At 67.1% G+C, this 55738-nt stretch carries 59 protein-coding genes (2 of these 59 only partly in view); 34 read left to right on the forward strand and 25 right to left on the reverse strand.

Annotated elements, in window-relative coordinates; all coding sequences use genetic code 11:
• On the reverse strand, positions 1-910 hold the 5' portion of the coding sequence (locus H0264_RS22255; protein WP_181579322.1) for a YhgE/Pip domain-containing protein. It extends 401 nt beyond the left edge of the window; only the first 910 of its 1311 coding nucleotides appear in the window; it begins with the start codon at positions 908-910; its stop codon lies off the left edge, out of view.
• A 108-nt stretch (positions 911-1018) separates the two neighbouring features.
• Positions 1019-1606: a TetR/AcrR family transcriptional regulator gene (locus H0264_RS22260; protein WP_181579323.1), complete on the reverse strand. Its 588-nt coding sequence runs from the start codon at positions 1604-1606 to the stop codon at positions 1019-1021.
• Between the two features lie 177 nt (positions 1607-1783).
• Between H0264_RS22260 and H0264_RS22265 the strand changes: the two genes are divergently transcribed.
• Positions 1784-3199, forward strand: coding sequence for an amidohydrolase family protein (locus tag H0264_RS22265; protein ID WP_231085645.1), 1416 nt, complete (start codon positions 1784-1786; stop codon positions 3197-3199).
• Positions 3200-3254: 55 nt separating this feature from the next.
• Here the strand turns inward: H0264_RS22265 and H0264_RS22270 are convergent, their stop codons facing one another.
• Both H0264_RS22270 and H0264_RS22275 read right to left on the reverse strand, forming a co-directional pair.
• Positions 3255-3686: a type II toxin-antitoxin system Rv0910 family toxin gene (locus tag H0264_RS22270; RefSeq protein ID WP_181579324.1), complete on the reverse strand. Its 432-nt coding sequence runs from the start codon at positions 3684-3686 to the stop codon at positions 3255-3257.
• Positions 3687-3782: 96 nt separating this feature from the next.
• A complete protein-coding gene (locus tag H0264_RS22275) occupies positions 3783-4481 on the reverse strand; it encodes a TetR/AcrR family transcriptional regulator (RefSeq protein WP_181579325.1) in 699 nt (232 codons plus the stop codon).
• A gap of 71 nt (positions 4482-4552) precedes the next feature.
• Here H0264_RS22275 and H0264_RS22280 point away from each other — a divergent pair, with 71 nt between their 5' ends.
• Genes H0264_RS22280 through H0264_RS22290 form a run of 3 tightly spaced genes read left to right on the forward strand, consistent with a single transcriptional unit; the run spans position 4553 to position 7883 of the window.
• Positions 4553-5428, forward strand: coding sequence for an alpha/beta fold hydrolase (locus H0264_RS22280; protein WP_244975915.1), 876 nt, complete (start codon positions 4553-4555; stop codon positions 5426-5428).
• On the forward strand, positions 5428-6330 hold the full coding sequence (locus H0264_RS22285) for an alpha/beta fold hydrolase (RefSeq protein ID WP_181579326.1): 903 nt from the start codon (positions 5428-5430) through the stop codon (positions 6328-6330). Before H0264_RS22280 ends, H0264_RS22285 begins: the two co-directional genes overlap by 1 nt.
• Positions 6327-7883: an FAD-dependent oxidoreductase gene (locus tag H0264_RS22290; protein WP_181579327.1), complete on the forward strand. Its 1557-nt coding sequence runs from the start codon at positions 6327-6329 to the stop codon at positions 7881-7883. Before H0264_RS22285 ends, H0264_RS22290 begins: the two co-directional genes overlap by 4 nt.
• 210 nt (positions 7884-8093) lie before the next feature.
• On the opposite strand, the gene H0264_RS22295 is transcribed toward H0264_RS22290, so the two are convergent.
• From H0264_RS22295 to H0264_RS22305, 3 genes are read right to left on the reverse strand one after another with little or no spacing between them, the layout of a single operon-like run.
• Positions 8094-8999 carry a LysR family transcriptional regulator gene (locus H0264_RS22295; protein ID WP_181579328.1) on the reverse strand — a complete coding sequence of 302 codons (906 nt, stop codon included), beginning with the start codon at positions 8997-8999 and terminating at the stop codon, positions 8094-8096.
• Positions 9000-9032: 33 nt separating this feature from the next.
• The gene (locus H0264_RS22300) at positions 9033-9965 is read right to left on the reverse strand and encodes a dihydrodipicolinate synthase family protein (RefSeq protein WP_181579329.1); all 933 of its coding nucleotides are present in this window, start codon (positions 9963-9965) and stop codon (positions 9033-9035) included.
• Positions 9966-10001: 36 nt separating this feature from the next.
• Positions 10002-10787 (reverse strand): SDR family oxidoreductase, encoded by a 786-nt coding sequence (locus H0264_RS22305; protein WP_181579330.1) that lies wholly within the window; start codon positions 10785-10787, stop codon positions 10002-10004.
• Positions 10788-11043: 256 nt separating this feature from the next.
• On the opposite strand from H0264_RS22305, the gene H0264_RS22310 reads away from it, so the two are divergent.
• Together H0264_RS22310 and H0264_RS22315 are read left to right on the forward strand one after the other, a co-directional pair.
• Positions 11044-12123 (forward strand): zinc-dependent alcohol dehydrogenase, encoded by a 1080-nt coding sequence (locus tag H0264_RS22310; RefSeq protein WP_181579331.1) that lies wholly within the window; start codon positions 11044-11046, stop codon positions 12121-12123.
• The gene (locus tag H0264_RS22315; protein WP_181579332.1) at positions 12110-13252 is read left to right on the forward strand and encodes a DUF3500 domain-containing protein; all 1143 of its coding nucleotides are present in this window, start codon (positions 12110-12112) and stop codon (positions 13250-13252) included. The genes H0264_RS22310 and H0264_RS22315 overlap by 14 nt, the downstream gene beginning before the upstream one ends.
• A 139-nt stretch (positions 13253-13391) precedes the next feature.
• Here the strand turns inward: H0264_RS22315 and H0264_RS22320 are convergent, their stop codons facing one another.
• The 6 genes from H0264_RS22320 to H0264_RS22340 all read right to left on the reverse strand — a co-directional run bounded on the left by H0264_RS22320 (position 13392) and on the right by H0264_RS22340 (position 18165).
• Positions 13392-14543 carry an epoxide hydrolase family protein gene (locus tag H0264_RS22320; RefSeq protein WP_181579333.1) on the reverse strand — a complete coding sequence of 384 codons (1152 nt, stop codon included), beginning with the start codon at positions 14541-14543 and terminating at the stop codon, positions 13392-13394.
• 76 nt (positions 14544-14619) lie between these two features.
• Positions 14620-15639, reverse strand: a complete 1020-nt coding sequence (locus H0264_RS22325; RefSeq protein WP_181579334.1) for a dipeptidase — start codon at positions 15637-15639, stop codon at positions 14620-14622.
• Between the two features lie 234 nt (positions 15640-15873).
• Positions 15874-16593, reverse strand: a complete 720-nt coding sequence (locus H0264_RS22330) for a TetR/AcrR family transcriptional regulator (protein ID WP_181579335.1) — start codon at positions 16591-16593, stop codon at positions 15874-15876.
• A gap of 83 nt (positions 16594-16676) precedes the next feature.
• The gene (locus H0264_RS22335; RefSeq protein WP_181579336.1) at positions 16677-17189 is read right to left on the reverse strand and encodes a hypothetical protein; all 513 of its coding nucleotides are present in this window, start codon (positions 17187-17189) and stop codon (positions 16677-16679) included.
• Positions 17190-17319: 130 nt separating this feature from the next.
• Positions 17320-17454 (reverse strand): hypothetical protein, encoded by a 135-nt coding sequence (locus tag H0264_RS39060; protein ID WP_276514505.1) that lies wholly within the window; start codon positions 17452-17454, stop codon positions 17320-17322.
• Positions 17455-17592: 138 nt separating this feature from the next.
• A complete protein-coding gene (locus H0264_RS22340) occupies positions 17593-18165 on the reverse strand; it encodes an SRPBCC family protein (RefSeq protein WP_181579337.1) in 573 nt (190 codons plus the stop codon).
• A gap of 156 nt (positions 18166-18321) precedes the next feature.
• Between H0264_RS22340 and H0264_RS22345 the strand changes: the two genes are divergently transcribed.
• From H0264_RS22345 to H0264_RS22360, 4 genes are all read left to right on the forward strand, one after another.
• The gene (locus H0264_RS22345) at positions 18322-18954 is read left to right on the forward strand and encodes a TetR/AcrR family transcriptional regulator (protein WP_181579338.1); all 633 of its coding nucleotides are present in this window, start codon (positions 18322-18324) and stop codon (positions 18952-18954) included.
• Positions 18955-19123: 169 nt separating this feature from the next.
• A complete protein-coding gene (locus H0264_RS22350; RefSeq protein WP_220139814.1) occupies positions 19124-20125 on the forward strand; it encodes an ABC transporter ATP-binding protein in 1002 nt (333 codons plus the stop codon).
• A 10-nt stretch (positions 20126-20135) separates the two neighbouring features.
• Positions 20136-21305: an ABC transporter permease gene (locus tag H0264_RS22355; RefSeq protein WP_181579340.1), complete on the forward strand. Its 1170-nt coding sequence runs from the start codon at positions 20136-20138 to the stop codon at positions 21303-21305.
• Positions 21302-22474, forward strand: a complete 1173-nt coding sequence (locus tag H0264_RS22360; RefSeq protein ID WP_181579341.1) for an ABC transporter permease — start codon at positions 21302-21304, stop codon at positions 22472-22474. Before H0264_RS22355 ends, H0264_RS22360 begins: the two co-directional genes overlap by 4 nt.
• A 205-nt stretch (positions 22475-22679) precedes the next feature.
• On the opposite strand, the gene H0264_RS22365 is transcribed toward H0264_RS22360, so the two are convergent.
• On the reverse strand, positions 22680-23153 hold the full coding sequence (locus tag H0264_RS22365) for a MarR family winged helix-turn-helix transcriptional regulator (RefSeq protein WP_181579342.1): 474 nt from the start codon (positions 23151-23153) through the stop codon (positions 22680-22682).
• Between the two features lie 106 nt (positions 23154-23259).
• On the opposite strand from H0264_RS22365, the gene H0264_RS22370 reads away from it, so the two are divergent.
• The 3 genes from H0264_RS22370 to H0264_RS22380 are packed head-to-tail and all read left to right on the forward strand — an operon-like array spanning position 23260 to position 25638.
• Positions 23260-24210 carry an MBL fold metallo-hydrolase gene (locus H0264_RS22370; protein ID WP_181579343.1) on the forward strand — a complete coding sequence of 317 codons (951 nt, stop codon included), beginning with the start codon at positions 23260-23262 and terminating at the stop codon, positions 24208-24210.
• Between the two features lie 16 nt (positions 24211-24226).
• Positions 24227-25087 (forward strand): NAD(P)-dependent oxidoreductase, encoded by an 861-nt coding sequence (locus H0264_RS22375; protein WP_276514506.1) that lies wholly within the window; start codon positions 24227-24229, stop codon positions 25085-25087.
• Positions 25084-25638, forward strand: coding sequence for an OsmC family protein (locus H0264_RS22380; RefSeq protein ID WP_181579345.1), 555 nt, complete (start codon positions 25084-25086; stop codon positions 25636-25638). Before H0264_RS22375 ends, H0264_RS22380 begins: the two co-directional genes overlap by 4 nt.
• A 92-nt stretch (positions 25639-25730) precedes the next feature.
• Here the strand turns inward: H0264_RS22380 and H0264_RS22385 are convergent, their stop codons facing one another.
• From H0264_RS22385 to H0264_RS22395, 3 genes are all read right to left on the reverse strand, one after another.
• Positions 25731-26900: a hypothetical protein gene (locus tag H0264_RS22385; protein ID WP_181579346.1), complete on the reverse strand. Its 1170-nt coding sequence runs from the start codon at positions 26898-26900 to the stop codon at positions 25731-25733.
• Positions 26901-27012: 112 nt separating this feature from the next.
• A complete protein-coding gene (locus H0264_RS22390; RefSeq protein WP_181579347.1) occupies positions 27013-28278 on the reverse strand; it encodes an MFS transporter in 1266 nt (421 codons plus the stop codon).
• On the reverse strand, positions 28275-29645 hold the full coding sequence (locus H0264_RS22395) for an MBL fold metallo-hydrolase (protein ID WP_181579348.1): 1371 nt from the start codon (positions 29643-29645) through the stop codon (positions 28275-28277). The genes H0264_RS22390 and H0264_RS22395 overlap by 4 nt, the downstream gene beginning before the upstream one ends.
• 137 nt (positions 29646-29782) lie before the next feature.
• Here H0264_RS22395 and H0264_RS22400 point away from each other — a divergent pair, with 137 nt between their 5' ends.
• The gene (locus H0264_RS22400; protein ID WP_181579349.1) at positions 29783-30457 is read left to right on the forward strand and encodes an ArsR/SmtB family transcription factor; all 675 of its coding nucleotides are present in this window, start codon (positions 29783-29785) and stop codon (positions 30455-30457) included.
• Positions 30458-30482: 25 nt separating this feature from the next.
• Here H0264_RS22400 and H0264_RS22405 read toward each other — a convergent pair whose 3' ends face one another.
• Both H0264_RS22405 and H0264_RS22410 read right to left on the reverse strand, forming a co-directional pair.
• Positions 30483-31187 carry a cation efflux transmembrane domain-containing protein gene (locus tag H0264_RS22405; RefSeq protein WP_181579350.1) on the reverse strand — a complete coding sequence of 235 codons (705 nt, stop codon included), beginning with the start codon at positions 31185-31187 and terminating at the stop codon, positions 30483-30485.
• On the reverse strand, positions 31187-31513 hold the full coding sequence (locus tag H0264_RS22410; RefSeq protein WP_181579351.1) for an ArsR/SmtB family transcription factor: 327 nt from the start codon (positions 31511-31513) through the stop codon (positions 31187-31189). Before H0264_RS22410 ends, H0264_RS22405 begins: the two co-directional genes overlap by 1 nt.
• Positions 31514-31666: 153 nt before the next feature.
• On the opposite strand from H0264_RS22410, the gene H0264_RS22415 reads away from it, so the two are divergent.
• Positions 31667-32005, forward strand: coding sequence for a YciI family protein (locus H0264_RS22415; protein WP_181579352.1), 339 nt, complete (start codon positions 31667-31669; stop codon positions 32003-32005).
• Positions 32005-33201 carry an RNA polymerase sigma factor gene (locus H0264_RS22420; RefSeq protein ID WP_181579353.1) on the forward strand — a complete coding sequence of 399 codons (1197 nt, stop codon included), beginning with the start codon at positions 32005-32007 and terminating at the stop codon, positions 33199-33201. Before H0264_RS22415 ends, H0264_RS22420 begins: the two co-directional genes overlap by 1 nt.
• Before the next feature lie 49 nt (positions 33202-33250).
• Here the strand turns inward: H0264_RS22420 and H0264_RS22425 are convergent, their stop codons facing one another.
• On the reverse strand, positions 33251-34216 hold the full coding sequence (locus H0264_RS22425; RefSeq protein ID WP_181579354.1) for a 5'-nucleotidase: 966 nt from the start codon (positions 34214-34216) through the stop codon (positions 33251-33253).
• A 165-nt stretch (positions 34217-34381) separates the two neighbouring features.
• Between H0264_RS22425 and H0264_RS22430 the strand changes: the two genes are divergently transcribed.
• Positions 34382-35173: an SAM-dependent methyltransferase gene (locus H0264_RS22430; protein ID WP_181579355.1), complete on the forward strand. Its 792-nt coding sequence runs from the start codon at positions 34382-34384 to the stop codon at positions 35171-35173.
• A 6-nt stretch (positions 35174-35179) separates the two neighbouring features.
• Here the strand turns inward: H0264_RS22430 and H0264_RS22435 are convergent, their stop codons facing one another.
• Positions 35180-35611, reverse strand: a complete 432-nt coding sequence (locus tag H0264_RS22435; protein ID WP_181579356.1) for a type II toxin-antitoxin system Rv0910 family toxin — start codon at positions 35609-35611, stop codon at positions 35180-35182.
• Positions 35612-35744: 133 nt separating this feature from the next.
• Here H0264_RS22435 and H0264_RS22440 point away from each other — a divergent pair, with 133 nt between their 5' ends.
• The 4 genes from H0264_RS22440 (at position 35745) to H0264_RS22455 (ending at position 38876) form a co-directional block, all read left to right on the forward strand.
• Complete coding sequence (locus H0264_RS22440) at positions 35745-36806, forward strand: ion transporter (RefSeq protein WP_181579357.1); 1062 nt, start codon at positions 35745-35747, stop codon at positions 36804-36806.
• Positions 36807-36847: 41 nt separating this feature from the next.
• Complete coding sequence (locus tag H0264_RS22445) at positions 36848-37219, forward strand: LapA family protein (protein ID WP_181579358.1); 372 nt, start codon at positions 36848-36850, stop codon at positions 37217-37219.
• A 161-nt stretch (positions 37220-37380) separates the two neighbouring features.
• Positions 37381-38253 (forward strand): hypothetical protein, encoded by an 873-nt coding sequence (locus H0264_RS22450; protein WP_181579359.1) that lies wholly within the window; start codon positions 37381-37383, stop codon positions 38251-38253.
• Positions 38254-38270: 17 nt separating this feature from the next.
• Positions 38271-38876: a class F sortase gene (locus H0264_RS22455; RefSeq protein ID WP_181579360.1), complete on the forward strand. Its 606-nt coding sequence runs from the start codon at positions 38271-38273 to the stop codon at positions 38874-38876.
• Between the two features lie 2 nt (positions 38877-38878).
• Here H0264_RS22455 and H0264_RS22460 read toward each other — a convergent pair whose 3' ends face one another.
• Entirely contained in the window at positions 38879-39223 is a 345-nt protein-coding gene (locus H0264_RS22460; protein ID WP_181579361.1) for a zinc ribbon domain-containing protein YjdM, read from the reverse strand.
• A gap of 28 nt (positions 39224-39251) precedes the next feature.
• On the reverse strand, positions 39252-40067 hold the full coding sequence (locus tag H0264_RS22465) for an alpha/beta fold hydrolase (RefSeq protein WP_181579362.1): 816 nt from the start codon (positions 40065-40067) through the stop codon (positions 39252-39254).
• A gap of 141 nt (positions 40068-40208) precedes the next feature.
• On the opposite strand from H0264_RS22465, the gene H0264_RS22470 reads away from it, so the two are divergent.
• The 6 genes from H0264_RS22470 to H0264_RS22495 all read left to right on the forward strand — a co-directional run bounded on the left by H0264_RS22470 (position 40209) and on the right by H0264_RS22495 (position 46633).
• Complete coding sequence (locus H0264_RS22470) at positions 40209-40538, forward strand: ArsR/SmtB family transcription factor (protein WP_181579363.1); 330 nt, start codon at positions 40209-40211, stop codon at positions 40536-40538.
• 96 nt (positions 40539-40634) lie between these two features.
• Positions 40635-42455 (forward strand): phosphoenolpyruvate carboxykinase (GTP), encoded by a 1821-nt coding sequence (locus H0264_RS22475; protein WP_181579364.1) that lies wholly within the window; start codon positions 40635-40637, stop codon positions 42453-42455.
• Between the two features lie 2 nt (positions 42456-42457).
• Positions 42458-44107: a SulP family inorganic anion transporter gene (locus tag H0264_RS22480; protein ID WP_181579365.1), complete on the forward strand. Its 1650-nt coding sequence runs from the start codon at positions 42458-42460 to the stop codon at positions 44105-44107.
• A gap of 45 nt (positions 44108-44152) precedes the next feature.
• On the forward strand, positions 44153-44479 hold the full coding sequence (locus tag H0264_RS22485) for a hypothetical protein (RefSeq protein ID WP_181579366.1): 327 nt from the start codon (positions 44153-44155) through the stop codon (positions 44477-44479).
• Between the two features lie 195 nt (positions 44480-44674).
• Complete coding sequence (locus tag H0264_RS22490; protein WP_181579367.1) at positions 44675-45409, forward strand: dienelactone hydrolase family protein; 735 nt, start codon at positions 44675-44677, stop codon at positions 45407-45409.
• Positions 45410-45526: 117 nt separating this feature from the next.
• On the forward strand, positions 45527-46633 hold the full coding sequence (locus H0264_RS22495; protein ID WP_181579368.1) for a trans-sulfuration enzyme family protein: 1107 nt from the start codon (positions 45527-45529) through the stop codon (positions 46631-46633).
• 86 nt (positions 46634-46719) lie between these two features.
• Here H0264_RS22495 and H0264_RS38305 read toward each other — a convergent pair whose 3' ends face one another.
• Positions 46720-47088, reverse strand: coding sequence for a hypothetical protein (locus H0264_RS38305; protein ID WP_220139816.1), 369 nt, complete (start codon positions 47086-47088; stop codon positions 46720-46722).
• Between the two features lie 274 nt (positions 47089-47362).
• Between H0264_RS38305 and H0264_RS22505 the strand changes: the two genes are divergently transcribed.
• The 6 genes from H0264_RS22505 (at position 47363) to H0264_RS22530 (ending at position 54443) form a co-directional block, all read left to right on the forward strand.
• Positions 47363-48265 carry a helix-turn-helix domain-containing protein gene (locus H0264_RS22505; protein ID WP_276514507.1) on the forward strand — a complete coding sequence of 301 codons (903 nt, stop codon included), beginning with the start codon at positions 47363-47365 and terminating at the stop codon, positions 48263-48265.
• Positions 48262-48453 (forward strand): DUF397 domain-containing protein, encoded by a 192-nt coding sequence (locus H0264_RS22510; protein WP_181579371.1) that lies wholly within the window; start codon positions 48262-48264, stop codon positions 48451-48453. The genes H0264_RS22505 and H0264_RS22510 overlap by 4 nt, the downstream gene beginning before the upstream one ends.
• A 104-nt stretch (positions 48454-48557) precedes the next feature.
• Positions 48558-49832, forward strand: a complete 1275-nt coding sequence (locus tag H0264_RS22515; RefSeq protein ID WP_181579372.1) for a serine/threonine-protein kinase — start codon at positions 48558-48560, stop codon at positions 49830-49832.
• A complete protein-coding gene (locus H0264_RS22520) occupies positions 49829-50494 on the forward strand; it encodes a hypothetical protein (RefSeq protein ID WP_181579373.1) in 666 nt (221 codons plus the stop codon). The genes H0264_RS22515 and H0264_RS22520 overlap by 4 nt, the downstream gene beginning before the upstream one ends.
• Positions 50491-52470, forward strand: a complete 1980-nt coding sequence (locus H0264_RS22525) for an outer membrane protein assembly factor BamB family protein (RefSeq protein ID WP_181579374.1) — start codon at positions 50491-50493, stop codon at positions 52468-52470. Before H0264_RS22520 ends, H0264_RS22525 begins: the two co-directional genes overlap by 4 nt.
• A 29-nt stretch (positions 52471-52499) precedes the next feature.
• Complete coding sequence (locus H0264_RS22530) at positions 52500-54443, forward strand: serine/threonine-protein kinase (protein ID WP_220139817.1); 1944 nt, start codon at positions 52500-52502, stop codon at positions 54441-54443.
• 15 nt (positions 54444-54458) lie between these two features.
• Here H0264_RS22530 and H0264_RS22535 read toward each other — a convergent pair whose 3' ends face one another.
• Positions 54459-55376 carry an AraC family transcriptional regulator gene (locus tag H0264_RS22535; protein WP_181579376.1) on the reverse strand — a complete coding sequence of 306 codons (918 nt, stop codon included), beginning with the start codon at positions 55374-55376 and terminating at the stop codon, positions 54459-54461.
• A gap of 171 nt (positions 55377-55547) precedes the next feature.
• Between H0264_RS22535 and H0264_RS22540 the strand changes: the two genes are divergently transcribed.
• Positions 55548-55738, forward strand: the 5' end (the start) of a protein-coding gene (locus tag H0264_RS22540; protein WP_181579377.1) for a phthiocerol/phthiodiolone dimycocerosyl transferase family protein. It continues 1072 nt past the right edge of the window; only the first 191 of its 1263 coding nucleotides appear in the window; it begins with the start codon at positions 55548-55550; its stop codon lies off the right edge, out of view.

Here is a 55738-nt window from a genome sequence, read left to right on the forward strand (position 1 = left end):
CCAGCGGCATGCCGATCCAGTCCGCGATCCCCAGATAGACACTGCTGACGAGCACCGCGACACCCGTCATGATTCCCCACTTCACAGCCAGGGTGGCCAGGCGGCTGTGACCCGAGCGCCGCTCCATGCGGTAGAGCGGACCGATCTCCGACGGAGTGAAACCGAGCTGGGCGTCGACGAGACTGGTCGCAATCATGGACCCCGTGAACCCGGCCAGCACCAGCAGAAGCGCGTAGTAGAAGGCCGAGAGGCCGGCGCCGGTCCCGTCCGGAACCTCCTTGAACGGCGTGACATGCACCAGCATCGGTTCGGACAGAACGATGCGTGCTGTTCCCGTGACGGACTGGCTGCCGGATGCCGCCTGGTCCCCAGCCTGTGTCGCAGTGGCGAGCAGCTGCTGGCCCACGGTTTGGTTCGCCTCGGCCAGCACCCCGGACGCGAAGGAATCGACGATGGACGCGCCGTAACTGTTCGCGAAGGGATTGGTGTACACGGTGACCGCGGGTTGTGGTGCGGCCGCACCGGTCACTGCGCTCTCCGTGAGTGCCACCAGCTTCTGGCTCAGGTCCGAGGGCAGAACGATCGCACCATAGAGCTTCCCCTTGTCCATGTCCTCCTTCGCTGCGGCAAGGCTGACGAAGCGAAGGTCGAACTTGTCCGCATCGACCTCCTTGCGCAGGTTGTCGGAGATCTGTTCGCCGACGTTGAGGTGCTGTCCCGATGGGTCGGTGGCTCCGGTATCGGCGTTGACAACCGCTACGGGAAAGTCGTTCAGGTCTTGGGAGGAGTTGACCGTTCCTCCCAGATACAACGCTGCCAGGGCGGCCATAACCACGGTCACGATGACTGCCGGGGTCAGCCACAACCGCGGCCCCGGCCTGCTTCCTGCGAGCTTGATTTCGTTCGGCATGGTGTGCACATTCCTCCGGTGACCATTTTGGTTACTTGGTGACCAGTATGGTTACCGCTTGGGGCGAAGTCAACTGCGCTCACCTGCGATTACAAGTGGTGGAGCGCCTCAATCACCCGTGCCGACATCGCCGTCGCCCCGGTGGCCCAATGCGCCGAGGCCCGCCGCGATCACCACATCGGTACGCTCGGTCCACCTCGCCTCACGGTTCGCCATCATCGTGACGGTCACGGCGCCGATCGCGGACACCACCCGCACATGCCGTCCCTCATCGGTCCAGACATCGGGATCGAAGGCTTCCATCAGAGTGCGCTGTGCCCCGGAGAGGCGCTGCATGATCTCGGGTTCGCGCGTCAGCCAGAAGGCGCCGACGATGAGCGCGCCGGTCCCTGGCCACTCCTCGATCAGTTCGACCAGTGCGCCGAGCAGGGCGGCGTCCCGCTCGACCCCGACCGCGAGGCCCGCACCCGCGGCTGCCACTCGTGCGGCATGTTCCTCCGCGCGAGACACCACGGCGTCCTGGATCCGCTCCTTCGAGCCGAAGCGCTTCAGCACGGCCGCCTTGGAGTAGCCGGCGCCGTCGGCGATCGCCTGCACGGTCCCCTGGGCGAACCCGTGCTGCGCAAACACGAAGGCCGCCACGTCGATCAACGCGTGATCGATCTCTTCGCTGGTGGGTCTCACGGTCGGCTTCATGACCAGAGGTTACCGTTTTGGTCAGCTACTGACCGAAACGGTCATGCTCGCAGCCTTCGACCGCTACGGGTGCCCGTGTGCGGCGGTATTGACAGCCATCTGTAATAAAGGTAACACTGTTGCCGATAATATTCATACGGCTGATCCGTGTGGCGTCGGTCTCCTGTGCGCGGTTTCGTGGTCGATCCCGGCGGACTTCGAAGCGGCGCTGCCGTTGGTGCCGGGGAGTGCAGAAGGGAAGCGGCGATGACATCGGAAGCGCAGCTGCTGCTGCGGGGCGGGATCGTCCTCACGATGGACGACGAGATCGGCGACTTCGACAAGGCCGACGTGCTGATCGACAATGGCGAGATTGTCGCGGTGGGCCGTGACTTGCACAGTGCGGCAAAGGTTGTCGATTGCGCGGGAAAGATCGTCATCCCCGGGTTCGTCAACTCGCATCATCACATGTTCCAGACGGCGTTGCGATCGTTCTGGTCCGACGCACTGGAGCTCGACTACTTCCTGCAGTCCCGAACGGGTGAGGATGCTCTGTTCCATCAGTACACCCCCGAGGATGTGTACTGGGGCGAATACGGTGGCGCCCTGGAGTGCCTCGCGGCAGGCACCACGACGGTTGTCGACACCTCACAGTGCTCCTACACCCCCGAGCACACCGATGCCGCGCTCGATGCCATCCGTCGAGCCGGAATCCGCTGCATGTTCAGCTTCTCGCCGGCGTTCGGTGATCATGAACCCGCGCCGACCTACGCCCACCCCGACGATATCCATCGGTTGTGCGGTGCCTACGACCCCTCTGATGCGGCCGGGCTGGTCCGGCTGGCACTCGGCTATCACGTCGACGAGGACCTCTTCCAGCTGGCGAAAGACCTCGAGCTGCCCGTCTTCGCCCATGTCAATGATGTCAGCTGGGGCCGGGTGCTCGAACAGTTCGAGGCCGAGGGCCTGCTGGGACCGTGGATCACCTACATCCATTGCCTCGGGCTGGAAGATACTGCGTGGAAGGCGATTCGGCGGTCCGGTGGCCGAGTATCGGTGTCCGTCAGCGCGGAACTTTCGCTCGGGATGGGGGTGCCCGCACTCCAGGCGGCGGTTGATCACCAGGTGCCGGTAAGCCTCGGAACCGATACGGTCAGTACGGCGCCGGCCGACTTCTTCTCGCAGATGCGGGCCGCTTTTCTGCTACAGCGTCACACCGCCATGGACGCTGCCCGGCGCGGAAGGCCCGAAACCGCCGCTCCGCTCTCGACGCGTGACATCCTGCGTATCGCCACGGTCGGTGGCGCCAGGGCCGCTCATCTGGACCACCTGGTGGGAACCCTGACTCCCGGTAAGCGGGCCGATATCGCAATCCTGAACGCGCGCACGCTCAATGCGAGTCCGGTGAATCACGCGGCGGGTGCGATCGTCCAGTTGATGGACACCGGCAATGTCGACACGGTTCTGGTCGACGGGCGCATCGTCAAGCAGGGCGGGCGGATGCTCCACGCCGACATCGATGATGTGCTTTCGCATCTCGACCGGTCTGCGGCCGGCCTGCTCGAGCGGGCCGGCAAAGACGGCATCCTGCTCACCGGCTGTCGATCGTACTGAGCCGATCGCGGATTCGTCTCCCGTTGACGGCGCGGCCGTCAACGGGAGATCGCCATCAGGCGCTGAGCGCGCCCATTTTGGCCAGTGACTTGTCCAGTGCGCCCACGATGGACTTCGCGAACACTCCGCCCATCGGGCCGTCGATCATGCCCCCGTTGATCCTGGCGACCACATCGACTCCGGTGGTCGCACCCTGTGCGCGCAACCGGATATCGAGCGCGAGTGTTACTGCGGCACGGGTGGTTCCGCTCAAAGCGATCGAGCGGAACCGGTCGACCTCATCGAAGGTCCAGTCGATGGTTATCGGCATGTTCATCACGGTGGCCGCGGCGGTCGCGGTGACGCCCGTTTCGAGGGCTTCCGGGACGTCGGTCTTCCATGATTTGTGGATGACGAGCCATTCGCCCCATCGCAGTGGATTGCCGATGACCTTCCAGATCTCGTCGGGTTGCGCGTGCAAGGTGGCGCTGGTTTCGACGGTACGCAATTGACTCTCCTACCCGTACCTGGAGTTTTGATTTCGGTAACAGTGTAGCCGAAATCACGGGGGTTGGAGAGTGTGAACGCTGGGCCGTCTGGTTGGTCAGGTGGTCGAGCCTGCTTCGCGCAGCGGTGTCAATCCGGCGACGAGCAGCCGGAGCCCATGGCGGAATTCCTCCGCCAGCGTCTGCGAGGGCAGGGTATCGGCGACGGCGACCGTCGCCGGGAATCGCACCGGGTCGAGGTGGTGATACAACGCCGAAAGTGATGCGGCCTCGGCCTCTTCGGTCGGGTCCTCGGTGCGCAACTGCGCGGCGAAGCCGAGGGTGTATCGCGCGAGTATGGCGTATGAGCGTGCGGCGGCGGCCGGTGGGAAGCCGTTGCCGAGCAGTACGGACAGGAAATGCTCGCGCAGGGCGAGGGCATTGGGCCCCACCGGGATTTGCTCGATCAGCAGCGGCGCGATGCCACGGTGGCGGCTCATCGCGTCGAACATCGCCTCCGCGGCGTCGATGCACGCGCTCTGCCAATCGTCATCGGCGATCGACTCGTCGAGGGCGATCTCTCCGAAGACCCGGTCGACGACATGGGCGACGAGCTCGGCGCGGTCGGTGACGGCGCGGTAGAGCACGGCGGTGCTGGTGTCGAGCCGCTGCGCCAGGGACCGCATCGTCAATGCGCTGGGACCCTCTTCATCGGCAATGGCCAGGGCTGTGGCGATGATGCGGTCGAAGGGCACTCGGGGCCGGCCGGGTGAGCGACGAGTCGCCGGCTTGCCGGTCTCACGTTCCGCGGTACTCATGGCATCAGTGTTCAGGATCGGTGGGCTGAGCACCCGATCAGGGTATATCGGTAACAATGTAACCGAAACTATTGACGCGTCCGAGCTATAACGGCAACAATGTAGCCATTATGAGGAATGGTGCTGAACTCGACAGCGGAAGTGATCCTGATTCCCGGTTCGTGACTGTCGATGGACTACGGATCCACTACCAGCGGACCGGGACCGGCCCGCCGCTACTGCTGCTGCACGGCAGCGGATCTTCCCTGCAGAGCTGGGATCGCGTCACCTCGGCCCTTTCGGGCGCCTGCGACGTGATCAGGCCGGATCTGCCGGGGTTCGGGCTGACCGGACCCCGCCCGGATCGGGACTACCGGGTGCAGACCTATGCGAAAACCGTTGCGTTGCTGCTCGATACCCTGGGTGTCGGCGCCGTCACGGTGGTGGGTAACTCGCTCGGGGGAAACATCGGGTGGAACCTCGCGCTCGACTATCCGGACAAGGTCGATCGTCTGGTTCTGATCAATGCGACGGGGTATCCCGGCAAGTCGCTACCGCTGGCATTCCGCTTGGCGCGTTCGATGGTGGGCCGAGTCGTGTTGCGGCGCCTGGCTTCCCGCTCTGCCACCGAACGGAACCTGCGTTCGCTCGTCGGTGCGAATCAGGCCGTCGTCGACGACGCGATGGTAGACCGGGTCCACGCGATGATGAAGCGGCCGGGCAACCAGCAGGCCTTCATCGACTTCGCCAATATCGATCAGCTCGACCGCACCGGCGAATTGCCCAAGATCGCGGTTCCGACGCTCGTATTACGCAGCGCATCGATCGACGGCCAGTATTTCGCCCGGGACATCCCGGGCAGCCGCGAACTGCTGCACGCCGACGGCGGTCATCTGCTGCCCGAGGAAGACCCGCAGTGGGTGGCAGATGTTGTGCGCCGCTTCATATTCGAGGATCAGGAGCAGTAGTGAGATATTTCGTCGCGGCCCGAGAAGACCGCACGCTCGACACAAGCGCTCGCGCCGCACTGCGCGGCGAATTCCTGCAGTGCCGAGACGGCATCACGCACTACGAGTTGACCGGACCTCCGGGCGGTGAGCTGGTCGTCCTGGTCGGCGGGCTGACCATTCCGCTGTTCTACTGGGATCGGTTCGCGGCCCAGCTGCACGCACGTGGCTTCCGCACCCTGTCCTACAGCGGCTACGGCCGCGGCTACTCCGACCGGGTGGAAGCGACCTACGACGAAGCCTTGTTCCTGCGCCAGCTCACCGATCTGATCGAGGGGCTCGGACTGCGCGACGAACCACATCACCTGCTGGGCACCTCGATGGGTGCCTTGGTCGCCATGGCGCACGCCGAGCAGCACCAGCACCGCATCGGCAGCCTGACCTTGGTCGGCCCCGCGGGTCTGGCGACGAAGCCCCCGGCGGGCACGGCACTACTGCGCCGGGAGCGCTTGGCGACCCTGGTCGCCAAGCGTCTCGGTGGCCGCCTGCTCGAGGGCCACCTGTCACACAACGTCCTGGACCCCGAACAAGGCAGGGAACTGACCGCGATGGTCAGTGAGTGCTATCGGTACGAGGGATCGCTCTACTCGTTCTTCGCCACGATCGCCGACTTCCCGCTCACCGCGCGCCGCGACCTGTACCGCCGGACGAGCCATTCGCCTGTCCCCACGATGCTGGTGTGGGGCGACGAGGACCGGGTCACTCCGATAAAGGATTTCGACGAGGTCTGCACCTTGCTCGCGCCCGACTTGGCGCACGTCATCACCCACTGCGGACACATGGCCAGCTACGAGCAGCCCGAGCTCGTCGCTCAGCACTTCGCCTCGTTTGTGGAAAAGACCGAACGAAAGGTAGTCCAGTGAGCGCCGAATCGATCGACGTGCTGGTCGTCGGAGCAGGCCCGACCGGCACGGCCCTCGCCGTCGATCTGGTACGACGCGGACTGGCGGTGCGGATAATCGACAAGGGCGCAACGGGATTCGATGGTTCCCGAGCCAAAGGCGTCCAGCCCCGGACCTTGGAGGTGCTCGAGGATCTCGGGGCGCTGCCGGACGTCCTCGCCGGGGGCGCGACCTACCCGCCGCTGGGGATCCACGCCGGCCCACTGACAATCCCGTGGGCGATGAATCCGCGCCGTCGAGCCACCTCCGATGTGCCCTATCCCAATACGTGGCTGATACCCCAGCACCGCACCGACGGCGCGTTGCGCGCACGACTTCAGGAGCTCGGAGGAGTGGTCGAATTCGACTGCGCACTCACAAGTTTCGAGCAGACCCCGGAGAAGGTCACCGCGACGGTATCCACTCCCGATGGCGTGCGCCGGATCGAATGCCGCTATCTGGTCGGCGCCGACGGCGGGTCGAGCGCGGTGCGCAAGGCGGCGGAAGTCGGATTCGAGGGCAAGACAGACGAATCCGATCGAATGATCATCGCCGACGCGACGGTCGAGGGCTTGTCGCGCAATCGCTGGCATGTCTGGCCGCGGCTGGGCGGCCGGTTCGTCGGAGCCTGCCCCCTGCCGAATTCCGATCAGTTCCAATGGATGATCCGACTGGATCCCGACGAGGAACCGTCGCTCGAACTCGACGACCTCAATGCCCGTATTCGCGCGCACACCGGTGACAAACGCATAAGCCTGACCCAGGTTTCCTGGAAGTCGGTGTTCCGCCCCAATATTCGCCTCGCCGACCGCTATCGCGCGGGGCGGGTGTTCCTCGCGGGGGACGCCGCGCACGTCCACACCCCCGCCGGTGCACAAGGACTCAACACCGGTATCCAGGACGCCTACAACCTCGGGTGGAAACTCGCGCAGGTGCTCGCGGGCGCCCCCGACACGCTGCTGGACACCTACGAGGCCGAACGTCGTCCGATCGCGGCGCGCGTCCTGGGGTTGTCGACGAAGAAGTACGAGGGCTTGTCGCGACTGGATCCCTCCAGCATCAAACGCGGAGACGACGAGCGTCAGCTCGGTGTGAACTATCGCGGCGGTCCGCTGGCCGCGAACGCGGCCGGACGGACACGCACACTGCGGGTAGGCGATCGAGTACCGGACGCCGTTCTCACCGACCAGGCCGGACACCGGCGGCGACTGTTCGAACATACTGCGGGATCGCATTTCACGGCGATCGCCTATGGCTCCGAAGCCGGTGCCGACCTGGCCGCCATATCCTGGCCGGCCACCGGCGCGCCCCTGCTGCGTCTGTTCGTGGATGCTCGAGCCGCCACCGAGCGCGATATCGTGCTCGACGACATGGGTGGTGGGTTCGCCAAGGCCTTCGGTCTCAGTTCTCCCACACTGCTGTTGATCCGCCCGGACGGATATCTCGCCGCCGTCGCGACCGAGAATCGAGTCGATGCGATCGACGCGATTGCCGCAGGCATGCTCCCGGCGAGCAAGCCCACCACTCTCGTATGACCAACTCCCGCAACGTCCGCCGCCCAGATCGTCACCGGAGCGGGAGAGGATCCGAACTCCTCGATCGCTGTCGGCCTGCGGTGGGCAGCGGCATTGGCGGCGCTGCGTGTCTGGCAACGTGATCCGCCGTCACACGGAGTTGCTGGATTCCTTTGCACACCAATTGCTTACGATCCTCGGTCGTCCGGCCGAGGAGTAGTTCGCCGGAGCTCAGCAACGGAGCGAACCCGCCGGCAGTTCGTCGCCGGCGGTCAAGGGAAGTTCGATCGACCCCAGCAGGTCTCGGTACCGCGTGACCAGGTCCGTAGGTTCGCGACGGCTGTAGGCGACAATCTCCCGGAAGACGCCGGGGCCGATCCGTCGGGTGTGATGAGCCCATCCACCCGGCACGGCGTTGGCCGGCGTCACCGCGACCCCTGTGCCTTCGACCGCGAACGACAGCGCCGCCGCGACCTGTCCGGTGCGAGCGACCGCGCGAGGGGTGAAATCCATTACGGCGGAGAGCCAATCGACGATCTCGCTCATACCTTGTTCCGCCTCGTAGAGCACCCAGTCGGCCGTTGCCATCTCGCGTGGGTCCACGGGGGAGTGCTGACGGTAATCGCCGGGACCCACCAGCACCATTTCCTCGTAGCCGAGCGACACCACGGGACCGTCCCATTCGGATGGTCGAGGGCCGATGGACAGATCGCCTTGCCCGCCACGGGTCGCGGCTTCGAGCTCGCGCCGATGGGAGAAGTCGTGCAGCCTCAGCATGATCGTGGGGTACAGGGTGTGCCAGCGGGCGGCGCTGAGCGGCAGCACCCCCGAGGCCACCGACCTGACCGTGAGCACATGAACATCGCCGAGCCGGTTTTCGGAGACTTGCCGGACGGCATCGACGGCGTCGCGCGCCGCGTCGAGCACCTGGCGTGCGTGCGGTAGCAGTACGCGACCGGCAGGGGTGAGGGAAAGCCCGTGCCGCCCCCGTTCGAGTAGCTCGACGCCGAGTTCTCGCTCCAGGGCACGCATTTGCTGCGACAAGGAGGGTTGTGACAGATACAGCTGCGCCGCGGCCGCACTGAAGGATCCGGCATCCCAGATCGTGACCAGATATTCGAGCTGACGCAGCTGCACCGTCGCAGATTCCTCACGGCCGAGGTGGTTGGTTCACTTGACGAGTTCGACCCGGGGGTCGTGGCGGGACAGCCGCGCGAGCAGGTAGTCGATCTCCGCGCGAGTGGTGTCGGTCAGGACGGGCCGGGGGCTGCGCTGGGCATCGCTGGCAAGCAGGCCACGGCGTTTCATGATGTATTTCCGCACCGCCAAGCCGATCACCGGCTGTTGCTCGTAGCGTAGCAGCGGCAGATGCGCGTCGAACAGGTCGTGCGCGGAGTCGCGATTCGCGGCCGTGGCTTCGACGATGTCGACGAGCAGTTCCGGGAAGCAGTAGCCGGTCATGGCGCCGTCGGCCCCGCGTTCGATCTCGAAATCCAGGAAGAGTCCACCGTTGCCACACAAGATCGACAACCGTGGCAGCAGGCCGTCGCCTTCGAGCCGGCGCAGGGTGCTGATCTTCTCCAGGCCCGGCCAGTCCTCGTGCTTGAGCATCACGCAGTTCGGCACCGCGACAGCGATTCTCGCGATGACCGACGGGGTCATCACCACCGAGAAGGACAGCGGGTAGTCCTGGATGACGAACGGGACCGCATCGCCGATCATGTGGACGGCGCCCTCGTAGTACTGCACGATCTGGTCGTCGGTGCGCAGGGTATTCGGCGGCGCGATCATGACTCCCGCCGCTCCGGCGTCCATGACTTCGGTGGTCAGTGCGGCCATTGCCGCGTAGCCACTGGCCGAGACGCCGACGACGATGGGCAGCGAGGTTCGTTCCAGCACATGGCGAACGATGCGAGTCGACTCCTGGTGCGCCAGTTTCGGCGCTTCCCCGAGCTGACCCAGCAATGTCAGTCCGGCGACGCCGACCGATTCATAGAAGTCCACCAGGCGGCTGAGGGAATCGAAGTCGACGGCGCCGTCCTCGTCGAAGGGGGTCGGTGCGATGGCGAACACGCCGGCGGTCTCGCGGGTTATGAGCGTCACGGGTCGGTAACTCCTTCTAGCACCTGGGTTTTCGGTTCAAACACTGGCGATGAGGCCGCCGTCGACCCGCACCACCGTGCCGGTGATGTAGGCGGCGGGCACGCCGGCCAGGAACGCGATCGCGGCGGCATACTCGGACGGCTCCCCGTAGCGGCCCACCGGGATCGCCGCCGTGCTCGCGGCGCGCACCTGGTCGATGTCGATCCCGTCGCGTTCGGCCTTGGCCCGGTCGAGGTATTCGGTTCGCGCGGTGCCGATTCGGCCGGGGATGACCACGTTCGCGGTGATGCCGTCCGCGGCTACCTCCCGGGCCAGGGTCTTGGACCAGCCCAGCAGGCTGCTGCGCAGCGTGTTCGACAGACCGAGATTGGGGATCGGCGCGATGACGCCCGAGCTGGTGCTCGTGATCACTCGGCCCCAGCCGCGGGCTCGCATGCCCGGAAGCACGGCGTCGGTGATGGCGATGACCGACAGCACCATCGACAGGAACTGTTCGGCCCAGGTGCCGGTCGGCTGGTGGGTGACCGGCGAAGGCGCGGGACCGCCGGTGTTGTTGATCAGGATGTCCACCGGGCCGAGACTGCGCTCGATGGCGGCGACTCTGTCATCGATGAGGTGCAGATCGGCGATGTTCCATTCGAAAGCCTCGGCGCGGCCGCCTCGATCGACTATCGCCTCGGCCCTTGTCTCGGCGGCCCGCTTGTCGATGTCCGCCACCGCGACCGCCGCTCCCTCTGCCGCAAGGGTTTCCGCGATGGCGCCGCCCAGCCCGCCGCCACCGCCCAGCACCAAGGCAATGCGACCAGAAATACCAAGATCCATCGATTCTCCCTTACCGATATTTCGGTTCGTGCGCAAAAATTGCATCGTAATTGAGTGCGACGCTAACACGCACGAAGCTTTGCCGGTCATATCAATTTCCATTGGGGCGTATAGGGATCGGTTATACGTGCAGGTAGGTTGCGGTGAGTTAATGGGTGTGGCATGAGTCGTTGCCCGAATCATGTTTGGGTGGAGTCGATTTCATGAATACAGTCGGGAGGAATTGTCTCCTTGTATTCGAAAGGGCTGTGCGCGGATGAATGTTCCGGAAACAATGGTGGCGGCGGTGCTGGGGGAGCCCGGAGTGATCGAGACGGTGAGAAAGCCGGTGCCCGAGATCGGCCCCGATGACGTACTCGTACGGGTTCATCGAGCCTCGTTGTGCGGAACGGACGTGAAGATTCTGAGCCGCAAGTTCTTCGGTGGCGTCGGCCCGGAGCCGGGTACGTTCATCCCCGGCCACGAGTACAGCGGTGTCGTTGCCGCCGTCGGCTCCAGTGTCGACGAGTTCGTGGTGGGGGACCGTGTCGTGACCGAGGCGCACCGGGGCTGCATGCGGTGCGCGAACTGTCTGTCCGGCGGCTATACCAACTGCCTCAACTACGGAGTCGCTGCGAAAGGCCATCGCGTACAAGGGATGACGGTCCAGGGTGGCTTCGCGGAGTACGTATCCAACCACGTCTCCACGCTGACCTTGCTGCCCGAGACCGTCGACTTCGACAGCGCGGTCGTTCTCACCACCGCGGGGACCGTTATGCACGCCTTCCAACGGCTGGGTGTCCTCGCCGTCGGAACCAATATCGCGGTGATCGGTCCCGGCCCGATCGGGTTGCTGGCGGTGCAGGTCGCCCGGGAACTCGGGGCTGCCCGTGTTTCGCTCATCGGCACTCGCGAAGGCCGGCTGGCGCTGGGCAAACAATACGGTGCCGACCAGGTGGTGAACTCTCGTGAATGTGATCCGGTCGCGGCGGTGCGCGCGGCCACCGGGGGTCGCGGGGCCGACATCGTTCTCGAGTGCTCGGGAGCCGGGCCGGCGGTCGATACGGCCCTGCACATGGCCACGCGCGGCGGGAAGGTGGTGCTGGTCGGCTTCTTCGGTCAGCCGGTGACCGCTGATCTCAATCACGCGGTCATGAACGGCATCACCCTCGCGACGGTGCGTGGGGAGGGCGCGGGTTCGGTCGCGCGTGCGGTGTCGTTGGCGGGCTCGGGACGCCTGAACACCGATTCCCTTGTTACTCACCGTTTCCCGCTGACCGATATCGCGGCGGCTTTCGACGCCTACACGCGGCGTGCCGACAATGCCATCAAGGTGATGCTCGATGTCACCGACTGACGAAGCCGCCGTCGCGGCGGCGATGGGGAAAGCGGCTGAGTCGTGGCTGAACTCGCTGACGGTCGACCAGAGGTCGGCTGCCCAGTACGCCTCGCCCCTGGTCGCCGAATCCGATCGCGAACGGCTGCGCTGGTTCTACACGCCCACCGACCACGGCGGTCTGGCATTGCGCGAGCAAATCCCACGCCAACAGAGTCTCGCCATGCAATTGGTGGCGACCGGCCTGTCGGAAGGCGGCTACGCCACCGTCGCCACCGTCATGGGCTTGGAACACATCCTCGACAGGGTGGAGGGGTGGCACGTCACGTGGGGGCGTCAACGCGGGCGCGACCCAGAGTTGTACTGGCTCCGAGTATTCGGTCACCCCAGCGATACCGTCTGGGCCTGGCGGCTCGGCGGGCATCATGTGTCGCTGAACAACCTCATCGTCGAGGGCAGGCTCGTCGCCACCACGCCCTGCTTCATCGGCGCCGATCCCGCGACGACGACCCTGCTGGGCACTTCGCTGCGGCCGCTCGCCGGCCTCGAGGAGGTGGCGCGCCGGCTGGTGCGATCCCTCGACTCCGACCAGCTGGGCCGGGCATTGCTCCACCCTTCGGCCATCTCGGACATCGTGTCGGGCAACCGGCCGTGCCTCGCTGACGGCGACGCCATGATGCACATGCAGGACCTCTGGCGCGGGCAGTTCGCTGATCCCGCATTGACCGACCTGGTCGACCAGATCGACCGCCGGGCCGAGCAGGCCAGCGGCTACGGCGAAGCCGATCACGCTCGCCTCGCCTACTCCACCATTCCCAAGGGACTCTGCGCCCAGGCCCTCGACACCGAGCAGCGCGGCTGGTTACGCGACTTGATCGGCTTGTATACGGGACGAGCACCGCAACCGCTCGCCGACCGGGAAACCGACCACTATGCCTACGACGCGATCCTCGACACGGTCCACTTCGCATGGGCCGGCAGCCTCGAGCGCGGCGACCCGCACTACTACCGCGTACAGGGCCCGAGGCTGCTCCTCGAATACGACAACACCCAGCGCAACGCCAACCATGCGCACTCGGTGTGGCGAGATCCCTTGGCAGACTTCGGGTTCGATGCGCTAGCGGCGCATCGACGGCGCTCCGTGCATTAGCCGAACTGCTGATCGACGCGCTGCACATACCACCGCCGACCGTCTCGAAGGTTCAGGCGGGACGGGCCCGAACCGCCTGACAATTGGACCGGGGCCGGATATGGCCGATTCCTGTGGCTGGCGAACGTGGGAATGCAGGTCATCGACGCAGTTGCCCGAAGAAGGCCCGAATGTCGTCGACGAACAGGTCGGGGACTTCGAAGGCGGGGAAGTGGCCGCCCTCGGTGTGGTCGCGGAAGAAGGCGACACTGTCGCCGGCGCCGAGGACCTTGCGCACGAAAGCGTCGCTGTAGAACAAGGATTGGCCCTGAGGGACCGGGGAGGTCCCGCCCCAGCCGGTGTGCTCGGCGTGGGCCATCTCCCAGTAGAAGTCGGCTGCCGCGGGGCCGGTGCGGGTGAACCAGTACAGGCTCGCGGTGATCAGAATGTTCTCGCGGCTGATCGGGGTCGCGGGATTGGCCCACTCCACGAATTTCTCTGCGATCCAGGCCAGTTGCAGGATCGGGGAATCGGCCAGACCCGCCGACAGGGCGTTGGGTTGGGTCGAGTGCAGCACCCGATAGCCCTTCATCTGCGCCCAACTGTGTTGTGCCGCTTCGAGTTGCTTGCGTTCGTCGGCGTCGAGGCCCTCGGGCGTCGGGAGGTCTTCGCCGACCATGCCGAGCTGGAGCCGGTCGCCGTGGGTGTGCGCGCCGATCACCCGCTCGGGCAGCAGCGCCGCCATCCGGCCGGTGACACCCGCGCCGATATCACCGCCCTCGACACCGAACCGGTCATATCCCAGCCGGGTCATCAATTCGCCGAAGGCCAGCGCGGTCCGGTCGAGGTTCCAGCCGCGCGCCGAGAGCGGACTCGAGAACACGAACCCGGGCAGCGACGGAATCACCAGGTGGAAGGCGTCCGCCGGGTCGCCGCCGTGCGCACGCGGGTCGGTCAGTGGCCCGCTGGCGGCGACGAACTCCACGAATGAGGTCGGGTAGCTGTGGTTGAGCAGCAGCGGGGTGGCGTCGGGTTCGGGTGAGCGCAGATGCAGGAAGTGGATGGTTTGCCCGTCGATCTCGGTCACGAAGTGCGGCAGCGTGTTGAGCGCGGCTTCGTGTGCGCGCCAATCGAATCCGTCGGCCCAATAGGAGGCCAGCTCGCGCAGGTAGCCCGGCGTGATGCCGTGGTCCCACTGCGAATCCGCACCGGGCACCGGGTACGGCGAGCGGGTGCGGGCGAGTCGTTCACGCAGATCATCGAGCTCGGCCTGCGGGATCTGGATCCGGAAGGGAATGATGTCAGCGTTCATGCACGCAATCTATGGGCAATCTAGGTCAGTCTCCGCCCTATTTTCTGCCCTGGGTGGGTGTGTCGTCACCACGGCCTCAGGTGTGCTCGATCGGGCTGTGACGGGCCTCGAGGGTGTCGAGGACCCGCAGCACATTGCCGCCCAGCAGGAGCTGAACGGTCTCCGGTTCGAGGCCGCGGCGCAGCAGCGCGTCGGTGAGGTGAGGCAGTTGTGCGGGGCTTTCCAATCCGCGCGCTGGTCGGATGAATCCGTCCCAATCCGAGCCCAGGGCCACACATTCCCGGCCGCCGACATTGATGGCGTGGACCAGGTGCTCGACGACGGCGTCGAGTTCGCCTCCGAGATAGGCCGGTGAAAAGATGATCCCGACCACTCCGCCGGTGGCTGCCACGGCCCGGATCTGTTCGTCGTCGAGGTTGCGCCAGGATGGCCTCACTCCGGCTACCCCGGTGTGCGAGACGATGACGGGACCGCGTGCACGGGCGAGCGCGTCGAAGAATCCGCGCCTGTTGACGTGGGCGAGGTCGACCAGAACGCCGAGTTCTTCGCAGGCTTCGACCACCTCACACCCGAAGGGGGTGAGGCCGCGGTTGGGGTTGCGGCCGATTCCCATTGCGGGATAGCTGATTTCGGTGCGGCTGAAATGGCTCAGGCCCAGATATCGCACCCCTCGGCGTGCGAAGGCGACGAGGTTGTCGAGATCGCCTTGCAGGGCTTGCCCTCCCTCGATTCCGAGCAGTCCCACGCTGATACCGGCGGCGTGCGCATCACGGATGGCGGCGGCGGTGACGGCGAGACGGAATTCGTGTGGATGCGTGCGGGCCAATGCCGTGACCGCGTCGATTTGCCGGTGCACGTCGGCTGCCGCCGTCTTGCGCGGGTATGGGGCCGTCCACATCCCGAACCACTGTGCGGTGAGGCCGCCTGCGCGCATACGCGGCAGATCCACGTGTCCGGCAAAGCGATTGAGCGGCCAGGGCGGCTGGTGTCGTCTCGTGAAGTCGTAGCCTCGTGAGATGAGTTTGGGTGTGTCGGCGTGCAGGTCGACCACGATGGCCGCGTCGTGAACCTGCCGTGCTTCGTCCGATATCGGCATGGCACTCCTCAATGGTGATGGTGGCTTTCGGGGCGGGGAGCTGATTCGCCGCCGGGGGTGAGCCCGGTCGGGTTCCGGCCCAAGTGATTTCGGTTGGCGCTCGCTGAAATCGCGGTGCCGTGGATGATCGTCATGCTTGCCCGGCAGGGGTATAGCGAGGAACTCCCGCCGTGGATAGATGTAACTATTGGTTACATCTGTATGCCCCGAGGTGTTGGCCCGGCGCGCGGGGAGTCAGCCCGCGGTGGCGTCGCGGAAGCCCATGCCGTTCATTACCGTCGTGACGTGGGCGTCGAACAGAACATCGGTGTCGGACACCAGGTTTCGCAGGCTTCCGAAGATCTCGGCGGAAATGAATCCGAGGATCGAGGACCAGGCGTTGAGAATGATGCCGGGCACCGGGCTGTCGGGCAGTTCGGTGCCGTCGAGCATGGCCGTGAGCAGGGGCCCGGCGGCGAGTGCTGGGACAGCCGTCGCGGCGGGATCGGCGTCACCGCCGGCGATGGCCGCGAGATAGGCGGAGGCGACCGAGGCCATGATGCGCCCGGCGGCGGGGCCCGTATCTTCCGGTTGCGCTTGATAACCCGGGATCGGGGTGCCATTGGTCAGGGCGTAGTCGGCGGGGTGGTCCAGGGCCCACCGCCGGGTCGCGTGACAGATGGCCCGCCATTGATCCGGCGGAAGCAGGCCGGGGGTCTGCGACGCGTCGGCGATCGCATCGGCCAGGGAGTTGTAGGCGTCCACGCACAGCGCGGTGACGAGTGCGGACTGGGTGTCGAAGTAGCGGAAGATCGCTGCGGGGGACATGCGCATCGACCGCGCGATTCCGCGCAGCGTGAGGCCGCCGGTGCCGTTTTCGGCGAGTTGTTCACGGGCCAAGGATTTGATCTCGGCGATGGTTTCCGCGCGACGCTCCGCGCGTCTGGTCGCTCCACCCGTTGCCTTCCCGACCACCGGCTGCCTCCCGTCGTAGGCCACCAACCTAGCACTTTGTGATCAGTGCTTACGTAGTGATCGAGATGGCCGCGTGGGAGATCTCAGAGAGCGCTGCCGTTGCCTCCCAGCAGGAGGGTAATCGGTTGAACTCCGGTGCTCGCCAAGACCTGTCCGTCCCGGACCAGAGTCATTTCACCGCTGCCCTGGCCGGGTAGAGCCACCGGAAGGTTGATGCCCGGGGTCAGGGTTCCCGTGGTTGCGAAGTACTGCAGCTTGCCATCGCAGGGCACGACGGGAGGAGGCGGCATGTGCAGTGGCAGCGGAGGTGTGACAGGGCCGACGGCCGCGCTTTGGCTACTGCCGGGGACGGCATTGGCGCCGAGCAGGAGGGCGAAACTGGCATTGAATTCGACGGCGGCGGTGCCACCACCGTTACAGCGTGCGCTGCCGGAGACGCCTATCGCGTTCAGGTAGCCGGTGAGGTTGGTTGGGCCCCAGATTTGGTCCGGTAGGTCCGCGTGGGCGGAGATCGGGAGGAGCGTGGATGCCAGTAGGGCCGGTATCGCGCTCGCCATTGCCAGACCTGTCATGCGAAAGCAGCTTCTGTCGAACATCTCGCAACCTCTCGAAGGTCGAAGGTGATGATCCTGGAAAACTACGATCCTGCCGGGGCGACAACATGCCGCTGATGTCGAAAACATCGAGCCCTGAACCTGATTCGCGGATCAGGGCGCGATGGTGTCGTCAGTTGTAGGAGCAGAGCCATTCGGTGCCGTAGTGCTCGGCGTTGGAGCCGTCGAGGTGCACCCAGCGGCCGCCGCCGTCGTTGCCGCAGGCCGCGCCTTCGACGGGGGTGTTACAGGGTTGCGGCGGTGGCAAAGAGCCGTTTCATGACTTCCCCCTTCTGTCCGGCGCGGGCCGAGGTCCGTCGGCCAAGTGTGATCACTGATCGCAAAGGGAACAACGATTGCAAGCGTCTCATACCTAGCGAATATTTGGCAACCATCAAAGTTGGCGTCACGACCGGGCGGGACCCACGGGTCGCTGTAGTCGAGTGGTGTGCTGATCGGCCAGTTCGGGGCGACCGTGGTAGTCGGTCGACGATCGCCGAGGACTTTCGGCACTCCGCCAGCGCCGATGAGGGTGCCCGGCGGTGTTGCTGAGCAGTTCTTCGAGCTTGGTGACGGCCCTGTCCATGTTCGCTCGGGTGGCGGAACGGAGTTGGTTGGTTCTGAATTGCCGGAGTATCGGTCCGTTGAGGACCACGCGCAGGGCGATGTCGCTCGATGTGGCGTCGATCGGCTGGATGTGTGCTCCGTAGGAGAATGTCAGCAATTCCGGTACCGCGGAACTGAATTGGAAGGCCGACGGTGGTGTCCATTCGGTGATGGTCCAGCGGATGAGGTGGTCGGCGCCGAAGATGAGGACCTGCTCGGTGAGGGGCAGTCCGCGTCGGGGGCGGGCCGGGGGAGTTCGCCATTCGCCGTGGCACGGCAGCCATTCGTGGGTGCGGGACAGATCGGAGATCACGGCCCACGCGGCGGCGCTCGGTAGGGGTACGCGGCGGGATGCGGTGGTGGACCAGTTCATCGGGCACTCCGTTGTATCGGGTACAGCCTGAACGGCTTTCGAGCACAATCGGGTGTGTGTCGACGTTGTCGTCGCCGCGCAGTGCCCGGAACATCAATTGGTGACGTTCCGTCACCAATTGACGCTTCCGGGGCGTGGTTTTGTCAAGATGGGCAGATGGCTGCTTCTCAGACCTGGGGCGGGTCCAGTGCCCAGGCGCGGCGCTCGGCCCGCCGCGCGCGGTTGATCGATGCCGCGATCGACGTCTGGTCCGAAGCAGGGTGGGGCGCAGTCAGTTTGCGCAGCGTCTGTGCGCGGGCGGGCCTGAACGACCGCTATTTTCGCGAGAGTTTCACCGATCGGGATGCGCTGTTGGCCGCGGCATGGGATCAGGTGCGTGAGGAAACCACCACCGCCCTGGCCGCGATCCTGGCGAACCTGGCGGCCGAGCCGCCACTGGCGGTGCTGCAGCAGGCGATCGAGCAGATGGTCGTGAACGTCGCCGACGACCCGCGGCGCGCACCGGTGCTCTTCGGTGACCACGCCGGCTGCGCGATTCTCGAACGCCGTCGTCACCAGCTGATCCTCGGCGCGACGGAGGTGCTCGCCGCGGGCATGGAACCGCATCTGCGCGAGGACCGCAATCTCGAGCAGTTCCGCGGATCCGTCCTCATGGCCGTCGGCGGTTTCGTCGAGCTGACCACCGCGTGGCGCGTCGGCGCCGTCGAAATCGATGCCGCCGGAATCATCGCTCAAACAACACATTTCGGCTCCGTGCTGGCGGACTACTACCTCACACCCGGCCGCTGATCGCGCGCATCATCAAGGCCATGGCCGCGACGCAGACGATCGCGGCGACGAGGAAGCCGGAACCCGCCGCCGAACGGGCCGAGCAGGTCCGAAGGCATCAATATCGACTGCTGAAGTCACTTTCGCGGACCGACCGCACGCCGCATCCTGGGCGTCAGGAGGTATTACGGTGTCCGACAAGCGAACTGCCGGTCCGGCGGTGGCAGTGTATCCGGTCGCGCCGGACGCGGTGCCCGACCCGGCACTGCGCTGCCGCGAGCTGACCCGGCGATTCGGTGAGGTGGTGGCGGTGGATCGCCTGTCCTTCGAGATCGCGCCCGGGGAAACCTATGGTCTGCTCGGCCCGAACGGAGCCGGGAAGACCACCGTGATCTCCATGGTCGCCGGAATCCTCGCCGCCGACGCGGGCGACATCACCGTGGCCGGGCGGCCCATGACACCGCGCGCCGTCGCGGTGAAATCGGATATCGGTTACGTGCCACAGGAATTGGCGCTGTACCCGGACCTGTCGGCCCGCGAGAACCTGGCCTTCTTCGCTGGACTGTACGGGATGTCGCGCCGCGAGATCCGGACACGGACCGCGCAGGTGCTGGAGACCGTCGGGCTCGCCGACCGCGCCGACGCGGCCGTGTCGACCCTGTCCGGCGGAATGAAACGCCGGTTGAACATCGCGGCCGGCCTGTTGCACCGGCCCCGGCTGCTCATCCTCGACGAACCCACCGTCGGAGTGGATCCACAGAGCCGCAACGCGATTCTCGCCGGCGTCACGGCACTGTCCGGCGAAGGCATGTCCGTTCTCTACACCACGCACTATATGGAGGAGGCCGAACGGCTCTGTGATCGCGTCGGCATCCTCGACGGCGGCCGCATGATCGCCGAAGGCACCCCGCGTGAATTGACCCGCCTGGTCGGCGAACACGATCTGGTGCGGTTGGCCGTGGCCGGCGTCCCGGGGCGCGCGGTCGACGCGCTCGGCCGCGAGCCCACCGTCGTGCGGGCCGTCGCCACGGGCACGGGCATCGACCTGTTCGTCGATGACGCGCGCACCGCCTTGCCGGGCCTGCTGGCCGTGGCGGCGGACGCGGGCGCTGCGGTGCGTTCGGTCACTGTGCACGAGCCCGACCTGGAAGCGGTCTTCCTGCATCTCACCGGAAAAACCCTGCGGGACTGAGGAGTTCACAATGCGGGTGGTCTGGTATCTGCTCGGCAAGGATGTGCGGCAGCGGCTGCGGGATCGGTCGGCCATCATGCTCGCGCTCGTCCTGCCGCTGGCACTGGCCGGGATATTCGACCTGATCACCGGATCGGCGGCGACACCGGGCCCGTTCGCCTACGCTGTCGCCGATCTGGACCGGCGGCCGGCGGCGACGGCCTTCACCGACATGCTGTCGCGGCTGGAGACCGACGGGGTGCTCACCGTGCGCCGCGTCGATTCGGTCGCCGAAGCCGAACGCCTGGCCACGGACGGTGAGATCGACGCCGCCTTCGTGCTGCCCGCCGGCTTCGGCGGCGCGGTGGGCGCGGGCGAACCCACCGGCATCGAGGTGATCGGCCACGCGGACGCACCCACCGGGGCGGCCGTGGCCCGAGCCCTGGCCGAGGCGTATACGACTGAGCTGCAATCGATTCGGATCGCGATCGGCGTCGCGGCCGGGCAGCGACCGCCGACCCCGCAGGAGGCGGCGGAGGCCGCGCTGCGCGTATCGGCCACCGCGGCTCCGGCCGCGCTCGCCGACACCACCTCGGCCACCAGGGTGCTCGACGCCACCACCTATTCGGCGGTCGCCATGGCGGTGTTCTTCCTCTTCTTCACCGTGCAGTTCGGGGTCACCTCGCTGCTGGACGAACGGGCGGACGGGACGCTGCCGCGGTTGCTGGCCGCGCCGATCTCGCGAGGCGCCATCCTGATCGGAAAACTGGCCACCAGCGTGGTCCTCGGCATGGTCAGCATGGCGGTGCTGGTGGTGGCGACGACCCTGCTGCTGGGCGCGCACTGGGGTGACGGGATCGGTGTGGCGGCACTGGTTTTCGCCGGGGTGCTGTGCGCCACGGCCATTACCGCCGTCGTGGCCTCCTACGCGCGTACCGCCGATGCGGCGGGCAGTGCCGGCGCGGTGGTCGCGGTGCTGCTGGGCTTGCTCGGCGGGGTGTTCTTCCCGATCGCTCAGGTCGGCGGGCCCCTGGTCACCCTGAGCCTGATGTCGCCGCACGCCTGGCTGCTGCGCGGATTCGGTGACCTGGCCGGCGGTGAGCGCTGGGATGTGCTGCCGTCGGTGCTGGCGCTGTCGGCGTTCGCGGTGATCGCGGGCGGGTTCGCGGCCGTGCGACTGGGGCGGGAGCTGCAACCGTGAAACTCACCGCGTCCCTTGCCATCGCGAGCACCGATCTGCGCCGCACCTTCCGGCAGCGCAGCAACTACTTCTTCGTGTTCGCTTTCCCGATGCTGCTCATTCTCGTGCTCGGCCTGGCCTACGGCGGGGGATACGAACCGCGAGTCGGGCTGGTCGTGGCCGGCTCCGGGCCGTACTCGCAGCGTCTGGCGGAGCGGATCACCGCCGCCGACGGCATCGGCGTCCTGCGCGCGGACACCGAAGCCGAGGCCGTGACGAGGGTCGAACGTGGCGAACTCGAAGCGGCGGTGATCATTCCGTCCGATTACGACGCCGCGGTGAGCTCGACCGGCGATACGGCCGCAGTGCGCTATATCGCGCGGCCCGGTCCGGCGGGTCAGCAGGTCAAGGCGGTGGTGTCCGCGGCGGCCGGTCACGAGTCGGGCCTGCTGCGTGCCGCCCGCTTCGCGGTGGCCGAAACCGGGGCCGATTTCGGCACGGCGGTCGACGCGGCGGACACCACCGCCCGGCAACTGCCGGACGTCACTGTCACCGCCCGCTCCGCGGGCACGGCCGTACGCCCGGAAGGACTGGGGCGCTTCGATGTCGGCGCCTCCCAGGAGTTGCTGCTGTTCGTCTTCGTCACCTCGCTGACCACCGCCACCGCGCTGATCGACACCCGCCGCCTCGGGGTCGGCCGCCGCATACTGGCCACCGCCAACCCGGCCTGGGTGATCGTCTTCGGTTCCGCGCTGGGCCGTTTCGGCGTCGCGGTCGTCCAGGGCGTATTCATCGTGCTGGGCTCCGCCGTGATCTTCGGTGTGCACTGGGGCGAGCCGGTGGCCGCGACGGCCCTCATGCTGGCGTTCTCCCTCACCGCCGCCGCGGCCGGGATGCTGCTGGGCGTGCTGTCGCGCACCGTGCAGCAGTCGGTCGCCATCGGCCTGCTGCTCGGGCTCGGTGTGGCCGCCCTCGGCGGCGCCATGATGCCCCTCGAATTCTTCGGTCCCGCACTACGAGTCGCCGCCCACCTGACCCCGCACGCCTGGGCGCTGGACGGTTACGCCGACCTCGTCCGCCGCGGCGGCGGTATCACCGACATCCTCCCCGAGCTCGGCGCACTGCTGCTGATGGCGCTGGCCCTGTTCACCCTGTCCGCCCGTCGGCTGCGCCGCTCCTTCGGCGGCTGATCTCCCGGAAGGCACTGGTGCACAGCCTATTCGACGCCCGATTCCGGTTCGAGGGCGCCGGCGCCGCAGCCCGGAGAACGAGGCCGCGACCGGGCGGCCGGGTATCCGAGGCGAGTGACTTTGGTCAGTGTGCTGGTGGCCGGATTCCACTGCCGCGCAGCGATGCCGACGGCGCAGACTCGGCACATCGCGGTTGCCGTCGATCCTATTTCTCCGAGTTCGGCCTGGATTCGAGGGCGTGGTCGCGGATCTTGCGCAGGGCGTGTTCGAGGTTGGTGCGCTCGGTGGGGGTGAGGGGGTGCATGAGCGTGCGCTCGATGATGGCCAGGTGGCCGGGGATGACGGTGGCGTTCTTGGCGGCGCCGGCGGGGGTGAGGTGGGCCAGGACGACGCGGCGGTCGGTGGGGTCGGTGACGCGTTCGACGAGGCCGCGTTTGTCGAGGCGGTCGATGAGGCGGGTCATGCCGCCCGAGGTGAGTCCGGTTTGCGTGACCAGGTCGGTGATTCGGAGTTTGCTGCCGGGGGAGCGGCCGAGGCGGAGTAGGACGTCGAACTCGGCGACGGATAGGTCGTGGGCGCGTTCCTGGGCGGAGATCTCCCGCATCACTTCGGTGTAAGCCTCCACGAACAGGCCCATGAGAGTGATTTTCGGGTCGCTGAGCAGGTCGGATGCGTCCATGTGTGAACACTATCACTTGTCGGTACCAGTCAGTATCTGTACCGTCAGTGTCTGACTAGTCAGATAACTGCAAGCTTGCTCGATCCCTATCGAGAGGACGAGTGCAATGGACGGTTACACAGTCGACAGGAATGTGCCGTGGCCGGTGCCGATCTGGGACGCCGACAAGGTGCGGATGGTCGCGCAGGATCTCGGGTCCGGGGCGTACGCGGTGGTGGCCGATACGGCCGATGAGCAGACGGCGCTGGGGATTCCGCAGGCCACCTCGGGTGGATTCATTGTCGGCGCGGACGCGGTGCTGGTGATCGAATCCATGATGACCGCCGAGCTGGCGCGGCAGGTGCTGGATCTGGTGGCCGCGGCCACCGACAGGCCGATCCGGTTCGTGGGCATCACCTCCGATCATGGAGACCACTTCTTCGGCAACTACGTCATGCCGGAGAACGCGCGAATCATTCAGCACGAGAACGCGTTTCGAGCCATCGAGGAAACGGGCATCGAGCCGCGCAAGCAGGCGCAGATCGGCTGGTTCGATCTGGGCAAGGGGATCGAGGAGGTGCGTTATCGGCCGGCGGATCTGCTGGTGCCGCCGGGCGGCAAGCTCACCGTCAATCTCGGTGGCGGCAAGTTCGTCGATGTGCTCGACCTCGGGCAGGGGCAGACACCGGGTGACCTGTGGTACCACGATCCGCAGGCCGGGGCGATCTATGCGGGCAATGCGTTCATCAGTGAAAAACCCGCCATCCCTTGGCTTCTCGACGGTGTGGCGGAGCGTCCGGCGCGCACGCTGCGCAAGATCTTCGACTGGCTGCCCGAGGGCACCCGCATCGTGCCCGGCCACGGCCGGGTCACCGACAAGGAGGGCATGCGGTTCTTCGTCGAGTACACCGAGCAGCTGGTCGAACGCGTGCAGGCTGCCGTCGCTCGGGGTCTGAGCCTGGAGGAAACCAAGCAGGCCGTGCCCATGACCGAGTTCGACGTCGGCTACCCGCTGTTTCAGTGGCTGCACTTCGACGTCAATATCCCCTGCGCGTACACCGAAGCCCGGTCGGCCTGACGGAACGGAGAAGTCAATGGCGACAATCGGTTTCGTCGGACTGGGTGATATGGGATCACGCATGGTCCCGCACTTGCTGCGGGCGGGGCACTCCGTCCGGGTCTACGACCTGGTGCCGGAGCGGATGGCCGACCTGGTTGCGCAGGGAGCGATCGGATCGGCCGATCCCGCCGACGCGGCGCGCGACGCCGACCTGGTGATCAGCGCGGTCATGTCCGCCGACATCCCGGCCGCGCACCTGGGGCCGAACGGCATCCTGTCCGCGCTACGTCCGGGCGCGGTGCTGGCTGTGCTGTCGACCACCACTCCCGCTGCGCTGCAACTGATCTCGACTGCCATGCCGAACGGCACCCACCTCGCGGACGCCACCCTCGTCGGTGGCGTGCGGTACGCGGCCGAAGCTGCGCTCACCATCCTGCTCGGGGGTGGCGACGAGGCGGTCACGGTGGCCGAGCCGATCCTCGCCGAATTCGGTGAAGTGGTCCGCGTCGGCCCGCTCGGCGCGGGCGTGGCCTGCAAACTCATCACCAATGTGGTGGTGATGGCCGCCGAAGCCGGCCTGCGCGAGGCCCTCGACCTGGCCGATTTCTTGGAAGCCGACTACACCACGGTGATCAACTTGCTCGCTCGCGGCCCGATGGCCGCGGTGGTGAACCGGGCGCTGGATCGCGAAAACCCCAGGGCCCTGCGTGATTCCGCAGAAGACTTCGACACCCTGCTGGAAGCGGGCGGCGAAGATCTGCTGCCGATCTCCGCGGCCGGGCGACGCCGCCTGTGGGCCGCAGCCGAGGGCGATCCCGACCCGGTGTTCTACGACCTGACCACCCACCGGACCGCGCTGCCGCGCTTCCGGCTCATCGAAGGAGCTCGCCGATGACCGTCGCCGATATCGACCCCGACGCCCTGCGCGCCACCGCCGACGCCGTCCGCCACGATCCGGTCAAGGGCCGCTTCACCTTCCGGGTGGACGGTGACTGGTACGGCGGTTTCCGGCTGCGCTCCCAGGTCGGCGCGCTCACCCACGCCGGTGAACTCGACACCGGCCGCGCCGGGCGCTTCACCCTGGCCGCCGACGAGCCCGCCGAGGTGCTCGGCACCGATACCGCCGTCTCCCCGGTGGAATACGTGCTGCAGGCGCTGGCGGGCTGCTACACCGTGACCTTGGCGAGCAATGCCGCCCTGCGCGGAATCGCCCTGCACGGAGTGCATCTGGATCTGGAAGCCGACCTCGACCTGGCCGGATTCCTGGCGGTGGACCCGAACGCCCGGCCGGGCATCGGCGTCATCCGCGTCGCGGTGGCGCTCGACGCCCCGGACTCGACCGACGCCGAGCTGGACGAGCTCGTGGAGGTGCTGCAACGACGGTCGGTCATCCGCGACACCCTGGTGAATCCCGTTGCGGTGGAAACGGTGTGGCGGCGCGGCTGATCGCGGGTCGGGCGCGGCGCGTGCCGCTGCGGTCGCTGCGGCCGGTGCGGCCGGTGGTGACGAGCTGGACGGACGGCGGTTCAGCTGCCGGGCTACCGGCCGATCGACGCGAACGGGATGCCGAAGACCGCGCGCCGCTTGTCGTACTCGGTCAGCGTCCACATCCGTCGGTCCTGCGGCCGGTAGGTCAGATCTTCGGGGCCACCCAGCCGGATCTTGGTGTACCGCTTCGTTTTTCCGAGCTCGGCGCGATGGATCCAGCCGGGTTTGCGGTCGAATTCGCTGGTGGTCAGCACGAATTCGCCGTCATGGGTGATCGCCCCGTTGATATTGGCGCGCGATGTCACGAACGCCGCGCTGGAGCGCACCGACGTGCCGGAGGACTCCAGCGTGTCGTTCTCGCGTAGGTTCCAGCGCACGATGCGGGCCTCGGCCGGGCGCGTCGAGGACACGCCGTCGCGGTCCTTCTGGTATTCGGCGGTGACGAGGGTGTTCGGTGAGGTGGTGCGGTCGAGGCTGACGCACGAGACGCGCAGCGGCTGGGTGACCAGCGGGGGCCGGTAGTAGCCGAGCTGCGGAATCGCGAACCGGTAGTCCGCGGCGAATGCCTTCTTGCCCTTCATCCCGATCACCCGCTGCGTGGGATCGGGTTCGGTGCGCCAGATGTGGTGCAGGTCGAAAACGCGAATCGCGTTGGTGTCGGCGACATACAGCTTGTAGCCGATCCACGCGAGACCGCCGGCGTGCGACACCGCCGCGTGAAAGCCGCCCTCGCGGTCGGGGACGACCAGCAGGACATGCCGGTACTCGGGTTTGTCGGGGTTGTCGTAGTTGACGAAGGTCACGCGGCTGCCGCGATTCACGCCGTGATGACCCTTGTCGTCGTACCAGCTCGCGGCGATGATTCGATGCTCGCCGAACGTGCCGTCGGCGTCCGCGTCCCAGGATCCGGTGAGCCCCTGCGGAATCCACGTCGTCCCGCGGCTGTCCTGCTTGTTCCACAGGAATCCGATCGAGTCGCTCGTCGGCAGGTTGCGTGAGGTCGGCCGGGCGCTGTGGTTGACCTCGGCCATCACCTCCGCCATGGGTGCGTGATTCGCCGTGGGGATCTTGTCGGCCAGCTCGGCGACGTGTTCGGTGAAGGCGTCCACGCGGTCGTCGAGGGTGAAACTGGTGAAGGACGAGTCGATTTCGGTCGGCTGGAACTTCGCGGCATCCGTGGACAGCAGCCGGGACACGAGCCCGGCGCCAGGAATGGGCATGGGGAACTCCTTGCGAGGAAGTGATCACCCTGCAGGGCCGGTCCTGGCTAGCCGTCTCCCAGTATACCGAGAGGCGGCCGCTCAGCTCAGTTCTGTTCTTGTCCAACGCCTCTCACCGGCGATGGGTCTCATACATCCGTAGGCCGACGGCGAGCGCGGTGGCGGCGCTGACGGCGCCGGCCGCCCACACCGCCGCGTGCAGGCCGAGCAGATCGGCGACGATGCCGCCGAGAATCGCGCCGACGGCGTAGCCGAGGTCGCGCCAGACGCGGTAGACGCCGACGGCGCGGCCGCGCCAGATCGGATGGGCCACATCGCCGATCACCGCGAGCAGGGTCGGGTAGACCATGGCCGTGCCCGCGCCGAGCAGGATGGTGCCCGCCGCCCAGCCGGGAAAGCTGTGGGAGGCGGCGATCAGAGCCAGGGCGGCGGCTTGGACGGCCATGCCGGTGGTGATGAGGTGTTTGCGGCCGATGCGGTCCGACAGCGCTCCGGTGACCAATTGTCCTGCGCCCCAGACTCCGGGGTAGAGCGCGAACAGCAGCCCGATCTGGCCGATGTCGAGGTCGGCGGTGGCGAACAGGAGCGGGAACAGCCCCCACGACAGACCGAAGTTGAGGTTGTTCACCAGACCGGCGAGGCTGGCCGAGGACAGGGCGGGTTCCGCGACGCTGGTTTGCACGGCGATCTGGCGGTCGGTCAGCCCGGCATGCAGATGGTCGTGCAGTCCGTCGGCGCGCGGGGTGTGCCGGGTCGCCTCGAGCTGTGCGTGGCCCCGGGTCTCGTGCACGAAGATTCCGGAAATCGCCAGGGCCAGTGCGGTATAGGCGAGGCCGAGCAGGAACGGCGCGGGGCGCAGCCCGTAGTGTTCGGCGAGGAAGCCGGCGAGCAGTGAGCTGATCGCGACGGCTCCGTAGCCGGCGGCCTCGTTGAGTCCCATGGCCAGGCCGCGGCGTGCGGGTCCGACCAGGTCGATCTTCATGACCACGGTGGTCGACCAGGTGAGGCCCTGATTGATGCCCAGCAGCATGTTCGCGGCCACCACCCACCACCAGTTCGGCGCGGCGATGAGCAGCAACGGCACGGGCACGGCGAACAGCCAGCCGGCCAGCAGCACCGGTTTGCGGCCGTAGCGGTCGGAGAAGGTCCCGGCGAAGTAGTTGGCGATGGCCTTGGTGATTCCGAAGGCCGCCACGTAGGTGAAGATGACGGTGTAACCGGTGAGGCCGAAACCGGATTCGGCGAGTAGCGGCAGGACGGTCTGCTGCTGGCCGACCATGCCGCCGACCAGTGCGTTGACCGCCACGAGCAAGGCGAACTGAGAGGCGTTCTCCCGCAATCCCAATACCGGGGTGCGCATAGTGCCGCGCAGGCTCATGATCCGGCCCGCAGTTCCTGCCCGATGGCGCGCGTGTAGTCGCCCGCGCCACCATCGAGGACCTGAATTCCGGTGCGGCCGTGGTGTTCCAGGATGCTCGCGGCGGTCATGGCGCGCTCGCCGTGGCCGCACATGACCAGCACGGGGCCGGCGGGCAGCTCGATCAGCTGCTCGGTGAGTGCGCCGAGTTCGATATTGCGCGCGCCGGGGACGTGTCCGGTGGTGAACTCGCCGTGCTGGCGGACGTCCAGCACGATGCGCGCCGACTGCGGCGAGAGCTGTGCGGCGGCAGCAGGATTCACCAGGGTGGTGCCGGTCGGCCGTGGCCAGGACGGCATTCCGCCGGACAGCTCGCCCGCGAGGGCGTCGAAGCCGACTTTGGCTGCCTCCCAGACGATGTCGCCGGCGTCCTGGCCGGCGCCGCGGACGATGACGACGGGCCGGTTCGGATCCGCCAGCCAGCCGAGCCAGGTCGCGAACACCGGGCGCAGCGTGATCGACAGCGCACCGGGTATGTGCCCGGCGGCGAAGTCGGCGGCGGTTCGCACGTCCACCACCTGGGCTCCGTCGGACATCAGTGCGGTGACCTCGGCGGCGGTGAGCGGGGCGAGGGCCGGTGTGGCGCCGAGTACGGCCGGGCCCCTGTGATTGACCTCCGCCAAGCGCAGAAAATAGTCCGGGAAGGTGCCCATCGAGGCGAGTAGCGCGGCGACGAAGGCGTCCTCGGTCTCGAGTTGGAGCAGCGGGTTGGTGGCGCGCTCCTGTCCGATGGTGCTCACCCGTTCCCCGCCGGCCGCCGACGAGCAGAACGAGCCCGCACCGTGCGTCGGCCACACCGGTGTCTCATCGGGCAGCTCCATGAGCCGCCGCAGCGAATGAAACTGCGCCCGCGCCAAGGGAATCGTCTGATCGGGGCGCACCAGGTCGGTGCGTCCGGCGGTGCCCACCATCAGCGATCCGCCGGTGAATACGCCCAGCAGCCGATCCTGGTCCAGCAGCAGATAGGACAGGTGCTCGGGGGAGTGTCCGGGCGTGGCCAGGGCTTGCAGGGAGAGCGCGCCGAGGGCGAGCGTATCCCCGTCGCTGAGTCCGGTGACGTCGAATCCGCGCGGCCCGACCTCGGGCGCGATGACCTGTGCGCCTTCGGTTTCCGCCAGTTCGCGCACGCCGGAGATGAAGTCCGCGTGCATGTGCGTCTCGACGGCGTAGGCGATCCGCAGCCCGCGCCGGCGCGCTTGCTCGCGCACCTGCCGCAGATCGCGTTCGGGGTCGAGCACCAGGGCCCGGCCGTCACCCAGGTCCAGTAGATAGGTCGAGTTCCCCAGCCCCTCGTCGATGACGGGAACGAGGGTGAAGTCGGTCGGCATCGCGGCACTCCTGAGTAGACCTTATTCCATAAAAGTGTGGAATATTGAGGTACCCTATTCCATGGTTCCCTGGAAGAGCAAGGTAGAGGCTGTCGCGAAGAGCGCGATAGGCTTTCCCCGGACGATGGGAGAAGTCGATGGGCGGTGACAAGCGCGCACGAAAGGCGGCGCTGTACGAGGCGTTCGCGGCCAGCGGCAAGGCCCTGGCCAATGGCAAACGACTGGAATTGCTGGACCTGCTGGCCCAGGGCGAGCGCACCGTGGAAGCCCTCGCGGCAGCCGCCGGATTGAATCTGACGACCGCTTCGGCGCATCTGCAGACGCTCAAGCACGCCGGGTTCGTCACCGCTCGCCGGGACGGCGTGCGCATCCACTATCGCCTCGCCGGGGAGGACGTCGCACAGCTTTTCGCCTTGCTGCGCAAGGTCGCCGAAACACATCAGGAGTCCGTGACGCCGGCCCGCGAACGCTATCTCGGCTCCGGTGACGGCCGGGAGATGACCCGCGAGGATCTGCTCGCCCGCGCCGCCGCCGATGAGGTCCTCGTCCTGGATGTGCGCCCCGCCCCGGAGTTCGCGGCCGGGCATATTCCGGGCGCGGTGAGCATCCCCGTCGAGGAGCTGGCCGAGCGGATCGACGAACTGCCTGCCGACACCGAGATCGTCGTGTACTGCCGCGGCGAATACTGCGTGCTGGCCTATGACGCGGTCCGGTTGCTCACCGAGCGTGGTCGCCGCGCGATCCGCCTGCACGACGGCATGCTCGAATGGCGGCTGGCGGATCTGCCTGTCGACGCAGCCGTCTCGATGTAGTCATTTCGTATTGCCCCGAGGCGGTTCAGTGGTCGCAGCAGGCGCACTCGTGCTCGAGCGTCGTGCCGGCGGCGCCGAGAACGGCTGGAGACGGGCAGCAGGGGTCGCCGCGCCACGCGTTCATGCCTTCTTTGACAGCGATACCGGCAATGACGAGCGCGGCGATCGGGTCGGCCCACGACCAGCCGAACATGCTGTTGAACAGCAGCCCGGCCAGCAGCACCGCCGACAGGTAGGTGCACAGCAGGGTCTGCTTGGAATCGGCGACAGCGGAAGCGGATCCGAGTTCACGTCCGGCGCGGCGCTGCGCCCACGACAGCACGGGCATCACCGCCAGACTGGCCGCGGCCAAGGCGATCCCGATCGGCGAATGCCGCGCTTCACCGCCGCCGAGCAGGCCGCGCACGGAATCGACGGTGACGTAGGCGGCCAGCGCGAAGAAGGAGAACGCGATCATCCGCAGCGCGGCCTTCTCCCGTTGCTCGGGATCACGGCCGGCGAACTGCCACGCGACCGCTGCCGCGGAGGACACTTCGATCACCGAGTCCAGGCCGAACCCGATCAGCGCGGTGGAAGAAACACGGGCGCCCTCGCTGAGCGCGATGATCGCCTCGATGACGTTGTAGGTGATGGTTGCCGCGACCAACCATCGAATCCGCCGCGCCAGCAGCGCTTTTCGCTGTGGCGTGACCGCTGCGGACAGTGACGGCACACTCGATGACCGCGACATCAGCAGCACCCCTGCGAGGAGTCCGGGCAGCACGCCGGATCCACGGCCAGCACCAGCCCGGTCAGATCATCGAGGGCCCGCCCGATCCGGGCATCGGCCAGCTCGTAGCGCGAGCGCCGGCCCTCGGGCACCGCCACCACCAGCCCGCAACCGCGCAGGCACGCAAGATGATTCGACAGGATCTGCCGCGAGACGCCGATCTGCTCGGCGAGATCCGACGGGTAACCCGGGGCATGTCGCAGGCTCAGCAGAATCTGAGTGCGAGTCGGGTCCGAGAGGGCATGGCCGAAGCGGGCCAGTGCGTCACGGTGCAGCAAGGTGTCCACACCGTGACGGTACATCAGAAACTGTATTCAGAGAATTCTGTACCGTTCGGCGAATCCGTTCCGAGAATGTGTCGAATCCGGCCGTCCGCCGTTCGTCTCGAAGGTGAAGCTCGGGTATCCCGCCCGCTGCTCCGACATCGAGGAGAGGAAACCATGAAGTACGTACTGATGTTCGTCGAGACCGAGGAGTTCGCCCAGGAGCTCGCGGCGATGAACGACGACGACCGGCAGGCTGCTTACGGAGCCGTGCACCGGTGGTTCGCGGAGAACGCGGCGAAGGTCACCCATCATCGGAAACTGGCCGATGCGGGCACCGCGACCACCATGCGGCTCTCCGGCGGCGACGCGGTGATCACCGACGGGCCCTTCGTCGAGGGCAAAGAAGTCGTATCCGGGTACGCCGAAGTCGATGTCGCCGACCTCGATGAGGCGATGACGCTGGCGCGCAGCTGGCCGGGCTGCCCGCTGGTCGAGATCCGGCCGGCCATGTGATGGATGTTCACGCCGAGCTGGCCCGTACTGTCCGCGACCATGCGGGCCGGCTCACCGCGTGCCTGATGCGCGTCCTCGGTGATTTCGCCGCCGCCGAGGACGTCATGCAGGACGCGATCGAAGCCGCCTTGCAGCGCTGGCCCGTCGAAGGCATTCCGGAGCATCCCGACGCGTGGCTGCTGACGGTCGCCCGTCGCCGCGGTCTGGATGTGCTGCGACGGCAGAATGTGTACCGGGACAAGCTCGCTCAGCTCGACTGGCCGGTGCGATCGGATCCCGACGACCGCCTCAAACTCATCTTCACCTGCTGTCACCCGGCGCTGCCCCGGCAAGCCCAGGTGGCCTTGACGCTACGCACTGTCTGCGGCTTCACCACCGCCCAGATCGCATCGGCGTTCCTCACCACCGAAGCCGCCATCGCCCAGCGCGTCACCCGCGCCAAACGCAAGATCACCCAGGCCGGAATCCCGTACTGCATCCCCACCGAACCGGAGTTGCCCGAGCGCCTGGCCCAGGTGCTCGCCGTTATCTACCTGCTGTTCAACGAGGGCTACCTCACCAGCGGCGGTGCGCACGCCCACGCCCGGCACCTGACCGACGACGCCGAATACCTCGCCGAAACATTGGCCTGGCTCATGCCCAGGGAACCCGAGGTGCTCGGGCTGCTCGCCCTCATCCGGCTGCATCAAGCCCGCGTCGCAGCCCGCTTCGACGCCGCGGGCTCGCTGATCCTGCTTCCGGATCAGGACCGCTCCCGATGGAACCGCGAGGCGATCACCGACGCCACCCGACTGCTGGAACGCGCTGCGGCACAACACCGTCCGGGCCCGTACCAGCTCCAAGCCGCGATCGTCGCCTGCCATGCCGAAGCCCCCGCCTGGAAGGACACCGACTGGCCGCAAATCCTCATCCTCTACGACCTGCTCCTGGACCTCGCCCCCACGCCCATCATCCGATTGAACCGCGTCACCGCCTTCCGCTACGTGTTCGGCGCGGAGGCCGCCCTGCGCGAAATCGACGCACTGGTCCCGGAACTCGACGACCACTATCTGCTCCACGCCACCCGCGCCGAACTCCTGCGCGCACTCGGAAGGAACCCGGAAGCGCACACCGCCGATCGGCGTGCGCTGGCGCTCACCGCCAATGCCGCGCAACAGGATCTGCTGGGCGAACGCATGGCGGGACCGATCCAGTGACGACCGTCGTGGCAGAGTGACGCTTGCGGCGTGCCGGCGATCCGTGATTTCAGCTCTCCGAGTCGCCGGTTCCGGCCAGTTCCTCCGAGCGCTGGTTCAATCTGCCGAACGGCACGTGCACCGATGGTGCGTATTTGCTCGTCCCGGTCAGATGGGCTTGCTGGTCGTCGAAGAAGATGTGGGGCCGCAATACCTGCATGATGCGGCCCTTTTCGATGCCGCCGAGGAAGAATGCGTTGTCCACCTGGACTTTCCATTGGCCCAGGCTTCGAATCATCCGCTCGTGGGAGGGGGCGTTGCGGGCCGTCACGATGGAGATGGACAGGCGGCGGCGGTAACCGGGCGTCGTGTCGTGGCGCCGGCGTTCGACCTGCTGAATCCGTGACAGCGCCTTGAGGAAGGGCAGCAGCAATCCGTCGGGATGCGCCTGGGCGACCTGTGCCGATTCGCTGGCGTGGAAGGCGACGATGTCCTTGCTCTGGTAGATCTGCTCGGCGGTGTCGTCGGTCAGCACCCCATCGAAATCGAACGCGATGCGCAGCTCCTCCCCGGCGTCGTTCGCGGCGGTCGAGTCGAGTACGAATCCCGCCGGGTGACCCGCGTCGACCGCGGCGCGGACGGCCTTGTCGTCCGCGGACAGGTACAGCGAAATATTCAGTGCCGGAATGAATTCGTACGGCGACGACCCGGCGGTGAAGATGGCCCGCGTGATTCCCAGCCCATGGTGGGCGACCGACCGCATCACCCGCAGGCCCGTATCCGGATCATTGCGCGACATGATCACCACCTCGACCAAGGGGTCGGATGGGCTGGGCGACAGATCGTTCAGCAGCAGGATTCGCCGGATGAACTCGAAAGCGACCCCCGGCGCGAGCGGGTCGTCGAGATGCTCCTCCTGATACCGCCGGTAGACAGTCTCCCCGGACGTCCGGAATATCGCATCGGCTTCCCGCAGGTCGAACAGGGCACTCGAGGCGACGCCGATGACGAGCCGATTATCGAGACTGTAAGCCACACCAGCATTGTGGCATCGGCCAAGAACTCGGGCGAGCGAGGATCGCGGGCCCGGAATACGGTGATCCGGGGTCGTTTTCGTGTGTTGGCCGTATTTCGCGCCGAAGGCCGACTAGCCTGTTCGAGTACATCGACAGCCCGATCGGGGGAGCGAAGTGGTATTCGGATGGACGGAGATTTCCCTCTGGAGCAGCCACACACGTCCCGGGTCTACGACTACTTCCTCGGCGGCAAGGACAACTACGAGGTCGATCGGCAGGCCGCGGAGGAAATACTGAAGGCGTGGCCCGATATTCGGACCGCCGCCCGGGTCAACCGGCAGTTCATGCAGCGCAGCACCCGCTTCCTGGCCGAGGCGGGGATTCGGCAGTTCCTCGATATCGGCACCGGGATCCCGACCGAGCCGAACCTGCATCAGATCGCGCGGGAGGTCGCGCCGGAATCCCGTGTCGTCTATGTGGACAACGATCCGGTGGTGCTGGCGCACGCCCGCGCGCTCATGCCGAGCAGTGCGTCCGGGGCGATGACCTATATCGATGGCGATGTCACCGTACCGAGTTCGGTGCTGCTGGCGCCGGAGCTGACCGAGACCCTCGATCTGAGCGAGCCGGTCGGATTGAGCATGATCGCGCTACTACATTTCGTCGAAGACGATGTTCCGCAGATCATTTCGACGTTCCTGGATGCGCTCGCACCGGGTTCCCATCTCGTGATCTGCACCATTACCGCCGATTTCGCGCCGGAGCAGGTGCAGGCCGCGCAGGATGTGTACCGGGTCCGCAAGCTTCCCGCTCAGGTCCGCACCTACGACGAAGTCAGCCGCTGGTTCGACGGCTTGGAGCTCGTCGAACCCGGCGTCGTGCCGCCGCATCGCTGGCGGCTCGGTGACGCCGCCGAATTCGGGCCGTCGTTCGACGCCAAGGTCTCCTGCTGGTGCGGCGTTGCGCGCAAACCCTGATCGCGTTCAGCCGTAGAGCTGCACGAAACGGTCCATCGACCGTTCGATATCCCCGCGCAAGGCTCGCGCCACCGCCGAGCCGATGGGTCCGAACAGTGGCGCACCGCCGAGTTCGAAGTCGGCGGTGACCTTCGACCCGGCCGCGGTCGGCGATACCCGCAGCTCGATCCCGAACTTGGTGCCGCCTATCCCGGAACCATTGAGCACCAGCCGGTTCGGCGGCTCCGCCGCCTTGACCGTCCAGGTGACGCGATTGCGGAAACCCTTGACGGTGGCGACACCGACCAGTCGCGTTCCCGGCGTGAGCCCCTCGGGCACCGGCCCCCGCCAGCCCTCGTGCAGGGTCAGCCACTTATCCAGTTCGGGCAGGTCGGAGGCATGCGACCAGGCCCGGTCGGGCGGGATCGGAACGTCTACGGAAACCTTGAGCTTGGCCACGCGCACGATGCTATCTGTTACATGTCGTAGCCCTTAACTCGGGCGCTCCCCGGGGTTTCGGCGAAGCCGCCGAGGGTGGGGGCGCGGCACCGTACAATCCGGTCGAATCGCAGATACTCTCGCTCCGCTCGATATGCCAGTGTTGACGACCGCATGGTGCCGAATCAGGAGGATTTCTGTTTTGCAGCGCGAACGTGCACGAAAGTTGGTGGATTCACCCAGGTTTCAGAAATTCATTGTCGCGATAATTCTAGTCAATGCCGTCTCGCTAGGGGCGGAAACCTCCGACTATCTGATGTCCGTTGCGGGCGGGCTGATTTCGTTCGTGGATTCCGTCGCACTGCTGATCTTCGTCATCGAAATGCTGTTGAAGCTCTACGCATATCGCCTCGGATACTTCCGGGACCCTTGGAACTGCTTCGATTTCGCGGTGGTGGGTGTGGCGCTGTTGCCCGCGTCGGGCGGCCTGTCGGTATTGCGCGCCTTCCGTATTCTCCGTGCCCTGCGCCTGGTCTCCGCCACGCCGAGCATGCGCAAGGTCGTGACGAATCTCCTTGCGGCCCTTCCCGGTATGGGATCGATCCTGGGCCTGCTGGCCCTCGTGCTCTATGTCGCGGCCGTCATGGCCACCAAACTGTTCGGCGGCGTGACGCCCGAATATTTCGGCAGCCTCGGCACTTCCATGTGGACGCTCTTTCAAATCATGACCGGCGAAGCGTGGCCGGACATCGCGCGCACGGTCATGGACGAGAAACCGCTCGCCTGGATTTTCTTCCTCGGCTACATCCTGATCTCCACATTCGTCGTCCTCAATCTGTTCCTCGCCGTCATGGTGAGCGCCGCGGACGATGTGCGCGAAGACGAGAATCGCGAACGCCACGAACAGGAGACCTCGGACGAGAATGCCGCCTACACGGCGATTCTCACCGAACTGACGGCGCTGCGCGCGGAAGTCCGTGCCCTGCAGCCCGCCGCCCACTCGCTGACCAATGGCCACAACGGCACGCGCACCACGGTCATCTACAGCGGAAACCACCGCCCCGATCCGCACCGGCAACTGAGCGACGCCGAGATCACCCAGGCGGTTCTGCTCTACCGCGGCGGCGAATCGATCACGAGCATCGCCGATCGTCTCGGCGCGACCACCGCGACGGTCCGCGCCGGCCTGCAACGCCGGGGTATCCGCCGGCACTGAGATCGCCCGCTGGTCGCGGCTTCGCTGGGTACTCGACTCACATGACGAGCACACCGGAACCCCCGCACACCCCGCCTCCCACCCGGCCGGCTGCACCGCCGGTGCAGCCGACAGCGCCGGTGCGGCCGCCCGCCGCCAAGCCCGAATCCCCGGCCCGTCCCCGAACTCCCATCAAGCACACCAGAACCGGTCGTGTCTGGCTCATCCTCGCCTCGGGCGCGGTGGTGCTGATCATCCTGCTGATCTTCATCCTGCAGAACACGCAGCGAGTGGTGATCTCGTTCCTCGGCTGGGATTTCGAGTGGCCCCTCGGCGTGGCCCTGCTGTTCGCGGCCATCGCCGGAGTTCTCCTCATGGCGCTGGCCGGCGGGGCTCGCATCTGGCAGCTCCGCCGAGCGGCCGGGTCTCGTTAGGGGATTGTGGTGCCGCCGATTAGGGGATTGAGCAGTCGTCCAGTCGGCAATGCCCCCAAGTTGGCGAGGATTTCAAAATGGGGGATGAATCGGGCTAACGGGCGGTCATCGGACACCGACGGAGGGGATGTCGAACCAGATCTTCGGGAAGCGAATACACAGTGTCGTCAAGGACATTCACGGCTGCGGCGGTCGTCGCGATCGCCGTCGCGCTCAGCGCCTCATCGGCGGCTGCGGACCCCACCACGACCACCGCGCCCGCACCGGGCGTCGGATTGGGTGTGGATGTGGGCGTCGGCACCGGGGGAGTCACGGTAGGCGTCGATGTGCAGGGCGGAGCCGGCGCCAATGCCGGCGCGTCGGCACCGCCGACCACCACGGCCCCGGGGGCGAATACCGGTGGGGGAGTACAGCTCGGCGGCGGCGTCGAGGGCGGCGTGCAGGTCGGCGGCGGCGTGCAGGTGGGCGGCGAAGCCAATGGCGGTGCGCAGGCCGGAGGTGGCGTGCAGGCCGGTGGGGAGGGAACCACCGGCGGGCAGGTCGGCGGCGGCGTCGAGCTCGGTGGAAACACCGGCGGTGGCGTGGAAATCGGCGTCGGCTCGCAGGTCGACGGCAATGCCAACGGCGGCGTCCAGGTCGGTGTCGGTTCCCAGATCGACGGTAGTGCGAACGGCGGCGCGCAGGTCGGCGTCGGTTCGCAGGTCGGTGGCAATGCCAATGGCGGCGTACAGGTTGGTGTCGGTTCGCAGGTCGGTGGCAATGCCAACGGTGGCGTCCAGGTTGGTGTCGGTTCGCAGGTCGGTGGCAATGCCACTGGCGGCGCGCTCGGCGGGGTCGATCTGGTGCTCGCCGGAGCCGCGGCAGCCGGCGCGGACACCGTGTACGGCATGGCGATTCCCGTGACCGCGAGCACCGGCATCCCCGGCGGCCCGGCGGTCACCGACCGTATTCCGGAGGGCGGCTACGTGATTCCGCGCGGCGCCCCCGAAACCGGCGCGGGCGGGATGGCCCCCCAGGTGAGCGCACAGCGGTGAGCACGGGCCGAAACACCATGAGCACGAAGCGAACCCGCCGAACCCTGTTCGGCGCCCTCGCCGCCACCCTGGCGATCACCTCGGCACTGCTGTCGGGCTGCGCCGCGGACGACTCCCCGGCCTCGAACGCCGGGGCGACCACGACCGCTGTCGTCACGGCCCCGGAGATCAGCCGATCGACCCCGACCGCCTTCACGATCAGCTCGATCAAAGCCTCGGGTTCGCTGATCTCCCTGGGCCTCAATGCCGACGGAACCGTCCAGGTCCCCGCCGACTACAAGCAGGCGGGCTGGTACCAGCGGGGGCCCGCCCCCGGTGAGCAGGGTTCCGCGGTCATCCTCGGGCACGTCGACTCCTACCAGGGGGAAGGGATCTTCTTCTCGCTCAAGAAGGTCAAGCCCGGCGACATGATCGACGTGACCCGAGCGGACGGCAAAACCGCCCACTTCAAGGTCACCGACGTCCGCATGTACAAGAAATCCGAGTTCCCCGACCAGCTGGTCTACGGCCCCCGCGGTGGTGCGACGCTCCAGTTGGTGACCTGCGGAGGAGATTTCGACCAGAACGCCAAGAGCTACCTCTCCAACGTGGTCGTCTTCTCCTCTCTCGATTCGGTGACCTAGGGTCAGACCTTCTTCACGACACTCGATTTCAGCTGCATCGCGCCGAAACCGTCGATCTTGCAATCGATGTCGTGATCACCGACGCCGTCCACCAGGCGGATATTGCGGACCTTGGTGCCCGCCTTGATGCCGGTGGGGCTGCCTTTGACCTTGAGGTTCTTGATGACGGTGACGGTGTCTCCGTCGGCGAGCACATTGCCGACGGAGTCGGTGATCACCGTCTCGGCGGGCCCGTCGGCGTCGGAGGTCGCGGACCACTCGTGGGCGCACTCGGGGCAGACCAGCAGTGCGCCCATCTCGTAGGTGTATTCACTGGTGCAGGACGGGCACGGGGGCAGCGCGGTCATCGACGACTCCTTCGCGACGGGTGGATGGTTACGTGTTTGCGGCGGTGAGGAATTCGATGATGGTGCGATTGACTTCCTCGGGGCGTTCGAGGTAGCCGTAGTGGCCGCAGCGCTCGATCTCGACGTAGCGGGCGTTCGGGATCGCCGCGGCGACCTCGCGTCCGAAAGCCGGCGGGGTCATCTTGTCGTCGGTGAAGCCCACGACCAGACTGGGAACCTTGATGTTCGCGTAGGCCGGCAAGCGGTTCTGTGAGCGATCCATGCCCAGCTGTGCGCGCACGCCGGGGGCGGGACGCGAACCCGCGCTGTACTCGAAGATGTCGAGCCATTCCTGGGCGCGGGCCGGATCCTCGACGGTGTGCGGTGACAGGTTGAGCATGGCCTTGATCGCGGCCGCGTACTCCGGCGGCAGCTGAATGCCCTTGTCGTACAGCGCCTGTTCGCCGGCGTTGTACATCTGCGCGAGCGGGTGCGCGCGGCCGACCGCGCCCAGCATGATCGCCTTGCCCAGCAGATCGGGGCGTGCGAGCGCGAGCTCCTGCACGACCCGCGCGCCCATCGAGTGGCCCACCACGTGCGCGGGCCCGCCGCCGAGGTGTTCGATCAGCGCCGCGGTGTCGGCGGCGAGATCGTCCAGGGTCATGCCGCCGACGGACTCATCCGAGGGCGCGATGCCGCGATTGTCGAAGGTAGCCACCCGGAATCCGGCCTTGACCAGCGCCGGAACCTGGTAGGTGCGCCAGACCCGTCCCGGGCTGCCGCTTCCCATGACCAGCACGACGAGCGGACCGTTCCCGGTGACCTCGTAGCTGATTCCGATCCCGTTGAGGGTGGCGATCGGCATGTTCCTTCTTTCTTCGCGTGTTCGACTGTGCCGCACACAGTAGATGAGGGCCGTCGGACCCGATTCATCTGGTTGCTAAACTGTGCAATCAGCGGTGTAGTTTGCCTGGACAGAGTCGGTACGAGGAGAAGGAGGGGCGCAATGCCTGGAATGCAGCGTCCGCTCTATCAAATGAAGGCCGACTTCTTCAAGACTCTCGGCCATCCCGTGCGCATCCGGGTGTTGGAGCTGCTCAGTGAACGTGAGCACGCCGTCTCGGAGATGCTCGACGAGGTCGGGGTGGAGGCCGCGAATCTCTCGCAGCAGCTGTCGATTCTGCGTCGCGCGGGCCTGGTCTCGGCGCGGCGTGAAGGGCTCTCGGTGACCTACGAGCTGACCTCGCCGCAGGTGGCGGAACTGCTCGCCACCGCGCGCGCTATCTTGACCGGAGTCGTCGCCGGGCAGGCCGAAGCGCTGACCAGCCCCGCCTGACCCCCATTCCATCCGCCATGGGGGGTCGCTTGACCTCGCTGATTGCAGCCTTTCTAAACTTAATACCTAGTAGTCTTCGTGAAGGAGAAACCTGCTGTGACCGATAGCCTCACCGCCGCGCCCGCACCCACCGACCACGAGGGCCTGCTGTCCTGGGTCGCCGAGATCGCCGAACTCACCGCGCCCGAGGCGATCGTGTTCTGTGACGGCTCCCGTGCGGAGTGGGATCGTTTGACCGAGGGGCTGGTCGCCAAGGGCACCTTCGTGCCGTTGCGGGGCAAGCCGAACTCCTTCTGGTGCGCCTCGGATCCCGAGGACGTGGCGCGGGTGGAGGACCGCACCTACATCTGCTCGGAGAACCAGGCCGACGCCGGGCCGACCAACAACTGGGTGGATCCGGTCGACATGCGCACGGTCATGACCGAGCACTACCGGGGCTCGATGGCCGGGCGGACCATGTACGTGATCGCCTTCTGCATGGGGCCTCTGGACGCGGCCGACCCGAAATTCGGTGTGCAGATCACCGATTCGGAGTACGTGGCGGTGTCGATGCAGATCATGACGCGGTCCGGCGCACCCGTGTGGGAAAAGCTCACCGAAGGCACGGAATTCGTGAAGTGCCTGCACTCGGTGGGTGCGCCGCTGGCCACCGGGCAGCAGGATGTGGCCTGGCCGTGCGACAAGACCAAGTACATCTCGCACTTCCCGGAGCGCCGCGAGATCTGGTCCTACGGTTCGGGTTACGGTGGCAACGCCCTGCTGGGCAAGAAGTGCTTCGCGCTGCGCATCGCCTCGGTGCTGGGCCGGGACGAAGGCTGGCTGGCCGAGCACATGCTCATCCTGAAACTGACGTCGCCGCAGGACAAGACGCACTACATCGCGGCCGCGTTCCCGTCCTCGTGCGGCAAGACGAACCTGGCCATGCTCGAGCCGGCGCTGCCGGGCTGGAAGGCCGAGACGGTGGGCGACGATATCGCCTGGTTGCGTTTCGGCGCCGACGGGCGGCTGTACGCGGTGAACCCGGAGGCCGGATTCTTCGGTGTGGCGCCGGGAACCGGCGCCAAGACCAATCCGAACGCCATCGCCACCATCGCGGCGGGCAACTCCATCTTCACCAATACCGCGCTCACCGATGACAAGGACGTCTGGTGGGAGGGGCTCACCGAGCAGCCGCCCGCGCATCTGATCGACTGGCGCGGCCAGGACTGGACGCCCTCCTCGGAAACCCCTGCCGCGCACCCGAATTCGCGTTACTGCACCCCGATCGACCAGTGCCCCTCGGTGGCGCCGGAGTGGAACGATCCGCGGGGCGTGCCGATTTCGGCGATCTTCTTCGGCGGGCGGCGTGCCTCCACCATTCCGCTGGTCGCCGAATCCTTCGACTGGGCGCACGGGGTGTTCACCGCGTCGGTGCTGTCCTCGGAGACCACGGCGGCGGCCACGGGCGCGGTGGGCGTGGTGCGCCGCGACCCGATGGCCATGCTGCCCTTCCTCGGCTATCACGTCGGCGACTACTTCGCGCACTGGCTGTCCATGGCCGAGCGGGAGGGCGCCCAGCTGCCGAAGATCTTCCAGGTCAACTGGTTCCGGCGCAGTGCGGACGGCAAGTTCCTGTGGCCGGGATTCGGGGACAATGTCCGGGTGCTGAAGTGGGCCCTGGATCGTCTGGACGGCTCGGCGGAAGCGATCGAGACCCCGATCGGCTACGTGCCGACCGCCGAGGCGCTCGACCTCGATGGGCTCGGCTCCGGATATCGGGATCTCGCCTCTGCCGCACTGGCTTTCGATGTCGACGAGTGGGTGCGCGAGATCGCCTCCATTGACGACTGGTATGCCACCATCGGCGGCAACCGGCTGCCCGAGGCGCTGCGCGAGCAGCTCGCCGCCTTGAAATTGCGTCTGGCCCAGGCGCTCTGAGGATGCGAGCGCTGCTGCCGGTCTGGTCGGACTGGCGTCCGGCCCTGCGCGCCCCGGGCGCGGATCTGCTATCGGGTCTGATCGTCGCGCTGGTCGCCCTGCCGCTGGCGCTGGGGTTCGGCATCTCCTCCGGCCTCGGCGCGGCGGCGGGCTTGGCGACCGCCGTGATCGCGGGCGCGGTGGCGGCGATCTTCGGCGGCTCGCGCTTTCAGGTGTCCGGGCCGACGGGTGCGATGACCGTCGTGCTCGTACCGATCTTCCACCAGCATGGATCGGGCGGGGTGCTGGCCGTGGGGCTGATGGCCGGCCTCGCGCTGGTGGTGCTCGCGGTCGCCGGGGTGGGCAGGGCGGTTCGATACATGCCCGCCCCGGTGATCGAGGGTTTCACCGCGGGAATCGCGGTGGTCATTGCGTTGCAACAGTTCCCGTCGGCGCTCGGGATCGCCGATGCGGAGGGCGAGAAGGTGTGGCAGGTCGCCTTCGACGCGGTGCGCCAATATGTTTCGGATCCCGATGCGCTGCCGGTGGCGACCGCGCTGCTCGTGGCGGCGGTCCTGCTCATCGGTGGCCGGTATCTGCCGCGGCTGCCCTTCGCGCTCGTCGCGGTCGCCGTGGCCACGATGGTGGCGGTGGCGTTCGGCCTGCCGCTGGCCAGCATCGGCGCGATTCCGGCCGGATTGCAGGCTCCGACACTGGAATTCGTTCATCTCGGTGAGCTGGGTGGATTGGTCGCGCCCGCGCTGGCCGTCGCGGCGCTGGCGGCCCTGGAATCGCTGCTGTCGGCCACCGCCGCCGACGCCATGGCGGTGGGCACCCGCCACAATCCCGACCGTGAGCTGTTCGGGCAGGGTTTGGCGAATATCGCCGCACCGATGTTCGGCGGCGTCCCCGCGACGGGAGCCATCGCCCGCACGGCGGTGAACGTCCGCTCCGGCGCGCGCACCCGGCTGGCCGCGCTCACGCACGCACTGGTGCTGGCCGCGATCATCTACCTGGCCGCGCCGCTGGTCGCCCATATTCCCTTGGCGGCCTTGGCCGGAGTACTGCTGGCCACCACGGTGCGCATGGTCGAGACGGCCTCCCTCGCCGCGATCGCGCGTGCGTCGCGGGGCGACGCCGCCATCATGGGCATCACCTTCCTGGTGACGGTCGCCCTGGATCTGGTCACCGCGGTCGCTGTCGGCGTCGGCATCGCCGTCGTGCTCGCCCTGCGCGCGGTGGCGAAAGAAGCTCGCCTGCACCAGATTCCACTCGACGACGCCGACCATCTGGCCGAGGAGCACCAGCTGCTCGACGAGCACATCGTCGCCTACCGCCTGGACGGCCCGCTGTTCTTCGCCGCCGCTCACCGCTTCCTGCTGGAGTTGGCGGAGGTCTCGAATGTGCACGTCGTCATCCTCCGCATGTCCCACATCACCGCCCTCGACACCACCGGCGCGCTGGTTCTCAAGGACGCCATCAGCAAACTCGAACACCGGCACATCGTCGTGCTCATGTCCGGTCTGCGCGAGGACCACCGCCGTCGGCTCGAAGCGGTCGGGGCGCTCCCGGCAGGTGGTTCCGCTCACCTGCTCACCCATACCCCCGATGCCATCACTCGCGCGCGTGAGCTGGTGCCCGCCCTCTCGGGCAGTCCGCTGGGCCGCGCCTGATCCATTCCGATCCGCGAATCCCGTTCCCCCGCAGGGAGGTCACCGATGGTCACTCCGAACAGCATTCGATCCTGCACGCGCAGACCGCATGTGGCGACACCGTCGACACCCCGTTCGCCCGACTCCGACCGCCGTCGCCGAATGCAGCCGATCGTGGATCTGGAACGCGCGATCTGCGCGCTGGAACTGCCACGCCTCGGTCACTCCCTCGTCTCCGATCACGCTGTGACGCAGGTGCTCGACTCGACCACGCTGGCCGTCGTCATGCACTGCGGCCACAATGTCGCGATCGTCGAAGAGGCGATACGGGAACAGCATCTCGCGATCAAGGGCATCGATATCGACCGCGACATGCTGGTGGTGTCGATCTGAGGGTGCGCGGTGCGACGACGGAAAACCTGTTGGCGGGCTCCGGCGGTCACTGCTACCGTTCCACCCGCCGTGCCAGAGGACGAGGAGGTGATACCCGTGAACGCAGTATCGACATGGGTGCTCCCCTCCGGGGTCACGGTCGGGCGGTAGGTCGTCCGGGAGCGCCGTTCCACAGCACTCCCGAAAGGCACGATCGTGCACTTCATTACCGAACAGCGCCTCGACCACAACATTCTCGAGCGGGAATTCACCGTCGGCGAGATTCCCGGCATCCTGTGGACGCCCGCCTCCGCGTCCGAGCAGTTGCCGTTGATCCTGGTCAGCCCGCCTCCCCTCGGACTGCGCAGAATGTACCCGCGACTGCTGGCCAGGGTCCGCCATTCCGCGGCGGAAGGCTACGCCGTGGCCACCATCGAACTCCCGTGGTGCGGTGACCGTCCCCGTTCCGCCGCAGCCGATCAGACCCGCGCCGACCTGCGCCGCGCGCTGGCCGCAGGCGGCCCGATCGCCGACGATCTCATCGACCGCCTCATCCTCCCGCTGGTCGACCAGGCGGTCCCGGAATGGCAGACCACCCTCGACGCCCTCCTCACGCTGCCCGAAATCACCGGCCCGGTGGGCTATTCAGGCGGTGTGATCTCCATCGGCACCCGCCTGGCAGCAGTCGACCCGCGCATCGCCGCCGCGGTCCTGTTCGCCGGCAGCTTCGTCCCCCGCACCATCCTCGAAGAGGCCCGCCACGTCACCATCCCCCTTCATGTCCTACTCCAATGGGACGACGAAGGAAACGACCGCCACCGCTCCCTGGCCCTCTTCGACGCCTTCGCCTCCAAGACGAAAACCTTGCACGCCAATATGGGCGGCCACACCGGCGTCCCCCAGTACGCCGGCGAGGAAGCAAGCCGCTTCTTCAACCGGCACCTGAAGTAGGCGACAAATAGCGCCGACGCCGAAAGAACCACGGGCAGCGCCGATCTGAGAACCTCCAACGTTCGCAGTGATGGCCCTGTTCCGTGGCGGCGTTGTCCCGCTGCTTACAGTGCAGGCATGATGCGTGATCTGGATCCCTCCACTGTTGTCGTGCATGCCGGGCGGCCCGCTCGGGTCGCGGATGCGCCGATGGGTGGGTCGCCGGTGTTCACCTCGACCTATGTGGCGGGTGGGGAGGTGGGTTATGGGCGCTTCGGGAATGAGGCGTGGGCGGCGTTCGAGGAGACGCTGGGCGCTTTGGAGGGTGGACGGTGTTTGAGCTTCGCCTCGGGGATGGCGGCTGCTGCCGCGGTCTGTGATCTGGTGCCGGTCGGGGGTCGGGTTGTCGCGCCGCAGCATGCCTACAACGGGGTGCTGGCGCTGCTGGATCAGCAGGTGGCCGCGGGACGGCTCAGCCTCGACCGGGTGAGTGTTGTCGATACCGCGGCGGTCTCGGCCGCGGTCGCCGGTGCGGATCTGTTGTGGCTCGAGTCGCCGACGAATCCGGCGATGGAGGTTGCGGATCTTCCAGCGCTCGCGGCGGCGGGGCGTCGCGCGGGTGCCACGGTGGTCGTGGACAACACGTTTGCCACGCCGCTGCTCCAGCAGCCGCTGTCCATGGGCGCCGACATCGTGGTGCACTCTGCGACGAAGTTCATCGCGGGTCATTCGGATGTGGTGCTCGGTGCTGTCGTCACCAAGACGGATGAGCATTGGTCGGCCCTGGAGTTGCGCCGGAGAAGTCAAGGCGCGATACCGGGCCCGATGGAGGCTTGGCTGGCGTTGCGCGGATTCCGCACGCTCGCACTGCGACTGGAGCGCGCCCAGTCGAACGCCGCGTTCCTGGCGGCGCGACTGCTCGAGCACCCGCGGGTGAGCCGAGTTCGTTACCCCGGGCTGCCTGAGGACCCGGGCCACGCCCGAGCAGCCGCTCAGATGTCCGGTTTCGGCGCCATTCTCGCCTTCGAACTCGGCGGCGACGCGGACGGCGCCCAGCACGTGTGCGAGAGCACCAACCTCTGGGTCCACGCCACCAGCCTCGGCGGCGTCGAGTCCACGCTCGAACGCCGCCGTCGCTGGCCCATCGAAGTCCCGACCATCCCCACGGACCTCATCCGCCTGTCGGTCGGCATCGAACACCCGGATGACCTGTGGGCCGACTTGGCGCAGGCCCTGAAGTCCTAGCAGTTTCATGACCGCGGCGGCCGTGCAATCCGCAGCGGCTGCGGGAGGCCGGGTGGTTGCCCGCGACTCCCACACCGGCGGCCCCGCTATGGGGGAGGCGGTTGTTCGCGCCATTGCTCGCTTCGCGCAATCGGATTCGGGTTGGATCGGCTGGGTTCGTCAGGGCGGGGGATGGGCCAGGTCCAGCCGTTTTGGTGGTGGATGAGGAGGAGTTGGCGGCGGGCGTTGCAGGAGGCGGGGGAGGGGATGGGGGAGTCGCCGGGGGTGCAGTTGCGGTGGCGCCAGAGGAGGGATTTCACCGTGAGGGGGCTGAGGTGGACGGTGGCGGGGATGCGGTAGTGCGTGAGTTTGGAATACATTTCGTCACCGGGCTCGGTGTCGCCCGTGCCGGCGGTGGGCGGCGGGTGGCCGATGCCTTGGCGCGGGCGGGATTTGGGAACGGTCGGCGGATACACCCCACACGATGGTGGCGACCATGACGGTCATGGCGGCGAGGATCAGAAGCAACTGGAATACGGCTGACAGCATGGGAATCCCCTTGAAATGTAGGCAGTTCCGGCTGGATGGATTGCCGTCGCGGTGACTCGGCCGATGGTCTCGCTGGCGAGATCCAGTACACACCCCGAGCAGTGTTCGTGAACAGCTCACGGTGTGCTGCGCACGAATTATGATGGGTGCACACCATGAACGTGCTCACTGCGAACGCTTTCAGATAGCGAGGCAAACGAAATGGCTGGGACTACGGTCTCGCGCAGAGCATTTGGAAAGTTCTTGCTCGAAATGCGAGAGAAGTCGGGGAAGTCGCCACTTTCGGCAGGGCTGTGCATCGAGGTCTCACGGATGACCATTCGGAGGCTGGAAGACGGGGAGCTCACGAAGATCACCACGCCGCAGCTCGAGAAGTTGCTCGAGTTCTATGGCGCGGAGCCGGAGAGCCGCAGGGAGGCTCTGGAGCTGTGGGGTGAAGTCCGAGATCAGGCGAAAGTGGCCAGGTTGCACGGTAATTCGAAGGGGTACTGGCACGGGTACGCCGATCAGTACGCGTCGCATCTGCCGCACTTGCTGCGGTTGGAGGCGTCCGCCGATCACATCACGACTCACCAGTTGGTACTGGTGCCCGGACTGTTGCAGACGGCCGGATACCGGCGTGCGATCGCACGGATCGACGATCCCGAAATGACCGTCGTCAATCAGGAACGCAGGATCGAGTTGAGCGAGCGCCGCCAAACCAAGCTCAACGAAGAGGGGTTCGTGTTCGAGGCACTTCTCTCCGAGGCCGTATTGCGTCATCTTCCCGGCGGCGAGACCGTGATGGCCGAGCAGCTTCGGTGGTTGTGCGCAGTGGGAGAACGCGACAACATCAGCATTCGGCTGATTCCTTTCGCAGTTGGTTCCCACCGGGGCCTGACCATTCTCAGCTTCACCCTGCTGTCCTTCCCCCGTCGCGCCAAAGGACCGATCGAACCGCCCGTTGTCTATCTCGAACGGCCGTTGGGCGGTGGGGATTACAACGATCGCCACGAAGTGGTCGAGAAGTACCAGAAAGCGATCTCCTCCTTGCGAGAGGTAGCTTTGGATGAGGCCGACACACGAAACATGTTGGCGCGATTGGCGAAGGAGTGCGCGCCGTGACCCACGATGCGCCCACGGGCGAATGGTTCAAGTCGAGTTGGAGTGAGGCATCCAACGCTTGCGTCGAAGTGAGGTTCGACGAGGGCTCGGTGCGGGTCCGCGATTCGAAGCGCCCTGGCGGGCCTGAGCTGCGCTTCGACTCGCACGCGTGGGATTCGTTCCTGGCCAGTGGCGTGTGGAGGCGTTGAGCTAGGCGACTATTCGGAAGTTATCGGTTGGCGGGAGCCTGGGTGGGTTTACGGGTTACAGTCGCACCGCGCTGGATGAGGTGGTCCAGAGGGAGGACTTGGCCGTGTCGGGAATTGGTGATGCCACCGAACAGTCGGAGCCGCCGGAAGTCGGGGTAGGCGGGGAGGCGTTGCCGCCGACGCTGGATCGGGTTGTGGCGGAGCATGGTCCGTTGCCGGAAGCGGTGGTGCGGGCGATGGGGGTGCGGCTGGCGGAGGGGCTGGCCGCCATGCATGCGCTGGGGCGGGTGTTCGGGGATCTGCGGCCGGAGACGGTGTTGATGTATCCGGACGGGGCTCGGCTGGGGACGGCACGGCCGCCGGTAGACGGGACGGTGGGGTCTGCCGGTGATGTGTATGCGCTTGCGGGGGTGCTGGTTTTCGCGGTGACGGGGCGGAGTCCGTTCCGGGAGAACGGGCTCGAGGCCGTGCCCGCGGGGCTGCGGGCGGTGTTGACGGGCTGCCTATCCGATGATCCGAGCGGTCGGCCGAAGGCGGGGGAGTTGGCGGCGACGCTGGCGGATGGGCCGGTGAGCGAGCAGCCTGTGGGAGGCGCGCCGCAGCCCGGGGGCGGGCAGATGACGCAGAACGGCCCCGATTCCGCGACCGCTTGGATACCGCCCGATCCCGCGACCACACCGATTCCGCCGGACGCGGCGACGACGCCGGTGCGGCCGGATCACGATCCCGGGCAGTCGAATTCGTCGAGCCGGTTGCCGTGGATCATCGCGGCAGCGTGCGGGTTGCTGGTCGTGGTCATTCTGGCTGTGGTCGGGGTTGTCGCCGCGACCCGTGACGACGGTGACAGCACCGCGGGCGGTGGCGCGAGCACCACGGGCAGTGCCGGTGCGGCCCCGAAATACACTGCGGCCGGTCTCGGCGACGCCTGCGCACTGCTCGATATGCCCGCCGTCGAGAAGGTGATCGGCAAGCAGTCCGGCACCCCGATGGGGGACATGATCGAACTGCCGTCGGTCGCGGATTCGCTCGAGTGCAGCACCATGAACGAGCACGGGTTCATCCTGCTGCACATCGAGGTGTCGGATCAGATCGACATGGTGCACAAGCTGTGGGACATGCATCGGGCCTCCGGGCTCGGTTCCACCGGGTCCGGGGTTACCGCGCAGGCGGTGACCGGGCTCGGTGAGGACGCGTATCTGGTTGTGCACGAACCGAACAAGGGCGACAGCATGCAGATCGGCTGCATGCTCGGATTCCTGCAGTCGAATGTGGTGGCCATCGTCGACGTGTATCTGTCCGAGGACGACGGCAGCACGCGCGAGAAGCTGGGGGCGCTGTGCCGCCATCAGGCGGACACCGTGCTCGGGAGACTGAAGTGAGTTCGATGCGGGGCAGGCTGCCGTGGGCGGTGGCGGCGGTGAGCGTGCTGGTGCTCGCCGCGGTGGTGGTTTTCGCGGTGGTGGTGCTGTCGGGCGGCGACGATAAGAACGACGCCGGGAAGACCACGGTGGGCAATGGGACCACCTTCGAACCCGGCAGTCATGACCCGAGGCAGGCGGGCAAATACAAGCCCGGCAAGGTCGAGAACGCCTGTAACGCAGTCGATCTGGCGGCCATCGTGGCGATGGGCTACCCGGCCGCCGGCAAGCCGCTGCACGAGGAGACCAATTCCGGCGGCGTCGGCGGCAGCCTGGAATGCCGCGCCGATTTCGAGAATGCGAGCTTCTCCGCGCAGGCCAATTACGACTGGGGCGGTGACAGCGGCATTTTCGAAGAGTCGAAGGCCAACGAAATCGCGAATCCTTCCGCGAATACGACTGCGGCCGCGATCTCCGGGCTGGGTGAGTCCGCGTACTACATGCTCGAGGACGCCAGCTCCGGCACGCGCACGGATATCGAGGCGACGGTGCATGCCAAGGACGACAATCTCGTCGTAGTCACCATTTTGCGGGTCTCCGGCTACGACATCCACGCCAACCGCGACGAGGTGCGCCAGGCCGCCGAGGCGCAGGCGCGCCTGATGCTGGAGCGGCTGCGGTGACCACCGACGCGGTGGAGGCGATCGGCCCGTACCGGGTGATCGGACGCCTCGGATCCGGCGGAATGGGTGATGTGCTGCTCGGCCGCTCACCGGGCGGGCGGCAGGTCGCCATCAAGGTCGTGCATCGGCATCTGGCCCGCGACAACGAGTTTCGGGCCCGGTTCGCGCGCGAGATCCAGGCCGCCCGCGCCGTCGGCGGCTTCTACACCGCGGCCGTCGTCGACGCCGATTGGGAAGCGCCGCAACCGTGGTTCGCCACCGAATACATTGCGGGACTGTCGTTGAAGCAGCTCGTCACCGACTTCGGCCCGCTGCCGGAATCCTCGGTGGAGGAGCTGGCGGCCGGAATCGTCGAGGCGCTGGCGGCCATTCACGCGGCGGGCGTCACGCACCGGGATCTCACCCCAGGAAATGTGCTGCTCACCGAATCCGGTCCGCGCGTCATCGATTTCGGCATCGCCAAGCTGGTGGCGGAGACCCAGCAGGTCACCGCGACCGGCGCGCTCATCGGCACGCCCGGCTACATGTCGCCGGAGCATGTCCTCGGCGGCGACGTAGGTCCCGCCGGAGATGTGTTCTCCCTCGGTTCGGTGCTCACTCTGGCCGCCACCGGGCACGGACCGTTCGAGGACAAGACCACGGCGATGGTGCTGAGCCGGGTGGCCTACTCCGCGCCGAACCTGACCGGACTGCGGGAAGGGCGGCTGTACCGAATCATCCTGGCCTGCTTGGACAAAGACGCCGAAGCGCGCCCCGGGACGGCGGCGCTGCTGGAGGCGCTGCGCGACCACCGCGCGGGCCCGTCGAATCACTGGCTGCCGCAACCGATGATGCAGGCACTCGCCACCCCGCCGCCCGTCGAACCGGTTGGGCGGGAACGAAAGACGAGCCGCCGCGCGATCCTGACCGCTGCCGCCGTCGGTGTGACGGCCTTGGCGGGAGCCGCCGTCGCCACCAAGCTCATCGCCGACCGCTCGGACGTGAAAGAGGCTGCCGCGGAGCGTAAGCCGGGCGGCACCCTGCTGTGGAAGGCCGACATCGGGACCTTCGTCGACAAGACGTACTCGCCGGAGCCGCCCGCGGTGGACGGCACGTCGGTCTACGCCGGGAGCATCGATGGTTCGGTGTACGCGGTCGATATCGCCACCGGCGCGATCCGCTGGAAAGGCGTTATGCAGCAGCAGCTCTCGCACGGACCGGTGTACGCCGACGGCAGGGTGTTCGCGACCAATTCCGCGCGCGGGATCTTCGCCTTCGACGCCGCGACGGGCGCCGAGCTGTGGGAGAACTCGGAGATCAGCAGCGCCATCGCCGCCTCTGGCGGCTTGGTGTTCGGCTCGGTGTCCTCCACCCGTGAGAACGGGATCGTCGCCTTCGATGTCGCGACGGGGGCGCGGCGGTGGACGGCGCTCGCCGACGCGAAGGTCGATGTGGTGCCGATCTACGCCGCGGACGGTGCCGTGGTCACGGTGACCGGCGCACACGAGGTGTGCCTGCTGGACGCCGCCACGGGCGCGGTGCGCTGGCAGATGAGCGACCCGAAAGACGAGATCTACGGTCTGAGCACCCCGGTGATTTCCGGTGGCGCGGTGTACGTTTCGAGTTCGAACGTCTTCCGCGCGCTGGATGTGGCGACCGGTGCGGAGAAGTGGCGGTTTCGCTTCGGCGGTTCGTCGACGGTGGTGCGCGGCGACACGGTGTTCGTCCAGGGCGACTCTCGCGCCTACGCCTTCGATGCCGCCGACGGCACGGTGCGCTGGCTGTATCGCACCGACGACACCCTGTCGCGCACCCTCGCGGTGGGTGAGGACTCCGTGTATTGCATTGCGGCCAAACAGGTGCTGGCCCTCGATATCGCGTCCGGTGAACAGCGGTGGGCCTACGGCACCCCCGATACGCTCGGCGCCGTCACCTTCGGCTCCGGCGCGATCTACGTCGGCGGCAACGACCGCAACCTCTACGCGATCAGCGCATGAACACGCCACCGCCGATTCATCCTCTCGCCGTGGATGATCCGCGCACCATCGGCCGATACTGTCTGCTGGGCAGGCTGGGCGCGGGCGGTATGGGCGAGGTCTTCCTCGGCCTGTCCCCGGGCCGCCGTCTGGTCGCGGTGAAGGTGGTGCACGCCCACCTGGCCCGCGATCGCGAGTTCCGGCAGCGCTTCGCCCGCGAGGTGCAGGCCGCCCGCTCGGTCGGCGGATTCCACGCACCCACGGTGGTGGACGCCGACGTCTCCGGCCCGATGCCGTGGAGCGCAACCGAATACATTCCCGCCCCGGCCCTGGACGAAGTGGTGGCGAGATTCGGTCCGCTCCCGGTGGAATCGGTGTGGGAGCTCGCGCGCGGAATGGCCGAGGCCCTGCAGGCGATCCACGCCGCCGGCGTCGTCCACCGTGACCTGAAACCCTCGAATGTGCTGATCGCCCCCGACGGCCCCCGGGTGATCGACTTCGGCATCGCCCAATCGCTGGGTGACGGCCAGACGGTCACCATCACCGGGGGAGTGATCGGCACACCCGGATTCATGTCGCCCGAACAGGCGCGCGGCGATTTCGTCGGGCCCGCCGGTGACATCTTCTCCCTCGGATCGGTGTTGATCTTCGCCGCATCCGGTCGCGGCCCGTTCGGTGACGGCGATGCGGTCGCGCTGCTCATGCGGGTCGCGAACGGTGCCCCGGACCTGTCCGGTGCGCCCCCTGGGACGCTGGGAGACCTTGTCGCCCAATGCCTGTCACCGAACCCGGCACAGCGCCCACGGCCGATCGACCTGCTCACGGTCCTGAACCGCTCCCACCTGCCCGCGCCGCGCGGCTGGCTGCCGACCGCCGTCGCGGACGGCACCCAGGCGTATTCGCGAATCATCGCCGATGTCACCCGGCACGCCGAGGTCACCATTCCCGATGCCGGGCCCCGGCGGACCCGACCGGCCGTGCTCGTCCTCGCGCTGCTGGCGGTGATCATGATCGCCGTGGCGGGCGGGCTCGCGTACACGGTGCTGCGTGACACCGGCAATGCCGGCACCGCGGGCACTCCCGCTGGCCCGTCGACCACGAATCCTGTTCGTGCGGTGCGGATTCCGGTCCAGCTCAGCCCGGCGGAGGTGTCGCTGTCGGCCGACGGCTCGCAGCTGTTCGTCGTCGGCGTGAGCGGCGGTGTCCAGTTCATCGACACCAAGACCAACACCTCGCTGCGGACCGTGAAGTTCGATACGGCCATGTTCGAGGACAATGCCGCGGTATCGCCCGATGGACGTCGCATCTACCAACCTGTCGCCGCGCGGAAGATCATCCAGATCCTCGACGCGGAATCCGGCGCCGAAGTCGGTGAACTGGGGCCGGTCGAATCACCCCGCCATCCGGACGTCTCGCTCGACAGCAAGTACGTCTACGCCCCGGACGGCAACGGCCTCACCGTATTCGACGCGGAGAAGAAAACCCCTGTGGGAGAACGTATCCCGATCGCGCAATCGCCTCGGAAGGTCTGGCCGCTGCAGGACGGGAGCAAGTGGATCATCGCCGAATACAGCCTGATGAATCAACGCAAGAACGACATCTCGATCTATCATACCGCCAGCAGCACGGTCACCACCATCGACGTCGGCGTACGCACCAGGGGCCTGGGCGTCTCCGCCGACGGCACCCGGGCCGTCGTCACCACCTGGACCGCCAATACCGCCATCATCCTCGATCTGGTGACCGAAACAGTCACCGGCACAGTCGATCTGGGCACCGGCGGCACCGGTGCGGCGCTCTCCGCCGACGGCTCCCGGGCCTACGTGGCCAGTGGGGACACCGCCACCATCTCGGTCATCGACACCGCCACAGCGGCGATCGTCGACACCATCCGCGTCGACCAGGACCCTCAGGGCCTGGTCATGTCGCCCGACAATCGCCTCTATGTGGCCAACACCAGCTCCGGCACCGTCTCCGTCATCGATCTCGGATGACGCGGATGCCCGCGCTCACGCCCCCACCAGCAGCACGTCGGTGGCGGACTTTCGGTATTGGCCCGGGGCGGTGCCGTATTCGCGTTTGAAGGCTTTGGCGAAGGCGTATTCGGAGCTGTAGCCGGTGTGGCGGGCGATGGTGGACAGCGGGGAGTCGGTGTCGCGCAGCAGGCGGGCGGCGATGATCATGCGCCAGCGGGTGAGGTAGGCCAGCGGTGGCTCGCCCACGAGGGTGGTGAAGCGGCGGGCGAAGGCGGCGCGGCTGAGGCCGGCGCGGGCGCCGAGGGATTCGACGGTCCAGGGGTGGGCGGGGGCCTCGTGGATGGCGCGCAAGGCGGCCGACACGTCGGGGTCGGCGAAAGCCGCTGCCCAGCCGGACATTTCGTGCGAGGCGGTGTCGGCTATCCAAGCCCGGAGGAGGTAGAGGAGCAGGAGTTCCAGGAGCGGGGGCACTGCGGCGTCGCTGCCGGGGCGATTATCGGTGAGTTCGTCGGCGAGCAGGTCCACGGTGGCGCGGACGGAGGGGTGATTGCCGAGGCGGGCGGGGATGTGCAGCACCTCGGGGAGTTCGGCCAGCATCGGGTGGGTGCGGTCGGTCGCCAGTTGATAGGAGCCGCAGAGCAGGGTGGCGGCGGCGCCGGGGCCTTCGACGAAACGTACGTCGGACGGGCCTGCCGTCTCGGTGACCGGGGAGTCCAGCTGATCCAGGAGGTCGTGTGCCACGCCGCGCGGCATGAACGCCACATCGCCGACGCCCAGCGCGATCGGGTCGGCGCCGGGCCTGGTGAGCCAGCACGAGCCCTGCAGGACGACGTGAAAGCCGGCGCTCTCGATACGGGGGTACGCGCGGCCCCACGGGGCGTGCCGCACGAACATCCCGGAGGCGGGGCTGCCGGTGCGCGCGGTGGCCAGTACCTCGCTGAGAACATCCATGCCGCGAAGGATACTCATTCGAGACGAATGGGATATGAGGCGGCGAGGCGGGGTGGTTCGCTGTCTGTCAACCGAGATTAGTTATCTCACAGGCGGTGGTGACACGCGAATGCCGGACGGAATAGTGGATTGCGCGGTCGTTCCACCATCCCAACTCCTCGAGGAGCCTGTGTGTCTGCTGGTCGTATCCGTTCCCTCGCCCCCAGTGAGCAGATCTTCGCCATGGCGGGCGCCTATATCGGCTACTCCGTGCGCGTGCGCGGAGAGCTGGATATCGCCGCGCTGACAACGGCGTTCGCGCTGCTACGGCGACGGTACCCGGTGCTGGCGGCGGTGCTGGAACCGGAGGGCGGCGGGCATGC

The sequence above is a fragment of the Nocardia huaxiensis genome (genome assembly GCF_013744875.1).
GTDB lineage: Bacteria > Actinomycetota > Actinomycetes > Mycobacteriales > Mycobacteriaceae > Nocardia > Nocardia huaxiensis.

What these genes read in the sequence shown, in the direction of transcription:
- H0264_RS22415 (WP_181579352.1), top strand. Translation starts at nt 31,667, where the DNA reads ATGAAGTACGTACTGATGTTCGTCGAGACCGAGGAGTTCGCCCAGGAG.
- H0264_RS22395 (WP_181579348.1), bottom strand. Translation starts at nt 29,645, where the DNA reads ATGCCGACCGACTTCACCCTCGTTCCCGTCATCGACGAGGGGCTGGGG.
- H0264_RS22345 (WP_181579338.1), top strand. Translation starts at nt 18,322, where the DNA reads ATGGCTGCTTCTCAGACCTGGGGCGGGTCCAGTGCCCAGGCGCGGCGC.
- H0264_RS22440 (WP_181579357.1), top strand. Translation starts at nt 35,745, where the DNA reads ATGCCAGTGTTGACGACCGCATGGTGCCGAATCAGGAGGATTTCTGTT.
- H0264_RS22375 (WP_276514506.1), top strand. Translation starts at nt 24,227, where the DNA reads ATGGCGACAATCGGTTTCGTCGGACTGGGTGATATGGGATCACGCATG.
- H0264_RS22390 (WP_181579347.1), bottom strand. Translation starts at nt 28,278, where the DNA reads ATGAGCCTGCGCGGCACTATGCGCACCCCGGTATTGGGATTGCGGGAG.
- H0264_RS22400 (WP_181579349.1), top strand. Translation starts at nt 29,783, where the DNA reads ATGGGCGGTGACAAGCGCGCACGAAAGGCGGCGCTGTACGAGGCGTTC.
- H0264_RS22455 (WP_181579360.1), top strand. Translation starts at nt 38,271, where the DNA reads ATGAGCACGAAGCGAACCCGCCGAACCCTGTTCGGCGCCCTCGCCGCC.
- H0264_RS22465 (WP_181579362.1), bottom strand. Translation starts at nt 40,067, where the DNA reads ATGCCGATCGCCACCCTCAACGGGATCGGAATCAGCTACGAGGTCACC.
- H0264_RS22385 (WP_181579346.1), bottom strand. Translation starts at nt 26,900, where the DNA reads ATGCCCATTCCTGGCGCCGGGCTCGTGTCCCGGCTGCTGTCCACGGAT.
- H0264_RS22380 (WP_181579345.1), top strand. Translation starts at nt 25,084, where the DNA reads ATGACCGTCGCCGATATCGACCCCGACGCCCTGCGCGCCACCGCCGAC.
- H0264_RS22370 (WP_181579343.1), top strand. Translation starts at nt 23,260, where the DNA reads ATGGACGGTTACACAGTCGACAGGAATGTGCCGTGGCCGGTGCCGATC.
- H0264_RS22355 (WP_181579340.1), top strand. Translation starts at nt 20,136, where the DNA reads ATGCGGGTGGTCTGGTATCTGCTCGGCAAGGATGTGCGGCAGCGGCTG.
- H0264_RS22430 (WP_181579355.1), top strand. Translation starts at nt 34,382, where the DNA reads ATGGACGGAGATTTCCCTCTGGAGCAGCCACACACGTCCCGGGTCTAC.
- H0264_RS22340 (WP_181579337.1), bottom strand. Translation starts at nt 18,165, where the DNA reads ATGAACTGGTCCACCACCGCATCCCGCCGCGTACCCCTACCGAGCGCC.
- H0264_RS22315 (WP_181579332.1), top strand. Translation starts at nt 12,110, where the DNA reads ATGTCACCGACTGACGAAGCCGCCGTCGCGGCGGCGATGGGGAAAGCG.
- H0264_RS22325 (WP_181579334.1), bottom strand. Translation starts at nt 15,639, where the DNA reads ATGCCGATATCGGACGAAGCACGGCAGGTTCACGACGCGGCCATCGTG.
- H0264_RS22505 (WP_276514507.1), top strand. Translation starts at nt 47,363, where the DNA reads ATGGCTGGGACTACGGTCTCGCGCAGAGCATTTGGAAAGTTCTTGCTC.
- H0264_RS22365 (WP_181579342.1), bottom strand. Translation starts at nt 23,153, where the DNA reads ATGGACGCATCCGACCTGCTCAGCGACCCGAAAATCACTCTCATGGGC.
- H0264_RS22310 (WP_181579331.1), top strand. Translation starts at nt 11,044, where the DNA reads ATGAATGTTCCGGAAACAATGGTGGCGGCGGTGCTGGGGGAGCCCGGA.
- H0264_RS22480 (WP_181579365.1), top strand. Translation starts at nt 42,458, where the DNA reads ATGCGAGCGCTGCTGCCGGTCTGGTCGGACTGGCGTCCGGCCCTGCGC.
- H0264_RS22260 (WP_181579323.1), bottom strand. Translation starts at nt 1,606, where the DNA reads ATGAAGCCGACCGTGAGACCCACCAGCGAAGAGATCGATCACGCGTTG.
- H0264_RS22320 (WP_181579333.1), bottom strand. Translation starts at nt 14,543, where the DNA reads ATGAACGCTGACATCATTCCCTTCCGGATCCAGATCCCGCAGGCCGAG.
- H0264_RS22495 (WP_181579368.1), top strand. Translation starts at nt 45,527, where the DNA reads ATGATGCGTGATCTGGATCCCTCCACTGTTGTCGTGCATGCCGGGCGG.
- H0264_RS22305 (WP_181579330.1), bottom strand. Translation starts at nt 10,787, where the DNA reads ATGGATCTTGGTATTTCTGGTCGCATTGCCTTGGTGCTGGGCGGTGGC.
- H0264_RS22420 (WP_181579353.1), top strand. Translation starts at nt 32,005, where the DNA reads ATGGATGTTCACGCCGAGCTGGCCCGTACTGTCCGCGACCATGCGGGC.
- H0264_RS22335 (WP_181579336.1), bottom strand. Translation starts at nt 17,189, where the DNA reads ATGTTCGACAGAAGCTGCTTTCGCATGACAGGTCTGGCAATGGCGAGC.
- H0264_RS22535 (WP_181579376.1), bottom strand. Translation starts at nt 55,376, where the DNA reads ATGGATGTTCTCAGCGAGGTACTGGCCACCGCGCGCACCGGCAGCCCC.
- H0264_RS22460 (WP_181579361.1), bottom strand. Translation starts at nt 39,223, where the DNA reads ATGACCGCGCTGCCCCCGTGCCCGTCCTGCACCAGTGAATACACCTAC.
- H0264_RS22485 (WP_181579366.1), top strand. Translation starts at nt 44,153, where the DNA reads ATGGTCACTCCGAACAGCATTCGATCCTGCACGCGCAGACCGCATGTG.
- H0264_RS22405 (WP_181579350.1), bottom strand. Translation starts at nt 31,187, where the DNA reads ATGTCGCGGTCATCGAGTGTGCCGTCACTGTCCGCAGCGGTCACGCCA.
- H0264_RS22445 (WP_181579358.1), top strand. Translation starts at nt 36,848, where the DNA reads ATGACGAGCACACCGGAACCCCCGCACACCCCGCCTCCCACCCGGCCG.
- H0264_RS22470 (WP_181579363.1), top strand. Translation starts at nt 40,209, where the DNA reads ATGCCTGGAATGCAGCGTCCGCTCTATCAAATGAAGGCCGACTTCTTC.
- H0264_RS22275 (WP_181579325.1), bottom strand. Translation starts at nt 4,481, where the DNA reads ATGAGTACCGCGGAACGTGAGACCGGCAAGCCGGCGACTCGTCGCTCA.